The sequence below is a fragment of the Picosynechococcus sp. PCC 7003 genome (assembly GCF_001693255.1).
Taxonomy (GTDB): Bacteria; Cyanobacteriota; Cyanobacteriia; order Cyanobacteriales; family MRBY01; genus MRBY01.
The window spans coordinates 2,003,789-2,059,095 of the sequence record NZ_CP016474.1 but is presented as its reverse complement, the minus strand read 5'-3'; the positions used below and the strand labels follow the sequence as shown (position 1 = coordinate 2,059,095).

62 protein-coding genes and 2 tRNA genes (1 of these 64 cut by a window edge) are annotated in these 55,307 nt (G+C 49.2%); 37 read left to right on the top strand and 27 right to left on the bottom strand.

Going from position 1 to position 55,307, the window contains the following annotated elements:
• The 4 genes from ychF to AWQ21_RS09825 form a co-directional block, all read left to right on the top strand.
• A protein-coding gene (gene ychF / locus AWQ21_RS09840; protein ID WP_065714392.1) for a redox-regulated ATPase YchF crosses the window boundary here: on the top strand, positions 1-635 show its 3' portion. Its footprint begins 460 nt before the window's first position; 635 of the gene's 1,095 nt are visible here — the last part of the coding sequence; its start codon lies off the left edge, out of view; its stop codon occupies positions 633-635.
• Entirely contained in the window at positions 628-1,419 is a 792-nt protein-coding gene (locus tag AWQ21_RS09835) for a DUF6816 family protein (RefSeq protein ID WP_232314941.1), read from the top strand. Before ychF ends, AWQ21_RS09835 begins: the two co-directional genes overlap by 8 nt.
• 71 nt (positions 1,420-1,490) lie before the next feature.
• Positions 1,491-2,354, top strand: coding sequence for a shikimate dehydrogenase (locus tag AWQ21_RS09830; RefSeq protein WP_065714390.1), 864 nt, complete (start codon positions 1,491-1,493; stop codon positions 2,352-2,354).
• A gap of 133 nt (positions 2,355-2,487) precedes the next feature.
• Positions 2,488-3,129, top strand: a complete 642-nt coding sequence (locus AWQ21_RS09825; RefSeq protein WP_065714389.1) for a hypothetical protein — start codon at positions 2,488-2,490, stop codon at positions 3,127-3,129.
• Positions 3,130-3,405: 276 nt separating this feature from the next.
• On the opposite strand, the gene AWQ21_RS09820 is transcribed toward AWQ21_RS09825, so the two are convergent.
• From AWQ21_RS09820 to AWQ21_RS09810, 3 genes are read right to left on the bottom strand one after another with little or no spacing between them, the layout of a single operon-like run.
• Entirely contained in the window at positions 3,406-4,269 is an 864-nt protein-coding gene (locus tag AWQ21_RS09820) for a metal ABC transporter permease (protein WP_065714388.1), read from the bottom strand.
• Positions 4,266-5,063: a metal ABC transporter ATP-binding protein gene (locus AWQ21_RS09815; protein ID WP_065714387.1), complete on the bottom strand. Its 798-nt coding sequence runs from the start codon at positions 5,061-5,063 to the stop codon at positions 4,266-4,268. The genes AWQ21_RS09820 and AWQ21_RS09815 overlap by 4 nt, the downstream gene beginning before the upstream one ends.
• A 54-nt stretch (positions 5,064-5,117) precedes the next feature.
• The gene (locus AWQ21_RS09810) at positions 5,118-6,095 is read right to left on the bottom strand and encodes a metal ABC transporter substrate-binding protein (protein WP_065714386.1); all 978 of its coding nucleotides are present in this window, start codon (positions 6,093-6,095) and stop codon (positions 5,118-5,120) included.
• Positions 6,096-6,294: 199 nt separating this feature from the next.
• Here AWQ21_RS09810 and AWQ21_RS09805 point away from each other — a divergent pair, with 199 nt between their 5' ends.
• On the top strand, positions 6,295-6,753 hold the full coding sequence (locus tag AWQ21_RS09805) for a tetratricopeptide repeat protein (protein ID WP_232314939.1): 459 nt from the start codon (positions 6,295-6,297) through the stop codon (positions 6,751-6,753).
• Between the two features lie 10 nt (positions 6,754-6,763).
• Here AWQ21_RS09805 and recJ read toward each other — a convergent pair whose 3' ends face one another.
• Together recJ and AWQ21_RS09795 are read right to left on the bottom strand one after the other, a co-directional pair.
• On the bottom strand, positions 6,764-9,049 hold the full coding sequence (gene recJ, locus AWQ21_RS09800) for a single-stranded-DNA-specific exonuclease RecJ (RefSeq protein WP_065714384.1): 2,286 nt from the start codon (positions 9,047-9,049) through the stop codon (positions 6,764-6,766).
• A gap of 108 nt (positions 9,050-9,157) precedes the next feature.
• Complete coding sequence (locus AWQ21_RS09795) at positions 9,158-9,829, bottom strand: J domain-containing protein (protein ID WP_065714383.1); 672 nt, start codon at positions 9,827-9,829, stop codon at positions 9,158-9,160.
• 134 nt (positions 9,830-9,963) lie between these two features.
• Here AWQ21_RS09795 and AWQ21_RS09790 point away from each other — a divergent pair, with 134 nt between their 5' ends.
• The 13 genes from AWQ21_RS09790 to AWQ21_RS09730 all read left to right on the top strand — a co-directional run bounded on the left by AWQ21_RS09790 (position 9,964) and on the right by AWQ21_RS09730 (position 21,788).
• Positions 9,964-11,220, top strand: coding sequence for an MgtC/SapB family protein (locus AWQ21_RS09790; RefSeq protein ID WP_065714382.1), 1,257 nt, complete (start codon positions 9,964-9,966; stop codon positions 11,218-11,220).
• Positions 11,221-11,568: 348 nt separating this feature from the next.
• Complete coding sequence (rpsU, locus tag AWQ21_RS09785) at positions 11,569-11,745, top strand: 30S ribosomal protein S21 (protein ID WP_012307353.1); 177 nt, start codon at positions 11,569-11,571, stop codon at positions 11,743-11,745.
• 142 nt (positions 11,746-11,887) lie between these two features.
• Positions 11,888-12,994 carry a nicotinate mononucleotide-dependent phosphoribosyltransferase CobT gene (gene cobT / locus AWQ21_RS09780; protein WP_065714381.1) on the top strand — a complete coding sequence of 369 codons (1,107 nt, stop codon included), beginning with the start codon at positions 11,888-11,890 and terminating at the stop codon, positions 12,992-12,994.
• 122 nt (positions 12,995-13,116) lie between these two features.
• Positions 13,117-14,847, top strand: a complete 1,731-nt coding sequence (locus tag AWQ21_RS09775; protein WP_065715296.1) for a diflavin flavoprotein — start codon at positions 13,117-13,119, stop codon at positions 14,845-14,847.
• 65 nt (positions 14,848-14,912) lie between these two features.
• Positions 14,913-15,506 carry a recombination mediator RecR gene (gene recR, locus AWQ21_RS09770; protein WP_083998002.1) on the top strand — a complete coding sequence of 198 codons (594 nt, stop codon included), beginning with the start codon at positions 14,913-14,915 and terminating at the stop codon, positions 15,504-15,506.
• Positions 15,507-15,508: 2 nt separating this feature from the next.
• Positions 15,509-16,006: a TIGR00725 family protein gene (locus AWQ21_RS09765; protein ID WP_065714379.1), complete on the top strand. Its 498-nt coding sequence runs from the start codon at positions 15,509-15,511 to the stop codon at positions 16,004-16,006.
• Positions 16,007-16,107: 101 nt separating this feature from the next.
• Positions 16,108-16,473 (top strand): hydrogenase maturation nickel metallochaperone HypA, encoded by a 366-nt coding sequence (hypA, locus tag AWQ21_RS09760; protein ID WP_065714378.1) that lies wholly within the window; start codon positions 16,108-16,110, stop codon positions 16,471-16,473.
• A gap of 12 nt (positions 16,474-16,485) precedes the next feature.
• Complete coding sequence (hypB, locus tag AWQ21_RS09755) at positions 16,486-17,181, top strand: hydrogenase nickel incorporation protein HypB (RefSeq protein ID WP_065714377.1); 696 nt, start codon at positions 16,486-16,488, stop codon at positions 17,179-17,181.
• Between the two features lie 82 nt (positions 17,182-17,263).
• Positions 17,264-18,304, top strand: a complete 1,041-nt coding sequence (locus AWQ21_RS09750; protein WP_065714376.1) for an ABC transporter substrate-binding protein — start codon at positions 17,264-17,266, stop codon at positions 18,302-18,304.
• A 67-nt stretch (positions 18,305-18,371) separates the two neighbouring features.
• On the top strand, positions 18,372-19,202 hold the full coding sequence (locus tag AWQ21_RS09745; protein ID WP_065714375.1) for an ABC transporter permease: 831 nt from the start codon (positions 18,372-18,374) through the stop codon (positions 19,200-19,202).
• 7 nt (positions 19,203-19,209) lie between these two features.
• Positions 19,210-19,986 (top strand): ABC transporter ATP-binding protein, encoded by a 777-nt coding sequence (locus tag AWQ21_RS09740; protein ID WP_065714374.1) that lies wholly within the window; start codon positions 19,210-19,212, stop codon positions 19,984-19,986.
• Between the two features lie 97 nt (positions 19,987-20,083).
• A complete protein-coding gene (locus AWQ21_RS09735; protein WP_065714373.1) occupies positions 20,084-21,256 on the top strand; it encodes an agmatinase family protein in 1,173 nt (390 codons plus the stop codon).
• Positions 21,257-21,332: 76 nt separating this feature from the next.
• Positions 21,333-21,788 carry an LCCL domain-containing protein gene (locus tag AWQ21_RS09730; RefSeq protein WP_157094736.1) on the top strand — a complete coding sequence of 152 codons (456 nt, stop codon included), beginning with the start codon at positions 21,333-21,335 and terminating at the stop codon, positions 21,786-21,788.
• Positions 21,789-21,930: 142 nt separating this feature from the next.
• Here the strand turns inward: AWQ21_RS09730 and hemB are convergent, their stop codons facing one another.
• A complete protein-coding gene (hemB, locus tag AWQ21_RS09725) occupies positions 21,931-22,914 on the bottom strand; it encodes a porphobilinogen synthase (protein WP_065714371.1) in 984 nt (327 codons plus the stop codon).
• Positions 22,915-23,383: 469 nt separating this feature from the next.
• On the opposite strand from hemB, the gene AWQ21_RS09720 reads away from it, so the two are divergent.
• Positions 23,384-23,785, top strand: a complete 402-nt coding sequence (locus tag AWQ21_RS09720) for a VOC family protein (protein ID WP_065714370.1) — start codon at positions 23,384-23,386, stop codon at positions 23,783-23,785.
• A 114-nt stretch (positions 23,786-23,899) separates the two neighbouring features.
• Here the strand turns inward: AWQ21_RS09720 and AWQ21_RS09715 are convergent, their stop codons facing one another.
• Together AWQ21_RS09715 and AWQ21_RS16640 are read right to left on the bottom strand one after the other, a co-directional pair.
• Positions 23,900-24,520 carry a Uma2 family endonuclease gene (locus tag AWQ21_RS09715; protein ID WP_065714369.1) on the bottom strand — a complete coding sequence of 207 codons (621 nt, stop codon included), beginning with the start codon at positions 24,518-24,520 and terminating at the stop codon, positions 23,900-23,902.
• Between the two features lie 14 nt (positions 24,521-24,534).
• The gene (locus tag AWQ21_RS16640) at positions 24,535-24,666 is read right to left on the bottom strand and encodes a hypothetical protein (protein WP_257784276.1); all 132 of its coding nucleotides are present in this window, start codon (positions 24,664-24,666) and stop codon (positions 24,535-24,537) included.
• Positions 24,667-24,673: 7 nt separating this feature from the next.
• Between AWQ21_RS16640 and ileS the strand changes: the two genes are divergently transcribed.
• A complete protein-coding gene (gene ileS / locus AWQ21_RS09710; RefSeq protein WP_065714368.1) occupies positions 24,674-27,565 on the top strand; it encodes an isoleucine--tRNA ligase in 2,892 nt (963 codons plus the stop codon).
• A 43-nt stretch (positions 27,566-27,608) separates the two neighbouring features.
• The gene (locus AWQ21_RS09705) at positions 27,609-28,313 is read left to right on the top strand and encodes a diacylglycerol/polyprenol kinase family protein (RefSeq protein ID WP_065714367.1); all 705 of its coding nucleotides are present in this window, start codon (positions 27,609-27,611) and stop codon (positions 28,311-28,313) included.
• On the opposite strand, the gene AWQ21_RS09700 is transcribed toward AWQ21_RS09705, so the two are convergent.
• The 8 genes from AWQ21_RS09700 to AWQ21_RS09665 form a co-directional block, all read right to left on the bottom strand.
• A complete protein-coding gene (locus AWQ21_RS09700; RefSeq protein WP_065714366.1) occupies positions 28,310-28,618 on the bottom strand; it encodes a YkvA family protein in 309 nt (102 codons plus the stop codon). The genes AWQ21_RS09705 and AWQ21_RS09700 overlap by 4 nt on opposite strands.
• A gap of 205 nt (positions 28,619-28,823) precedes the next feature.
• A complete protein-coding gene (gene psbB / locus AWQ21_RS09695) occupies positions 28,824-30,347 on the bottom strand; it encodes a photosystem II chlorophyll-binding protein CP47 (protein WP_065714365.1) in 1,524 nt (507 codons plus the stop codon).
• A 369-nt stretch (positions 30,348-30,716) separates the two neighbouring features.
• Entirely contained in the window at positions 30,717-31,034 is a 318-nt protein-coding gene (locus AWQ21_RS09690; protein ID WP_065714364.1) for a hypothetical protein, read from the bottom strand.
• 168 nt (positions 31,035-31,202) lie between these two features.
• Positions 31,203-32,027, bottom strand: a complete 825-nt coding sequence (locus tag AWQ21_RS09685; RefSeq protein WP_065714363.1) for an MBL fold metallo-hydrolase — start codon at positions 32,025-32,027, stop codon at positions 31,203-31,205.
• 22 nt (positions 32,028-32,049) lie between these two features.
• A complete protein-coding gene (locus AWQ21_RS09680) occupies positions 32,050-32,664 on the bottom strand; it encodes an aminodeoxychorismate/anthranilate synthase component II (RefSeq protein ID WP_065715295.1) in 615 nt (204 codons plus the stop codon).
• A gap of 15 nt (positions 32,665-32,679) precedes the next feature.
• The gene (locus AWQ21_RS09675; RefSeq protein ID WP_065714362.1) at positions 32,680-33,201 is read right to left on the bottom strand and encodes a diacylglycerol kinase family protein; all 522 of its coding nucleotides are present in this window, start codon (positions 33,199-33,201) and stop codon (positions 32,680-32,682) included.
• A gap of 24 nt (positions 33,202-33,225) precedes the next feature.
• Positions 33,226-33,717 (bottom strand): rRNA maturation RNase YbeY, encoded by a 492-nt coding sequence (gene ybeY / locus AWQ21_RS09670; RefSeq protein WP_065715294.1) that lies wholly within the window; start codon positions 33,715-33,717, stop codon positions 33,226-33,228.
• Between the two features lie 6 nt (positions 33,718-33,723).
• The gene (locus AWQ21_RS09665) at positions 33,724-33,903 is read right to left on the bottom strand and encodes a DUF3285 domain-containing protein (protein WP_030007517.1); all 180 of its coding nucleotides are present in this window, start codon (positions 33,901-33,903) and stop codon (positions 33,724-33,726) included.
• A 210-nt stretch (positions 33,904-34,113) separates the two neighbouring features.
• Between AWQ21_RS09665 and AWQ21_RS09660 the strand changes: the two genes are divergently transcribed.
• Genes AWQ21_RS09660 through AWQ21_RS16595 form a run of 3 tightly spaced genes read left to right on the top strand, consistent with a single transcriptional unit; the run spans position 34,114 to position 37,081 of the window.
• Complete coding sequence (locus AWQ21_RS09660; protein ID WP_065715293.1) at positions 34,114-35,046, top strand: NAD-dependent epimerase/dehydratase family protein; 933 nt, start codon at positions 34,114-34,116, stop codon at positions 35,044-35,046.
• Between the two features lie 10 nt (positions 35,047-35,056).
• A complete protein-coding gene (locus tag AWQ21_RS09655; protein WP_065714361.1) occupies positions 35,057-35,494 on the top strand; it encodes a DUF1493 family protein in 438 nt (145 codons plus the stop codon).
• A gap of 45 nt (positions 35,495-35,539) precedes the next feature.
• On the top strand, positions 35,540-37,081 hold the full coding sequence (locus AWQ21_RS16595; protein ID WP_065714360.1) for an NAD(P)/FAD-dependent oxidoreductase: 1,542 nt from the start codon (positions 35,540-35,542) through the stop codon (positions 37,079-37,081).
• Between the two features lie 14 nt (positions 37,082-37,095).
• On the opposite strand, the gene AWQ21_RS09645 is transcribed toward AWQ21_RS16595, so the two are convergent.
• The 6 genes from AWQ21_RS09645 to AWQ21_RS09625 all read right to left on the bottom strand — a co-directional run bounded on the left by AWQ21_RS09645 (position 37,096) and on the right by AWQ21_RS09625 (position 42,932).
• On the bottom strand, positions 37,096-37,938 hold the full coding sequence (locus AWQ21_RS09645) for a hypothetical protein (protein ID WP_065715292.1): 843 nt from the start codon (positions 37,936-37,938) through the stop codon (positions 37,096-37,098).
• A gap of 157 nt (positions 37,939-38,095) precedes the next feature.
• Positions 38,096-38,188, bottom strand: a tRNA-OTHER gene (locus AWQ21_RS16215).
• 8 nt (positions 38,189-38,196) lie between these two features.
• Positions 38,197-39,702 (bottom strand): hypothetical protein, encoded by a 1,506-nt coding sequence (locus AWQ21_RS09640; protein WP_065714359.1) that lies wholly within the window; start codon positions 39,700-39,702, stop codon positions 38,197-38,199.
• Positions 39,702-41,546, bottom strand: a complete 1,845-nt coding sequence (locus AWQ21_RS09635; protein WP_065714358.1) for a hypothetical protein — start codon at positions 41,544-41,546, stop codon at positions 39,702-39,704. Before AWQ21_RS09635 ends, AWQ21_RS09640 begins: the two co-directional genes overlap by 1 nt.
• Positions 41,547-41,555: 9 nt before the next feature.
• Positions 41,556-41,927, bottom strand: coding sequence for a hypothetical protein (locus AWQ21_RS16210; RefSeq protein WP_157094734.1), 372 nt, complete (start codon positions 41,925-41,927; stop codon positions 41,556-41,558).
• Between the two features lie 6 nt (positions 41,928-41,933).
• Positions 41,934-42,932, bottom strand: coding sequence for a hypothetical protein (locus AWQ21_RS09625; protein ID WP_065714356.1), 999 nt, complete (start codon positions 42,930-42,932; stop codon positions 41,934-41,936).
• A gap of 358 nt (positions 42,933-43,290) precedes the next feature.
• Here AWQ21_RS09625 and AWQ21_RS09615 point away from each other — a divergent pair, with 358 nt between their 5' ends.
• The 8 genes from AWQ21_RS09615 to AWQ21_RS09580 are packed head-to-tail and all read left to right on the top strand — an operon-like array spanning position 43,291 to position 46,888.
• Positions 43,291-44,067 (top strand): hypothetical protein, encoded by a 777-nt coding sequence (locus AWQ21_RS09615; RefSeq protein WP_065714354.1) that lies wholly within the window; start codon positions 43,291-43,293, stop codon positions 44,065-44,067.
• Positions 44,068-44,110: 43 nt separating this feature from the next.
• Entirely contained in the window at positions 44,111-44,749 is a 639-nt protein-coding gene (locus tag AWQ21_RS09610) for a hypothetical protein (protein ID WP_065714353.1), read from the top strand.
• A gap of 2 nt (positions 44,750-44,751) precedes the next feature.
• The gene (locus AWQ21_RS09605; protein ID WP_065714352.1) at positions 44,752-44,964 is read left to right on the top strand and encodes a hypothetical protein; all 213 of its coding nucleotides are present in this window, start codon (positions 44,752-44,754) and stop codon (positions 44,962-44,964) included.
• A 9-nt stretch (positions 44,965-44,973) separates the two neighbouring features.
• Positions 44,974-45,435, top strand: coding sequence for a hypothetical protein (locus AWQ21_RS09600; RefSeq protein WP_065714351.1), 462 nt, complete (start codon positions 44,974-44,976; stop codon positions 45,433-45,435).
• Complete coding sequence (locus AWQ21_RS09595) at positions 45,435-45,650, top strand: hypothetical protein (protein ID WP_065714350.1); 216 nt, start codon at positions 45,435-45,437, stop codon at positions 45,648-45,650. Before AWQ21_RS09600 ends, AWQ21_RS09595 begins: the two co-directional genes overlap by 1 nt.
• A 26-nt stretch (positions 45,651-45,676) precedes the next feature.
• Entirely contained in the window at positions 45,677-45,940 is a 264-nt protein-coding gene (locus AWQ21_RS09590) for a hypothetical protein (protein WP_157094733.1), read from the top strand.
• The gene (locus tag AWQ21_RS09585; protein WP_083998001.1) at positions 45,933-46,637 is read left to right on the top strand and encodes a peptidoglycan-binding protein; all 705 of its coding nucleotides are present in this window, start codon (positions 45,933-45,935) and stop codon (positions 46,635-46,637) included. Before AWQ21_RS09590 ends, AWQ21_RS09585 begins: the two co-directional genes overlap by 8 nt.
• 41 nt (positions 46,638-46,678) lie before the next feature.
• The gene (locus AWQ21_RS09580; RefSeq protein ID WP_157094732.1) at positions 46,679-46,888 is read left to right on the top strand and encodes a hypothetical protein; all 210 of its coding nucleotides are present in this window, start codon (positions 46,679-46,681) and stop codon (positions 46,886-46,888) included.
• Positions 46,889-46,891: 3 nt separating this feature from the next.
• Here the strand turns inward: AWQ21_RS09580 and AWQ21_RS09575 are convergent, their stop codons facing one another.
• On the bottom strand, positions 46,892-49,462 hold the full coding sequence (locus AWQ21_RS09575) for a VapE domain-containing protein (RefSeq protein ID WP_065714346.1): 2,571 nt from the start codon (positions 49,460-49,462) through the stop codon (positions 46,892-46,894).
• A gap of 128 nt (positions 49,463-49,590) precedes the next feature.
• Between AWQ21_RS09575 and AWQ21_RS16635 the strand changes: the two genes are divergently transcribed.
• Positions 49,591-49,719, top strand: coding sequence for a hypothetical protein (locus AWQ21_RS16635; protein WP_257784275.1), 129 nt, complete (start codon positions 49,591-49,593; stop codon positions 49,717-49,719).
• A 12-nt stretch (positions 49,720-49,731) separates the two neighbouring features.
• Here AWQ21_RS16635 and AWQ21_RS09570 read toward each other — a convergent pair whose 3' ends face one another.
• Complete coding sequence (locus AWQ21_RS09570) at positions 49,732-50,097, bottom strand: hypothetical protein (RefSeq protein ID WP_065714345.1); 366 nt, start codon at positions 50,095-50,097, stop codon at positions 49,732-49,734.
• 247 nt (positions 50,098-50,344) lie between these two features.
• Between AWQ21_RS09570 and AWQ21_RS09565 the strand changes: the two genes are divergently transcribed.
• From AWQ21_RS09565 to AWQ21_RS09555, 3 genes are all read left to right on the top strand, one after another.
• The gene (locus AWQ21_RS09565) at positions 50,345-50,578 is read left to right on the top strand and encodes a DNA-binding transcriptional regulator (protein ID WP_065714344.1); all 234 of its coding nucleotides are present in this window, start codon (positions 50,345-50,347) and stop codon (positions 50,576-50,578) included.
• A 150-nt stretch (positions 50,579-50,728) separates the two neighbouring features.
• The gene (locus AWQ21_RS09560; RefSeq protein WP_198159632.1) at positions 50,729-52,132 is read left to right on the top strand and encodes a hypothetical protein; all 1,404 of its coding nucleotides are present in this window, start codon (positions 50,729-50,731) and stop codon (positions 52,130-52,132) included.
• 465 nt (positions 52,133-52,597) lie between these two features.
• Positions 52,598-52,858, top strand: a complete 261-nt coding sequence (locus tag AWQ21_RS09555) for a hypothetical protein (RefSeq protein ID WP_065714342.1) — start codon at positions 52,598-52,600, stop codon at positions 52,856-52,858.
• A 46-nt stretch (positions 52,859-52,904) separates the two neighbouring features.
• Here AWQ21_RS09555 and AWQ21_RS09550 read toward each other — a convergent pair whose 3' ends face one another.
• The 3 genes from AWQ21_RS09550 to AWQ21_RS09540 all read right to left on the bottom strand — a co-directional run bounded on the left by AWQ21_RS09550 (position 52,905) and on the right by AWQ21_RS09540 (position 54,677).
• Positions 52,905-53,396 (bottom strand): hypothetical protein, encoded by a 492-nt coding sequence (locus AWQ21_RS09550; RefSeq protein ID WP_065714341.1) that lies wholly within the window; start codon positions 53,394-53,396, stop codon positions 52,905-52,907.
• A complete protein-coding gene (locus AWQ21_RS09545; RefSeq protein WP_065714340.1) occupies positions 53,393-54,475 on the bottom strand; it encodes a hypothetical protein in 1,083 nt (360 codons plus the stop codon). Before AWQ21_RS09545 ends, AWQ21_RS09550 begins: the two co-directional genes overlap by 4 nt.
• 128 nt (positions 54,476-54,603) lie before the next feature.
• A tRNA-Met gene (locus AWQ21_RS09540) sits at positions 54,604-54,677 on the bottom strand.
• 129 nt (positions 54,678-54,806) lie between these two features.
• On the opposite strand from AWQ21_RS09540, the gene AWQ21_RS09535 reads away from it, so the two are divergent.
• A complete protein-coding gene (locus tag AWQ21_RS09535; RefSeq protein ID WP_065714339.1) occupies positions 54,807-55,274 on the top strand; it encodes a YidH family protein in 468 nt (155 codons plus the stop codon).
• Positions 55,275-55,307: the final 33 nt, after the last annotated feature.

Below are 55,307 nucleotides of genomic sequence, written 5' to 3'. Positions count from 1 at the left end.
GCGCCAAGGAAGCCCTCTTAGAAGTGGCAGTGTTAGAAAAGATTTTGCCCGTCCTCGAAGATGCTCGTCCCGCCCGGGAAGTGGAGTTGGATGAAGAGGAAGAACTGGCAATCAAGGCCCTCGGTTTGTTGACCCGTAAGCCTGTGATCTACGCAACCAACGTTTCCGAGGAAGATCTCGCTGATGGTAATGCTTGGGTAGAGCAAGTACGCGGAGTCGCCCAGCGGGAAAATGCCCAGGTGGTTGTGGTTTCGGCCCAGGTGGAAGCGGAACTGGTGGAATTAGATGCCGCCGAAAAGAAAGATTTCTTGGAATCCCTCGGCGTAGAAGAAGGGGGTTTGCAATCTTTGATCCGGGCCACCTACAAACTCTTGGGTCTGCGCACCTACCTGACCACTGGCCCTGAAGAAACCCGCGCCTGGACAATCCATGTGGGGATGAAAGCCCCCCAAGCCGCCGGGGTGATCCACACGGACTTTGAACGGGGTTTTATCCGGGCCGAAACGGTTGCTTACCAAGACTTAGTGGACTGTGGTTCGATGACTGCCGCCAAAGAAAAGGGCTTAGTGCGTTCAGAAGGAAAAGAATACCTAGTCCAGGAAGGGGATGTGATGTTGTTCCGCTTTAATGTCTAGGGTAATGGTCAAGATTGGGGGAAAAGTGCTTGTTCTGGGTTTGTTGATCTGGTTTCTGGGATTGAGTCCGGTCTGGGCCGAATCCCTAGGCGATCGCCTTGAGCGTTACCCCCAGTGGCAAGCTTTACCAACCCTAAATCCTGTACAGGCCGGAGAAGACCTGATTTATCCGGATTGGTTTGCGGGGACTTGGCAGGTGACGAGTACCCTGATTGATCAAGTGGCTCCCCTTGCGCCGGATTTGGTCACGCCTGGATTTGCTGCGAACGAACAATTGATCGGTCAGCCTTTTGTGTTTCGAGTGAAGTTCCAGCCCCGGACGAACTTTCCGGTAAAACCTTTATCTTTACCGAAGCAGGCCTCAGCGACGGCAATTGTGGCGGATCGCGCCTTTAATGGTGCTGAAATCGCCCAGGCTTATCTAGGTGAAAAAACTGTACAAAAAGTAGAAGTCGATCCCCAAAATCCTAATCGTCAGTTAACGATTTTAAAAGGCGATCGCCGTCTGATTTCCACCGTCACGGGTCGTGCCCAGGATCAACCCAAACCCGACCAGTTTTTCAGTAGTGAACTCACCCAACAGCAATTTCAAAGTAGCGAGAAAATTTATCTTAATCAGGTTGAAACGACGACGGGCTATCAACAGCTTGTTCCCGATCGCATTACGGCCAATCAAGTCACAGCGATTTATTTATCTCCCAGTGATCCAGACTTTTTTCAGGCCCCAAATAAGCCCGTTGCCCTTTACCATTACCATTTAGATTTAACAAAAATTTCTGGATAAATCAGGAATTTTAAATACTTTTCAGAACGATCTTTAATGCAAGTTTGATCTTTTTAAAATTAAGGTGAATTATGAAAATTCTTGGCACAACAAAACTCCTCGGTGTGATTGGTGATCCGGTTAAACATTCCTTTTCGCCGATCATGCATAACGCGGCGATCGCCGAACTGGGAGTGGACTATGTTTACCTGGTGTTTCCGGTAACGGGCGCGGGTCTGAAAACGGCCCTTGATGGCTTTTGGGCGATTGATCTCCAAGGATTTAGCATTACCATTCCCCACAAACAGGCGATTATGGCGCACCTAGAGGCGATTGCCCCGGAGGCTGAATTGGTGGGGGCAGTGAATACCGTTTGGCGCACGGCAACCGGTTGGCAGGGGACGAATACCGATGTGGCGGGCTTTGTGGCTCCTTTAAAAACATTAGAACGGGACTGGTCAAAGGTGACCCCGGTAATTCTCGGCAATGGCGGCGCAGCCCGGGCAGTGGTGGTCGGTTGTCATCAATTGGGTTGTCCGCAGATCCATGTGTTGGGTCGTGATCCTGAAAAATTAGCCCAATTTAGCGAAAGTTGGCAGAATACCCCCCTCGTGGGCAAAGTTCAAACCCATCTCTGGGGCGATCGCCAACGGCTGATTCCCCAGGCCCAACTGCTCATTAACGCTACCCCCATCGGCATGGCTCCTAAAGTGGATGCTTCTCCGGTGAATGAGGAACTGATGGCTACTCTTCCCCCAGGGGCGATCGCCTATGACCTGATTTATACCCCTTCTCCCACCCGCTTTCTCCAACAAGCCCAGGCCCAGGGAGCGGAAATTATCGACGGGAGTGAGATGCTCGTCCAACAGGGGGCGATCGCCTTAGAAAAATGGCTTGGTCAACCGGTACCTGTGGGTACCATGCGTCAAGCGTTACTTAATCATCTTGCCCGGTAAAATCAGGGCCGGACGATCTATCAGTTCCTGCATAAAAACTGCGTATGATAAAAGTATCTCCTTTGGCTAGCCCAGGACCCAGGGCCAACTCTCTCACTCTTCCTCGCCAGGCGTTAATAAAAGATGAATCCCCATGGGCCTATACAAAAGAGTCTATAGAATCCAGAGCATTAGTCCTTCTGACCTCGTGCTCAAACAAGGCATTGATAAAAACACAGCGATTATTCTCGCTTTCGTGCCAACCCTCGCGATTATTTTATGGCCCATTTCTGATTTTTTGGGCTATCGCTACGCCGTTTATCTCGTGGGTTTATTTATTTATACTTTCATCTTTTTTCCCTTGTATCTGATGCCCTACGCTCGCTATCTCAAAGTAGATGCCGATGCGAACCAAATTATTTATTTAGAAGCCTATTTAGTGCAACTTTTTAAACGGGGTCGTCCTTGGTTTCAATTTTTGCCCCAACCAAAAGTTTACGCTCTCAAAATCCCCCAACTCAAAGCACTCCACGTTACCCAATATGACACCCTTCGTTTCTTGGGCAAAGGGGAAAAAATTCTCTTTCCAGATTTTAAATTCGACAATATCTACGAGTTAACGCGCACAGTTGTGCGGATTTTTCCCCTAATTGAAGCGGAGGTTTGGGTGAATCCCTGGGAAGGGAATTATGGTAATCCCTATACTTATCTACGCCGCAAACTAAAAGGGGCCAATATTATGTTTTTAACGGGCAGTTCTGGCTCAGAGCTAATGAGTGATGATGAGCAACTGTGAACAATGAGCCTTTATTTACGCAGGTGAGAAGGCAATTCGATTTGCCCACGGTCTAGCTGTTCGATGATGGGGGCGATCGCCTGGGGAGATTTGGGCAAAAATGTTGCCATAGTAATTGCACCTAGATATTTTTTCTATCCTAAATGATGCAATTGCCGCATAATGCATTTTTTGCATTAATATATTTAATTTTTTGAATATCAAATCTAAATGGCAACTAGATCAAGCTGGCGATCGCCCATCTAATACCAGTCAATCGACGATAATTTCTTCCTGTTACGAAGAAGATTCCAGGGGGATCGAGGACTTGCCCTGACTCAAAATGCCGTATTTCGGCGCAAAAAACATCGCCAACACAAACACAGTAGTGAGTAAAACGACGATGGCACCCCCCGTAGAGACATCAAAGTGATAACTCAAATAGGTGCCGAAGACGCAGGAAAAAATGCTACTCGCCGCAGAGATCCACAGCATATGATCGAAGCGGTCTGTCAGTAGATAAGCAATGGAGCCAGGGGTGACGAGCATCGCAATCACTAAAATAATGCCTGCCGTTTGCAGAGCCGTCACAATGGTCAACGCCAGCACAGATAGAAGCGTGTAATACATCAGTTGAGTATTCAGACCGATGGCCTTGGCATGATTGGGATCAAAGCAAAAGAGTAAGAGATCTTTCCGTTGAATGAGGATAACCACTAAGGTCATTGTGCCAGCGATCAACGTTTGCACAATATCACTGTTAGAAATCCCCAGGACGTTGCCAAACAAAATGTGAAAAAGATCAATATTGCTGGGGATTTTCGTAATTAAGACAAGGCCAAAGGCAAAGAACCCTGTGAAAATCACCCCAATGACAGCATCTTCTTTAAGCCTCGTTTTTGATTTCACATAACCAATGGCCACGGTCGCACCAAAGCCGAAGATAAAGGCCCCAATGGCGAAGGGAATATTGAGGGCATAGGCCACCACGACCCCTGGAACCACAGCATGGGAAACGGCATCACCCATGAGCGACCAACCCTTAAGGGTGATATAGCAGGACAATACCGCACAGACAAGGCCGACAAAAGCGCTCACCCAAATGGCCTTGACGAGAAATCCATACTGTAGGGGTTCAATAATCCAATTCACTAAGCTCATTTATCTACTTCTAAACTGTTGGGCTGCTGTTGGTAATGGGAGGATAATTTCTCGAGACTGGCGACAGGTAGGCCCCCAAAAGTCATCACGAGGTTTTCTTCTGTGAAGGTATCGGCGGTATACCCTTCGGCGAGGACGGTGCGATTCAGTAAGATTGTGCGATCGCAAAACGTTGAGATCGAAGCAAGGTCATGGGTCGAGATTAAAATCGTGTGCCCCTCATCCCGCAATTGCACCAGGAGATCGATAATGCTTTTTTCTGTTTTGATATCAACTCCCGTAAAGGGTTCATCGAGCAAAATAATTTTGCCTTCCTGGGCCAAGGCCCGCGCGAGGAAAGCACGTTTCTTTTGACCACCGGAGAGTTCCCCAATTTGACGGTGACGAAATTCCACCAAATTTACCCGCTCTAGACTTTCCATCACTAAACGGCGATCTTTTTGACTAGGAATCCGCAGCAGATTCATGTAGCCATAGCGACCCATCATCACCACATCAAACACGCTCACGGGAAAGTTCCAATCCACTTCATCGGCTTGGGGTACATAGGCCATCAGTTGTTTTTTCTGGGCCTGCTGCACTGACTGGCCGGCAATCGTGACATGCCCCTGGGTCGGTTTCAAAAAACCCATGATCGATTTAAACAGGGTTGATTTGCCACAGCCATTGGGGCCAACCAAGGCAGTAATGGTGCCTGGCTTGACGTGACAACTGGTGTTGTACAGGGCGAGGCGAGTGTTGCTGTAGGTGACGCTGATATTCTCAACGGCGATTTCTGGGATTGGGTAAGTCATCGCATTTTACCGGGGTAGTGGGTTTGGGAAAGTTTGATTTTGGTGGGTTGGCTGTTACTGGGCCGTTCCCGCAAGAAGGCCATTGGTGATCGTCCGCACGTCATATTCGAGGAGATCTAAAAATGTCGGCACTGGGCCATCGGGGGTTGAGAGGGAATCGACATAGAGATTCCCGCCAAAACGGGCTCCCGTCGCTTTTGCCACTTCTTTTTGCCCTTCGTCGTTGACGGTACTTTCACAAAAGATGGTGGGGACGTCGTTGGCCTCAACTTGGGCAATAACGCTCTGGACTTGCTTAGGGGTAAATTGTTGTTCGGCGTTGATGGGCCAAATGTAGATTTCTTCGAGGCCATAATCCTGGGCCAGGTAAGAAAATGCGCCTTCACAACTGACCAAAGTTCGTTGTGCTTCGGGAACGAGATTCAGATCGGCTTCGAATTCGGCGGCGATCGCCTCTAGTTCGGCACTGTAGGCGGCAGCATTGGCATTGTAGGTTTCTGCATTTTCTGGATCGAGTGCCACAAATGCCTTACGGATATTTTCGACATAAATCAAGGCATTTTTTGGCGACATCCAAGCGTGGGGGTTGGGCTTGTCGGTGTAGGGGCCTTCAGCGATGGGAATCGGTTCAATGCCTTCGGTCACAATCACAGCGGGGACATCGTTGAGATTGCCTAAAAATTGCTCAAACCACCGTTCTAAATTCATGCCGTTATAGAGCAATAAATCCGCATCTTGGGCCCGCACGAGATCACTGGGGGTGGGTTCGTAGCCGTGGATCTCTGCCCCAATTTTAGTGATGGATTCAACAATTAATTTGTCGCCTGCCACATTTTGGGCGATGTCGGCGATTACGGTGAATGTGGTTAAGACTTTTTTGCGCCCGTCTGCATTATTAATTGTCACTTCACTATCTGTCGAAGCGTCATTATTGACTGGCGGAGCCGCTTGTTGGGTACAACCCACTAACCAAATGCCGCAGACAATCCCCACTAGACTAAGGGTTTGACGCGGGAAACTTATCCGAATCATGAAACAATTATGAAAAGACCATGGCAAAATTATCTCATTTTTCTTTCATATTTGCCAAGCCTGCCCTGCCAAAAACTGCTTTTGTAAAGTTTCTTTAGGATTCGTCCCGTGGGTGCTCCGTCGTTAAGCTAGAGGAGTGGCCATAGTTACCGATATCTAATGGGTCGTCGAAAAATTTATGTTGAATATTGTGTTTGCAATGGTTCCAGAGCCCCAATTACCCGTGGTTTCAGAGGTGGTTTCGCCCCTAGCTCAGGGTTTAGAATTTTCCCCAACTGCCGAGGGGAAAGCGGCTTATCAGTTGGGGGTCGAGTTCCACGGCATGGCTGATTTTAACCAAGCGATCGCCGCCTACCAAAGGGCGATCGCCACTGATCCGAATTTTGTTGATCCCTACATCAATTTGAGCTTGATCTACATCGGCATGGGCCAGTTGAATGACGCGGAAGCGTTGTTACAGACAGTGTTGACATTGCCGGATCACCCAGAGGAACCGGCAAGTATCCATGCCCTCGCCCATTACAACCTGGGCATTATCTATAGTCGCCAAGGGGACTCAACCCAGGCATTGTCCCAGGTGAATCAAGCCCTGGCGATCGCCCCAAATTTTGACCAGGCCCAAACTTTTTACCAACAGTTACAGACTACGCCGGAGTGAACTGTGCGATTTAGACCGCGATTTTTTCGAGGGTGGCCCGGATGACAGCGAGGGGCGCCTGGGCAAAATACTGCCTTTGAAACTGTTCTTCGAGGATCGCCTGTTTAAATTGGGCAAAGGCTTCTGGATCAGGGGTTACGGTCGCTTGCTGGAAACGCACTTGCCCTGCTTCGATCTCCGCCACAAAGCCGACATTACTGAGAGCCTTTAGACCAAAGTCCAAGGGGCGATCGCCACAATGGAGTTTCGCTTTCAGGTCAGCTAGGGAGACTTTTTGATCCTGGGTCAGTAAATATTTCGCAATGCCAATCAGGATTTTAAAATGCTGTTCCGGAGTGTCGGCAGTCGGTGAAACATAGTAGAGGGCAAGGGGTTTTCCTATGGCGATCGCCCGCTGATAATTCCGATAAAGCTCCTGCCAAGTGACCGGACAATCCTGTTGCAGTACATACTGATCCAAATCCCCCTGAGGGAGGGACTGACCCCGAAAATCGAACAATGTTTGTGAGCTTGGTTCGGCGGCGATATTTGCGGTCGGAGCCACAGCCATAAGGCGCACAAAATATTGCCCTTGAGTTTGGTTCTCTTTGCGGTCTAGCTCAACCACCACATCCAGTCCCGCGCCCTGGGTCAAATCGTCGGGATGGCCGCCCCACCAAGTTCCATTGATTTGATCTGTGTCATCCCAAAGCTCAAAATTTGTCTTGAAGTAATTCAATTTGTTGTTGAATTTATCACGCAATTTTTTAAACCCAGTGACCGTGAGGCCGCAGTTTTTCACCAATAATTTCGGTTTTGGATTCCCCATTCCAAAGGGTTCTAGGCATTCTAAGGATTGAAATAATGATTCACCGAGGTCGGCGATCGCCACCACAAGATCAACGGTGATTTCTCCCTGGTGGGTCTCAACGTGGCCGCCCCACTGTTGCCTGGCCTGCTGATTAATCGCCGTCTTAAACATCGCCAAATTTTCGGGCCGTATACTCAAACCCGCCGCGAAAGGATGCCCGCCGAAGCGATGCAGTAGATGGCCTTGGGCTTGCACCAAATCATACAAATCGATGCCATGGGCCGAACGGGCTGACCCTTTCCAGAGATCCTGCTGCGGGTCGTAGGTTAAAAGAATAGTCGGGCGACCAAAAGTTTGGGCAATTTGGCTGGCCACCAATCCCAGTACGCCCCCCTGCCACTGGGCATCACAGAGCACTAAAACGCTGGTAGTTGATAAATCTAGGGTTTCGATTTGGGCCTTGGCCTGCTGGACAACCTTTTGTTGAATCTCTTTACGGCGGGCATTGGCGAGTTCTGTCTGTTGAGCGAGGTAGCCACAGCGGCCCCGTTCACGACTGGTGAGCAGTTCCACACAAAAACTAGCATCACCATAAATGCGACTAACGGCATTAATCCGTGGCCCAATGCCAAAGGAAATATCGGTCGGGCGATCGCCGGTTTTACGACAGTTTTCGAGGAGCGCCTTAATGCCTGGATGGACGACAGTTTTAGGATTCGTTTGTTTTTGGAGGGCTTGGATCCCCACTTGGGCCAGATAGCGGCAATCTCCCTTGAGGGCCACCAAATCCGCAATTAGACCAATCGCCACGAGGTCTAAGAGATCAGTAACCGGCGGCCTTGCCGGATCCGGTAGAGTTTCAAATAACGCTTCAACTAATTTGTAGGCCACGGCAACCCCAGACAGATGAAATAGGGGATGATTTTCGGCAAAGTAACGGGGATTAATAATCGATAAAACGTCGGGTCTGGTTTCCGGTAAGGTGTGATGATCGGTAATGATCAGATCTAGGCCAAGGCTTTTGGCGTAGGTAATTTCTGTAAGGTTTGTGCTGCCTGTGTCGCAGGTAATAATTAAACTTGCACCCCAAGTTTGAAGGTGATCAATGCCTGGATTATTTAAACCATGGGATTCCGTTAAACGATTGGGAATGTAATAAATCAATTGGGTTTCTTGGGGGAAAAAATGCCCTAATCCTTCCCATAAAACACTCGTTGCTGTGACGCCATCAGCATCAAAGTCACCCCAAATTGCGACTTTTTCGCCCCGTTCCTTTGCCTGCACTAATCGGTGCACAGCCCGTTTCATTTCTTGGCCAAAGGCAAAGGCAGAAGTTGACGCGTAAGCCTCTGGGTTGAGGAAGCCAGCCAAAGTATTTTCATCATTAAAGCCCCGTTGCCACAAGAGTTGGGCTAAATGGCGATCGCCTTTGCCATCTGTCAGGATTTCGACCCGCCGCCTAAAGGAGTCCGGCACTTCTGGTGTTGCTAAAACCTGCCAATTCACGTTGATACTTTTCCTTTGACTTTAATATTTTTGCGAGTGAATTTCGCTTAATTAACCACTGAGAAATTTTAGAAACATAGATTTTAAACTCAACCGAGATCGAGATTTCTATAATTGGGCGATCGCCTCCTGGGCTTGCCAAGAAAACTGATCCGCGCGACGAAACATTTCCTGGCCGCTGTGGAGATATTCTTCATTGTAATTGAGGGTAAACCATTCCAATTGCTCTAAGCCGTCACCCAGATGATTTAAGCAATAATATAAATCCCGCGCTGCCCTGGCTACATTGGCTGGATTTGGCAACGATTGAAACAATTTTTGGGCCTGGTCTAAAATGGCTTGGCAATCTTCTAAATAAGTTTGAAAAGTCGCCATCAAATCGTCATCAAAGGGGTCGGCCGCCAACTCATCAATTTGGGTTTCCAGGGGATTGATAATCTGTAAAATTGCCTGGTTTAAGGGTCGATAAATACGTTGTAACCACAGATCTAAATCCGTCTCTGTGGTTTGGCGGGGTCGTACCGTTGTCCCGTGGGCCGAACGGATTCCGCGATAGTTTGCCGCATCTCGACTGAGATCATATTGCTTACGCTGGTGGGCATCCCCCAAGATTTCATAAGCATGGTTTAAGGCCACAATGCGATCGCCGTTGGCGGTTTGACTTTTATCGCAGGTGTCTGGGTGGAACTGCTTCGCGAGGCGACGATAGGCGTTTTTAATCTCCTGCTGGGTGGCCTTCGGAGAAATGTTGAGCACTTTGTAATAATCTGGCGTTGTCATACCCCGAAATTTGCTGGAAATTGCGGCAAGATTACGAGCTATGCTAACCGAAATTAGCGGCCGTTTCTGGCGTTTTTTAAATTTTTGTGACCCCTAAATGTGGTTAAGCTGAGGTTGAACATTGGAGGGATGCGATGGATTTAGATGTGATTGTCGAGTTGGCGATCGCCTTAGCCTTGGGGGTGATCATTGGCCTAGAACGGGGCTGGCGCAACCGGGCTGACGATGAAGGTTACGGCGATAGCGGCCTCCGCAATTTTTCAATTTGTGGCTTACTGGGGGGGATTTCCGCTCTCCTGGCGCAAAGTTGGGGGTTTGAAATTCTTGTCGGCATTTTCCTCGGTTTGGCGGGCTTGGTGGCTACCTCCTACGTTTTGACAGCGAAAAAATCTGGTGATTATGGCAGCACGACAGAATTGGCCTTAATGATTACCTTTTGCTTGGGAGCCTTGGCCCTGAGTGGCTTTACCCAAGAGGCGATCGCCGTGGCAGTGGTGGTGGCCTGGATTTTAGGAGCGAAACCGGAACTCACGAAAACCCTCAATTGGCTGCAGCGCCAGGAACTCATCGCCACTCTCCAACTACTGCTGATTGCGGTGGTCGTTTTGCCCCTCCTGCCCAACCAAGCCATGGGGCCTTGGGATGCCCTCAATCCACGGGCGATCGGTTGGCTGGTACTGCTGATTGCGGGCATTTCCTACATCGGTTATTTTGCAATTCGCATTTTAGGTAGTCAGGTCGGGCTGATGTTAACGGGCTTTTTTGGGGGGATCGCCTCCTCCACGGCCTTGACGGTTTCCTTTTCCCGCATGGCCAAACAACAACCCAGCGAAACCATTTCCCTCGCCGCCGGTATTGTCCTCGCCAACGGGATTATGGCCCCCCGTCTGCTGTTAGTGATTGCTGTGGTCAGCCAAACCTTGGCCTATAAGTTAGCGGCTCCTTTGTTAATTTTGGGCTTGATCCCGGTGATTGCGGCGGTGGCGATCGCCCGTTGGAAGTCTACTCCCCAGGACAGACCTCCCACCGAAGTGAGCGTCAATAATCCCGTCGAACTCGGTTCTGCGCTCCAATACACGGCCCTCCTCGTGGTTCTATCGCTGTTAGTGCGGTGGGCCCAGGAAAAATTTGGGGAAGAAGGCATTTATCTCCTCTCTGCCCTATCTGGCTTTGCCGATGTGGATGCTGTGAGTTTATCCCTTGCCAATGCCGTCCAGAGCGATCTCTCCGATCAGGTGGCGATGTATGGCATCTGGCTCGCAGTAACGGCCAATACCCTCGTTAAAGTCGGCTTTACGCGGACAATTGGGAATCCCAAGCTTGCCTATTGGTGCGGCAGCATTATGTTCAGTGGTTTAATTGCCGGTTTTTTGGTATTGTTAGCAGTCTGAGTGAAATATTTTTTCCCATCAAGATTCACAAGCCTTTTGAATACCCCCTTTGGAGGTGGTGTACGGGACTTTAAATGAAAAATCAGCTTGATTGGCTGATGAATCTCGAAAAAACGACGCTTACGGCAGCTTTTTGATCCGGTGTTACTTGTTCCGAGTCACTGTAAATGAGGCTTATTTTTTGGTATTCCTAACAGGGCTCGCCTTGCAACTCCCCCCAAAAAGATCCTAAGATCGTATATCTGGCAGTTTGCCAAACGTTTTTCGAGGGAATGATCTAAACAATCATTCACCCGTCTCCATCCATTTCAATTGATAACAAACATCACCAACAAAGGAGGATACCCTATGACCCAAGTGGTTGTCGGACAAAACGAAAATATCGAATCTGCATTACGTCGCTTTAAGCGCCAGGTTTCTAAAGCTGGTATTTTTGCTGATATCAAACGTCGTCGTCACTTTGAAACGCCCATCGAGAAGCGCAAGCGTAAGGCTGTGGCCCGTCGGAAGAAGCGTTTCCGCTAAAGAATTTCTGTCTTGGTTATTGAATCTTGATGTTCGGAAATATCACGAATAAGTAAGAAGATTAGGGGGATCATGCTGATTCTCCTAATTTTTTTTAGGGGAAAATATAGTTCTGGCTAGGCTGGGGGCAACGAAAGGCAAGATGATCCGCATTTATACACAACAGACACAGGGCCAAACTTGGCTCACAAACCATCAACAAAAATCGGTCGTTTTTGCCTGTGGATTGGGGTTTACAGATACGGCTTTAATGCCTAATATTTCTGCTGCCGGAGCCACCCCAGAGGCGCGTAAATATACGGCGATCGCCGATGCAGAATGTATTTGTCATGGTTTCCGGCAGCAAGCCCTTTATCCCTTGCCGCCATTAATTGTCGGGGCTTCGCCGGCGATTTTATCCCGTGCTATTTTGCAGCATTATCAAATTCCTTACTCCCTATTTGATACGGGATTATTGCTTAAACCTGACCAAAATGCGGTGAATTGTATTAATCTCGGTGGTCAAAAAGCAAGGTGTGTTTCTACGGGAAAAGCCCTCGAACTTTCAACGGTGAACAAACTTTTCGAGCAAGGTTTAACCTGGGGCGAAACCTTAGCAACGCAATATTCTGGGCATCTGTTTGTGCTAGGAGAATGTGTGGTGGCAGGCACTACAACGGCTTTGGGGGTGTTAATGGGCTTAGGCTACGACGCCCATCAAAAAGTGAATAGTAGTTATATCGAATGTAACCACGATTTAAAGGGGCAAATCGTGCAAACCGGTTTAGAAAAAGCAAATTTAAACCCAAATCCTGATCCTTTTACTGTGGTGGCCGCAGTGGGCGATCCGATGCAACCATTTATCGCGGGCATGGCGATCGCCTTGAGTCGAACCCAGGGGGTTTTACTCGCAGGGGGAACACAGATGTTAGCGGTATATGCCTTAATCCAAAGGATTTGTGACGACCATCAGCTTGATTTTCAACCTGAAAATATGGTGGTGGGCACAACCCGTTGGGTCGCGGAAGATCCAACGGGGGATACGGTGGGGTTGGCCAATTTAATTGGCGATGTGCCCCTATTGGCGACGCAATTAAGTTTTCAAGAGTCCCAATATTCGCAATTGCAAGCCTACGAACAGGGTTACGTCAAGGAAGGAGTCGGCGCGGGGGGATTGGCGATCGCCGCCCATTTAGCCTATGGTGCCACCCAAGCGGAATTGTTAACGATGATTGAACGCACCATTGCCCCCTATCTCGCGGCAGCTTGAGGGATCGGGGGATTGATTTTGCCAATTGGGACGATAAATTTTACGCATTGTCTCCGAATGGCGATCGCCCGCCGAAGTTTGCGATACTGGGATTTGAAGCACATTTTGATCCCCAAAATTTTATGGCCGTTGCAACACCCCCCAGAGATATCCAACCCTACTTGGTGAGTGATGACGTTTTGCTGCTGCGATCGCGCACCTGGGATCGCCTCAAATTCGAGATTGAGTACGGCCTACAAAAAGGGACAACGGCCAATAGTTATCTAATTACTGGGGAAAAAACGGCCCTCCTCGATCCCCCTGGGGAATCTTTTTCTGAGCTGTTTTTAGCAGAAATCCAAAACCGCACGGATCTGAGTCAACTAGACTACATTATCCTCGGCCACACCAACCCCAACCGCTGCTTTACCCTCAAGGAACTGCTCAAACTTGCGCCCCAAGCCACGTTGGTTTGTTCTAACCCAGCGGCGATCGCCCTCAAGGATTTACTCAAGGAGGAAACCCCCAAGGTGCAGGTCGTTAAAAGTGGCGACACCCTCGATTTGGGCAAGGGTCACAGTTTAGAATTTATCCCGACGCCGACTCCCCGTTTTCCCGGTCACCTCTGCACCTACGATCCCCAAGAAGAAATTCTGTTTACGGACAAATTTTTTGGCGCCCACGTTTGTGGTAACCAAGTTTTTGACGAAGGCTGGCAATTTTACGATGAAGACCGCCGCTACTATTTCGATTGTGTGATGGCTAGTTCCATCCGCCAAACCCTAGCTGGGCTAGGCAAAATCGAAGCAGTTCCCGCCAAAATTTATGCTCCTGGTCACGGCCCCTTAATCCGCTACAGTCGTCAGGAACTGTTTAATAACTATCGCGCTTGGGTCGAAAAACAAAAAAATGATCTGTCTGTTGCTCTAATCTATGCCTCCGCCTACGGCAATACTGCCACTGTCGCCCAGGCGATCGCCCACGGCATTTCCAAAGCGGGTGTGATGGTCGAAACCTTCAACGCTGAACATGCTGACCCGGAGGAAATTAAGGGGGCTATTTCCCGGTGCAGTGGTTTTATTATGGGTTCCCCGACCCTCGGCGGCCATGCTCCGACCCAGATCCAGACGGCTTTGGGAATCGTCCTCAACAATGCCGATAAGAATAAACTTGCTGGAGTCTTCGGTTCCTTCGGTTGGAGTGGTGAAGCAATCGATCTCCTCGAAGGCAAATTTAAAGATGCGGGCTACCAGATGGGCTTTGAACCGATCCGCGTCAAATTTAAACCCACCGAAATCACCCTGAAAACCTGCGAAGAAACCGGGACAGATTTTGCCCAGGCGATTAAAAAAGCAGCGAAACGACGCCAACCGAAACAAAACGTCGCTTCCACGTCCCAATCAGACAATTTGGAACAGGCCCTAGGCCGACTCGTGGGCTCCCTCTGTATTGTCACGACCCAACAGGACAACCTTTCTGGGGCGATGTTGGCTTCTTGGGTTTCCCAAGCGACCTTTGCGCCCCCTGGCTTTACCGTCGCTGTGGCCAAGGAGCGGGCGATCGAATCTCTCCTCCATAAGGGCACGAATTTTGTGATCAATGTCCTCCAGGAAGGGAACCATTTAGGGTTGATGAAACATTTCCTCAAACCCTTTACCCCTGGGGAAGATCGCTTTGCTGGGGTGGCAACGGAAACGGCGGACAATGGCTGTCAGATCCTCACCGATGCCCTGGCCTATCTCGAATGTACCGTCGCCAACCGGATGGAGTGCGGCGATCACTGGGTCATCTATGCCACCACCGATAAGGGGCAAGTGCTACAAAACAACGGCATGACCGCAATCCACCACCGAAAATCGGGCACCCACTATTAAGGCTGAGGCGATCGCCTTTTAGAATTAAGGTTCGGAGAATTTTACCGTCCCTGGAGGAACCCGCCATTTATACGCCCCCCCTCGCCCGCTTGATCGAACAGTTCCAGCGCTTACCCGGCATCGGCCCGAAAACCGCCCAACGCCTTGCCCTATACGTCATCAAACGCCCCGAAAAGGATGTAGAAGCCTTTGCCCAGGCGCTATTGAACGCGAAAAAACAGGTGGGCGTTTGCCAAAAATGCTTTCATCTCTCGGCCACGTCCATCTGTGATATTTGCCGGAACCCTCAACGGGCGCAAGACGTGATTTGCGTGGTGGCAGATTCAAGGGATGTGATCGCCCTGGAAAAAACCCGCGAATATCGAGGGAAATACCATGTGTTGGGGGGCGTAATTTCGCCGATGGATGGCATTGGCCCGGAACAATTAACCATCCAAGCCCTGGTACAACGGGTGAGCGCCGAAAAAACGAAGGAAGTGATTTTGGCGATCAACCCCAGCGTGGAAGGGGAAACGACGACTTTGTACCTGGCGCAATTGCTGCGACCCTTTACGAAAGTCACCCGCATTGCCTTTGGGTTGCCCATGGGGGGCGATTTGGAATATGCCGATGAAGTGACTTTGGCCAGAGCCTTAGAAGGAAGGCGGGAACTGGATTAGGGATGCGCAAACTGATCGTTGGGGTGATGGGGCCGGGAGCCGGAGCCACTCCAGAAAATTTAACGGCTGCTTACGACCTGGGAAAGGCGATCGCCGAAGCAGGGTGGGTGCTGCTCACCGGGGGCCGGGCGGCTGGAGTGATGGCCGCCGCTAGTCAGGGAGCAAAAGTAGCTGGGGGGTTAACGGTGGGCATTTTGCCGGGAAAGAATCACCAGGGTTTAGCCGACAGCATCGACATTGCTATCTGTACGGATTTAGGGAATGGCCGCAACAACGTCAATGTTCTCAGTGCGGATGTGGTGGTGGCGGTGGGCCTTGGTTTGGGCACCGTCTCAGAAATTGCCCTCGCCCTGAAAAACCGTAAACCCGTCATTCTCTGGCAGCCCACCCCAGCAACCCAAGCATTTTTTACGGAACTTGCCCCTGATCAATTTTCGGTCGTCGAAAATATCCCAGAGGCGATCGCCCACATCAAAGCGATCCTGCACAACCCCACATGAGCATTTCAACACGCTTCCAGTCAACAATAAACTAAACATTTCCGTCCCAATTCCTGTTGTATCGTGGACGAAAGTAGCCCCTCAATCCGGAACCTGTGGCGATGCATGAAGTGGACATGACCAAGGCCCTCATCTTGACTATTAAAGATTGGCAGGACAGCCATCCCGAACCCGTCAAGATCGAAAAAGTCCACCTCATCGTGGGACAGTTTACCTGCGTTGAACCCGTCAGCTTGGAATTCACCTTTGCCGCCCAAACCCAAGGTACGTTTCTCGATGGGGTTGCCCTGGTAATCCAAGAAACGCCCCTAATCGCCTACTGCCACACTTGCCAACAAGAATATGCCCCCAACATCGGTTTGCAATATTCTTGCCCAGACTGTCACCAGCCTATGGATGACATCCGCTCCGGTCGTGAGCTAAAAATCGACCGCATTGAATACGCCCCCTTAATCCTCCATTCCTAGGAATCAATCACCATGCACCAGACCTTTGACGCTGCCCTGGGAGTCAATCTCCTCCATGCCAACCAAGACCTCGCTGATCACAACCGTGAACATTTTGACGCCTGGGGTCTCACTTGTCTCAACGTGATGAGTAGTCCCGGTGCTGGCAAAACTGTTTTGCTGGAAAAAACCCTAGCTACCTTGAAAGATGACCTCAAAATGGCCGTCATCGAAGGGGATATGACCACAGAACTCGATGCAGAACGACTGCGTCAGTACGGCGTGCCTGTGATCCCCATCAATACCGGTCGCTCCTGTCATTTGGATGCCAAGATGGTTTCCGGGGGACTCCATCGCCTCGAGCAGGAATATGACCCCAATAATTTTGATTTGTTGCTTGTGGAAAATGTCGGCAATCTCGTTTGTCCTGCTGAATTTGAAGTGGGCGAACATGCCAAAATTGCCCTCCTTAGTGTGACGGAAGGAGAAGATAAACCCCTCAAATATCCCGTTATGTTCCAAGAAGCAGATTGTTTATTGGTTACAAAAATTGACCTGGTTCCTTATCTAAAAATTGATGTCCAACGGATTATTGATAATGTCCGACAAATGAATCCCCACGCGAGCATTATTCCCGTTTCTGCCCAGACTGGGGAAGGTTTAGAAACTTGGTACGATTGGGTCAAAAAAAGTTGTCATCGAGAAGATGTAATGAAAGTTACAGCATAATTTGTCTGAAAACAGGATAAACAACAGGCAAGGTGCGATCGCCTTTGAATTGATCCCTTGCGTTTATTCTTGTCATTTTCCTATGCTAAAACTGCCTAATCTTCTGATCCGACCGGCACTATTTTGTGCGGGTCTTGCCTTAACCGTCGGTTGCCAAAGTACGCCCCCCACAACAACGGGTGAAGCACCAGAAACCCCAACAGCGGAAACAGAAACAATTACCCTTGGTTTTAGTGCGTGGCCCGGCTGGTTTCCTTGGCAAATTGCCGCAGAAAAAGGCCTATTTGAAGCGAATGGTGTTGATGTAAACCTGACTTGGTTTGATGGCTATTTAGACTCAATTAATGCTTTTGCGGCGGGACAGCTAGACGCCAATACCCAAACCCTGAATGACACAATTAGTTCAGTGGCAGCGGGTTCTGAACAAGTTATTGTTTTGGTGAATGATAATTCAACGGGGAATGACCAAATTATCGTCAGTGAAGGCATTAATACCATCGAGGATTTGCAGGGAAAAACCATCGCCATTGAAGAAGGCACTGTCGATCACTTTTTGTTACTGCTGGCCCTCCAGGAAGCAGGTCTTGGCCCCGATGATGTGATTATTAAGCCCTTGGAGACGGGGGCTGCCGCCGCTGCATTTGTAGCGGGTCAGGTAGATGCAGTGGGAGCCTTTGCGCCTTTTACGACCCAAGCCTTGGAACGGGAAGGCAGTAAAACCCTCATTTCTTCGGCGGATTTTCCGGGGGCGATTCCTGATCATTTGGTGGTCAGTCGTGAGTTAATTCAAAACAATCCTGAAGCCGTCCAAGGGTTAGTAGATACCTGGTTTGCGGTGCTGGATTTCATCGAAGAAAACCCAGAAGAAGCCCTGGAAATTATGGCGGCACGGGCCAACGTTTCCGTCGAAGAATATCAAGAATACGATGCGGGAACGACGATCTTTAGTCTTGAAGATAATCTAACGGCTTTTGAGTCTACGGAAGAAAGTATGATCTCCCTGAATTATGCCGCCCAGGAAATTAATACTTTCCTGGTGGATGCGGGTTTGATTGCAGCGCCAGCGGATCTCAGTGGTTTATTTGATCCTTCTTTCGTCAAAGCCTACGCAGACAAACAGTAGCTTTTTGAAACCCTCGGTCTCCTAATACCGGGGGGATTTTTTAAAATCCATTATTTTGGCGATCGCCATGACTAAAGCGCCCGTTATCAAACCGTCTTTTCGGATGCTCAAGCCTTCTTTATTTTGGGATATTACCTCTGGGATTCCCCAAAAGTTACGTTGGCTGTTGATGTCTGCCTCGATTCTCTTGCCCCTGATTCTGTGGGGGGTTATCTCCAGTCAGGGATGGGTTAAACCGCTCTTTTTACCCACTCCCATGGCTGTCTGGGAAGCGATCGCCAATTTATGGGCCAGCGGCGATCTGCAAAAAGACATTATTTACAGTGTTTTGCGGGTGCTGACCGGGTTTAGTCTCGCGGTAATTATTTCCATCCCTTTGGGCATTTTGATGGGGGCCTTTGCCAGTATTCGTGCATTGTGTGAGCCGATCATCGGCATTGTCCGCTATATGCCTGCCCCAGCTTTTATTCCCTTATTGGTTTTGTATTTTGGCGTGGGGGAAATTCCCAAGGTTTTATTGATTTTTATCGGCACCCTCTTCTTCAATACCTTGATGATTATGGATGCCGTAAAATTTGTGCCCAAAGAATTGATTGAGGCCACCTACACTCTGGGGGGGAATCGGCCCCAAATCGTCATTAAAGTGATTTTTCCCTACATTTTGCCCAAAATCATCGACGCTGGTCGGGTGAATATTGCCGCCTCCTGGAACCTGGTCATCGTCTCAGAGCTGGTCGCTGCCACAGAAGGGTTAGGCAGGCGCATTAGTGTTGCCCAAAGATTTTTAAATACCGACCAAATTTTCGCTGGCTTAATTGTGATTGGCTTAATTGGCCTTCTCATTGATCTCTGTTTTATTTGGCTCCAAAGATTCCTCTGCCGCTGGTCGCTCGACTAGAAACATCATGCATTTAGAAGTTGATCAAGTCCATAAATTTTTCCAAACCCGCCACGGAAAAATTACCGCTCTCCAAAATATTAGTCTCCACGTAGAAGGGGGCGAATTTGTCTGTGTGGTTGGCGCATCGGGTTCTGGAAAATCCACCCTCTTGAGGATCATTGCGGGCCTCGAAACCCAGAGTACCGGCAAAGTCACCGTTGACCAGCGGGAGATCATTGGGCCTGGGGCCGACCGGGGGATGGTTTTTCAACGCTATACCCTCTATCCTTGGCTCTCTGTTTTGGATAATGTCACCTTTGGCTTGAAATTGCAGGGGGTGCCGAAAAAAGAGCGTTACGAACGAGCCTATTACTATCTCAATGTGGTCGGTTTAGGGCCTTTCCAAGAAGCATTACCAAAACAGCTTTCTGGGGGGATGAAACAACGGGTGGCGATCGCCCGCGCCCTTGCCTCCCAACCGAAAATCTTATTAATGGATGAACCCTTTGGTGCCCTGGATGTTTTAACCAAAGAAAATATGCAGCAATTTCTCCTAGAAATTTGGGAGCAAACCGAGACCAGCATTCTCTTGATTACCCACGATGTCGAAGAAGCTATTTTCCTCGGTCAGCGGATTTATGTCATGGCGGCCCACCCTGGGCGTGTCAAAGAAGAATTAAAAGTGGATTTTTCCCACCACCATGGCTATGAAATTAAGCGATCACCCGAATTTATTGATTACAAATACCATGTGATGCAACTAATGCGTGAAACTCCCCTAGAAGCAGTACAGACCCCATAAAATGCAAAGCTATCTTGCGTAATTGACCCAAAAACCAAGAATTTGTCTCGTTACTGCTATCGTTAACTAAATTCGTCCCAAGAAAGGCCCGATCACCATGAGTGAACAACCGAATTTTCGTCCCCCCAGTGAAGCCCAAGCGGCCCTTGAAAAAGAATCCCATCTTCCCCTCACCGGTTGGCAACAGGAAGTAGACCGGGGCCTGGAATACGGCCTCGAAGCCGCCGCCAGTATCAAAGACCGCAGCATTCCCACCTTTTCCCGGGGGGAACTGCCCCACTATGCCGGGATCAATACTTTCCTAAAGGCCCCTTATCTCGAAGATGTCCGTAAAGTCGGTGAATATGACGTGGCCATCCTTGGCGTCCCCCACGATTCTGGCACCACCTATCGCCCCGGCACCCGCTTTGGCCCCCAGGGGATTCGGCGAATCTCTGCTCTCTATACCCCCTACAACTTTGAGATGGGCATTGACCTGCGGGAGCAAATTACCCTCTGTGATGTGGGGGATGTCTTTACGATTCCGGCCAATAATGAAAAATCCTTTGATCAAATTTCCAAAGGGGTTGCCCACGTCTTTAGTTCCGGTGCCTTCCCGATTATTCTCGGCGGCGATCACTCCATCGGCTTTCCCACGGTGCGGGGGGTTTGTCGGCATTTAGGCGATAAAAAAGTAGGCATTATTCACTTTGACCGCCACGTGGATACCCAGGAAACAGACCTAGACGAGCGGATGCACACTTGTCCTTGGTTCCACGCCACCAACATGGCCAATGCTCCCGCCAAAAATTTGGTGCAGTTGGGGATTGGCGGTTGGCAGGTGCCACGGCAAGGGGTCAAGGTTTGTCGAGAACGGGCCACTAATATCCTTACAGTGACAGACATCACAGAAATGGGCATCGATGCGGCGGCGGAGTTTGCCCTGGAACGCGCCCTAGATGGCACGGACTGCGTGTACATCAGTTTTGACATTGACTGTATTGATGCGGGATTTGTCCCTGGTACCGGTTGGCCAGAACCAGGTGGTCTACTGCCCCGGGAAGCCCTGGCTCTCCTCGGTAAAATCGTCCGGAATGCGCCTGTCTGCGGTTTGGAGATCGTCGAGGTTTCGCCGCCCTATGACATTAGTGATATTACATCCCTGATGGCGACGCGCGTGATTTGTGACACCATGGCCCACCTCGTTCTGTCCGGCCAGTTGCCCCGCAAGGAAAAGCCCGCCTACATTCACCCTGAAGCAAATATGGCAGTGGATCAAGCTTGGACTTAGACTTTTAGGAAAAGTGTCCTGTTTTTTAGCGGCAAAGCCTGATCTTTGTCTGTGTTTTCTAGAGTAATTGTTTGCGATGAAGTATTTGACCTTTGGCAGTTGTGTGTTTTTGGGCTTGGCGATCGCCCCCGTTGCCACCCATGCCCACCATAACCCTGCACCAACCGTAGCCCACCACCAACCCAGTACCCAGATCAGCCATCACCAGCCGAGCACCCAAACGGCTAAAGTCCGGGCCATTGACTGGGAAACAACCCCAGGGATGCTGGGTCTGCGGAACCAGGTAGGGCAGACCTTAAGTGTGATTTGTCCGGCGGGACAACCCACGGAAAAAATTTGGGGGACGGATATCTACAGCGATGGCTCATCCATTTGTACGGCAGCCGCCCACGCAGGTCTCGTAGAACCAAGCACCGGCGGCAGTGTGACGATCAAAGTGCTGGGCTCCCAAACAGATTTTGTCGGCACAGAACGCAACGGCATTGCGACTTCGAGCTATGGGCCTTGGGGCGGTAGCTTCGAGGTGGAATAGTTGTTAATGTTCCCTAAAAAATTTGGCTCCGTACAATGTATGGGGCTTTTTTTTGATCAAAAAAATGAGGACAACTCGAAAGTGTCCCCATGATTCATTATTTATTCTTTCGGGGGAAATATACCCCAAGCCACAATGCTGTTTATTCTGCCAACCACCGCACAGCGTCTTTCGCGTGGTAGGTGAGGATCAGATCTGCGCCCGCCCGCTTAAAGCTAGTCAGGGTTTCTAAAACGACTTTTTTCTCATCAATCCAACCGTTTAAAGCCCCGGCTTTCACCATGGAATATTCTCCAGACACGTTATAAGCAGCGACGGGGAGATTGGTCATTTCCTTGACTCGCCAAATGATGTCCATATAAGCAAGGGCTGGTTTTACCATGACGAAATCCACCCCTTCAAGAATGTCCAATTCCACTTCCTTGAGGGCTTCGCGGCCATTGCCCGGATCCATCTGGTAGGTGCGGCGATCGCCAAATTGGGGGGCAGATTCGGCCACATCCCGGAAGGGGCCATAGTAAGCCGAGGCATATTTTGCGGAATAGCCCATGATCGGGATATCGGTGAATCCAGCTTCATCTAAACCTTCACGAATCGCGGCGACAAAGCCATCCATCATTCCCGAAGGCGCAATAATATCCGCCCCAGCTTTCGCCTGGGACACAGCGGTTTTTTTGAGCAGTTCCAGGGTCGGATCATTGAGTACTCGCCCGGTCAAGTCTCCCGTTTGCAGATAGCCGCAGTGGCCGTGGGGTGTATATTCACAGAGACAAGTGTCATTAATCACGGTCATTTCCGGGATCGCTTCTTTGATCGCTGTCGTTGCCTTCTGGACAATGCCGCAATCGTGCCAGGCCCCCGTTGCATCGTTATCTTTTTCGGGGGGAATGCCAAACAAAATCACCGCCGGAATACCCAGTTCCCAAACTTCCTTGGCCTCGGTGACAATTTTGTCGATGGATAGTTGGTACACGCCGGGCATCGACTTTACTTCATTGGCGATCGCCTCTCCGGGTACTGCAAAGAGAGGATAAATCAAATCATTGGCCGTAAAGGTATTTTCCCGCACCATGCGGCGAAGCGACTCACTTTGGCGAAGGCGACGAGGGCGGCTAGAAGGGAACATAGTTGGCAAAAATAAAATCCAGATGAAAAATTGCTTCTGAATAGTTTAGGCGATCGCCCCTGTTCCTTTACTGAAACGTAACAGTCCTCAATGATTAGCAAGTTTTGGCTTGGCCTAAAGGGTTTGCGTCCACTCTCGAATAGCACAGCGGATGGCCCAACCTCTCAATAATCTATGTTCAAGAATGACCCTAAAATTGAAAATCGTCTTTTTGCTCTGATCAAGCCCAGTGCCAGGGTCACTATGCTAAGGCTAATCACTCCACGAAAAACATTCAGGAACTTATGCAGAGCTTATTGTTTATGATGGAAACGAAGTCTGTACAATACCTGGATAACCACCTTATAAGGATGTCGTCTGCATAACATCCTCAATAGGGGTTTTATACGGAATTATTCTTAATGAAATTACTATGAGGCATTTTAGATGGACGTTTTCCGCATAATACATAGCACAAGGAGAAGCAAAGATGAAATTAGGATTTGTAATCATTTATGTAGATGATGTAAAAAAAACTCTTCAATTTTATAAAGAGGCATTCGGAATAAAAATACGAATGGAGCATGAAGACAACGGAATAGTGCTATATGGAGAAATGGAAACAGAAGGGGCAATTTTAGGGTTTGCTTCTCCAGAAATGGGACAACTTAATCTAGGCGGTAAGTATCAAAAAATCACACCAGAAAAAGATCCTGTTGGCCAAGAAATCGTTTTTGTCAATGACAACGTAAATGCAGTTTATAATCAAGCTGTGAAAGCAGGTGCAAACTCGATTTCAGCACCAGTTGAAAAACCATGGGGCCAAACCGTGGCTTACGTTCGCTCAATAGAAGGGACATTAATTGAAATATGTTCCCCAATGAATGCATAACGCCCTGCATCTGTGAGCGCGAACGTTGAAATTTTATCCGGTTTGTATGGAGATCATCTTTTTTCTGTTGTGAAAACATAACAGTCCTCAATGATCCGCAACCATTGCAAGATACTACAGGGTTTTTGCCCACTCCCGAATGGCGCGGCGAATTGCCCGGCGGCCTAGGGGACGATTTTCCTCAATCAATGCCATCATTTTTGTCACGGAAATTTGCGGCAGGGCCAAACTCATTTCAGACACACGATATTCTCCTCGGTCAAGTAAATAAATGGTGATTTCGCCGTCTTCATAGCTCCAAATTTCCGGCACCCCCAACCGCCCATAGATGGGAAATCGTTCGAGGGAGCGGCTGGTCAGTTCAATTTCTAAAGCCAAATCGGGGGGCGGATCTTTACTCAGGTCATAGTCCAACTGGCCCCGAATTAAAGGCTCATTTTGAAAGTAAAAACAGTTGTCCGGTTCTAAGCCTGCTTTTGCCGCTGGTTTACGCCAGGTCGTCGAGCCAAGACTTTCGTAATCAATTTCTAGTTCGTCAGCGCAATCTTTGATCGCATCACCAATCGCCTCTTTATAAAATTCATGTTCAGGGAGGGGCGTCATAATTTCTAAAGTTCCATCACAGTAGGCCACGCGACTGGCACGGGTTTCCCCCAAATCCCGCAAGATATTTTCAAACTGCTGCCAACTGATATTACTCAGCAGTACCCGATCCGCCCGTTGTTTCGTCAGCATCGCCTTGATCTCCGTTACCGATCGCCTTCCATTTTATTGGTAAACCCTAGGGCGGGGGCGATCGCCTTTCCGTCGCAAGATTCACGGGAAAAGCCATGGCAAGTTAAAATCAGCCATAGCAAACATTTGTAAACATCAGCCACCACAGCCACCGTGACAGACGCAAAGAGCTACAAAGATACCGTTAATTTGCCGAAAACCACCTTTAATATGCGGGCGAATGCTCCCCAAAAAGAACCAGAAATCCAAAAATTCTGGCAAGAAAACCGCATTTACGAAGACCTAGCGCAGAATAACCCCAAAGACTTCTTTACGCTGCATGATGGCCCCCCCTATGCCAACGGCGACCTCCACATGGGTCACGCCCTAAACAAAGTACTGAAGGACATCATCAATAAGTACAAGCTCTTACAAGGCTACAAAACCCACTATGTCCCCGGTTGGGATTGTCACGGTTTACCCATCGAATTAAAGGTACTGCAAAATCTCAGTGCCGATGCCCGGCAAAATCTCACGCCCCTTAAACTGCGCTACAAAGCCCGTGACTTTGCCCTCAAAACCCAAAAAGCCCAAGCAGCAGGATTTCAACGGTATGGCGTTTGGGGCGATTGGGAAAACCCTTATCTCACCCTCACCCCAGAATACGAAGCGGCTCAAATTGGCGTATTTGGCGACATGGCCCTCAAAGGCTATATCTATCGCGGTCTGAAGCCTGTCCATTGGAGTCCGAGTTCCCAAACGGCCCTGGCCGAAGCAGAACTCGAATACCCCGAAGGCCATACCTCCCAAAGTATCTATGTCTCTTTTCCGATCACAGATCTAAGCCCTGAAGCCAAAGCTGTTTTGGGCGAGTTTGCTGACAGTTTAGGCGTGGCAATCTGGACAACCACTCCCTGGACATTGCCCGGTAACTTAGCTGTGGCGATCAACCCGGCCCTGGAATACGCCGTCGTGGAAACCGACGGCAACCTGTGCGCTCAGAAATATCTCATCGTCGCCAAGGATCTCGCAGAAAGTTTAACGAAAACCTTTGACGCTGCCTTAACAGTTAAAACCAGCTTTAAAGGGGAAATCCTTGAACATTGCACCTATCAGCATCCCCTCTACGATCGCCAAAGTCCGGTGGTGGCTGGTGGCGATTACATCACAACGGAGTCTGGGACGGGCCTCGTTCACACTGCGCCAGGCCATGGTCAGGAAGACTACATCACGGGCCAAAAATATGGTTTGCCAATCCTTTCCCCGGTAGATGCGGAAGGTACCCTCACCGAAGAAGCAGGCGAATTTGCAGGATTAAATGTTCTCGATGGAGCAAACAACGCAATCATCGCGGCTTTAACGGAAAAACGCGCTCTTTTAAAACAAGAAGTCTACCAACACAAATATCCCTACGATTGGCGTACCAAAAAACCGACGATTTTCCGGGCCACAGAACAGTGGTTCGCCTCCGTGGAAGGGTTCCGGGATGAAGCCCTCAAAGCGATTAAGGGGGTGCGGTGGATTCCGGCCCAGGGAGAAAATCGAATTACGGCCATGGTTGGCGATCGCAGTGATTGGTGTATTTCCCGGCAACGCAATTGGGGTGTCCCCATTCCTGTTTTTTATGACGAAGCAACCGGGGAAGCTTTGTTAAATGAAACCACCATTAACCACGTCAAAGAAATCATCGCCAAAGAGGGTTCTGATGCTTGGTGGAAACGTTCGGTCGAGGAGCTTTTACCGAAAGAATATCGCGACAATGGCCGCACCTACCGCAAGGGGACAGATACCATGGATGTGTGGTTTGATTCGGGTTCTTCTTGGGCGGCCGTGGCCAAACAGCGAGACGGTTTAAATTACCCTGTGGATCTGTATTTAGAAGGCTCTGACCAGCACCGGGGTTGGTTCCAATCCAGTCTCTTAACCAGTGTGGCCGTGAATGGAGTTGCCCCCTATAAAACGGTATTGACCCACGGTTTTGTGCTCGATGAAAAGGGCTACAAAATGAGTAAATCCCTAGGAAATGTTGTTGATCCCAATATCATTATCAACGGTGGCAAGAATCAGAAAAACGAACCGCCCTATGGCGCGGATGTCCTGCGGTTGTGGGTTTCTTCGGTGGATTACTCCTCGGATGTGCCCATTGGGCAAACGATCCTGAAGCAGTTGGCGGATGTTTATCGCAAAATCCGTAATACAGCCCGTTTCTTATTAGGGAATATCCATGATTTTGATCCGGCGAAAGATGCCGTAGCGTACAGTGATTTACCGGAATTAGACCAGTATATTCTGCACCAAACCCACAATGTTTTTACAGAAGTTACAGAAGCTTTTGAGGAATTCCAATTCTTTAAATTCTTCCAAAAAGTACAGAATTTCTGTGTGGTGGATCTGTCGAATTTCTATCTCGATATTGCCAAGGATCGCCTCTACATTTCTGATGTCAATGCTCCCCGTCGCCGCAGTTGCCAAACGGTCATGGCGATTATCCTCGAAACCCTCGCCAAGGCGATCGCCCCGGTATTGTGTCACATGGCGGAGGATATTTGGCAGAATTTACCCTATGAAACGGAGCATCAATCGGTATTTAGTGCCGGCTGGTATCAACTCGATCCCCAGTGGGCCGCCGATGCCGCTTTGTTCCAACATTGGGAAGAACTGCGCAAAATCCGCAATGGCGTGAACCTTGTTCTCGAAAAAGCCCGCACCGAAAAGTTAATTGGTGCATCCCTTGAAGCAAAAATTCTCATGCGTGATGGGGATGGGGCTTTAACAGACTGGCTTGCCGCCTTGAATCCCGCCGATAGTTTGAGTGAGTCTCCACGGGTGGATGAACTGCGTTATCTGCTCCTTGTTTCCCAGGTGGAATTTGTGACGGCAGCCCTCGATGATCAGCAGTACCAAGACACCCTGGAGTTAGCCGCTGGTCAGCTCCAAATCGCCGTGGTCAAAGCGGACGGTCACAAATGCGATCGCTGTTGGAATTATTCGACGCAAGTAGGAACATTTACGGACGATCCCACCATTTGTGAACGCTGTAATGCAGCCTTAGCCGGTCAATTCTAAGTTGCGCTTTAGGGGTGAGAGCAAATCTCGCCCTTAGCTTTTTATGGATGTCAATCATCTCTTTGCAGAAATTATTTCCCCAGCCCTCCGGATGCCCCTCGGAACGGTCATCACTTATTTGGGGGCGCTGTTGGCGATCGCCGAAGGTCTGAGCCGCAAAAATCACCTCACCCCAGAACTGACCCGCAAGATCGTTCATATCGGCAGTGGTAATGTCATTCTCCTGGCTTGGTGGTTTGACATTCCGATGGAAATTGGCATTGCCGCCGCCTTTATCGCAGGCTTAATCGCTTTAGTTTCCTACTTCCTACCCATTTTGCCCAGCGTGAATAGCGTCGGTCGCCAAAGCCTCGGCACTTTTTTCTATGCCCTCAGTATGGGGGTATTGATCTGGTGGTTTTGGTCAATTCAGCAACCTGTGTTTGCGGTGCTCGGCATTTTGGTGATGGCCTGGGGCGATGGTCTGGCCGCCGTAGTCGGTAGTCAATTGGGTCAACATCCCTACGAAATTCTCGGCAACAAAAAAAGCATCGAAGGCACCGCCACAATGTTTGGGGTTGGTCTCTTGATTTGTGGTTTGTTGTTTCTCAGCTTTGATCTAATGCTCTGGCAAAAGTTGGCGATCGCCCTCATCGTTTCCCTTAGTGCCACCTTGCTCGAAAGCATTGCCCAGTTCGGCATTGATAACTTTTTAGTGCCCGTCGGCAGCGCGGCGATCGCCTTTTTACTCGTACAAGCTTTGATCTAGGATTCGTCTACCGAAACCGAAGGAATATCCACCGTTGCCGCCGTTTCTCCCTGGGCTGTCGTTTTTCCTTGGGAATTTTCTTGACGAGCTTGGAAAAAGGCCAAGGCCATTTGGGACAATTCCGCAATCAACAAGGTCGCCAGCATCACATCATCAATCTGACCAGCAATGGGAAAGAAATCCGGTGAGATATCAATGGGACTGATCAAATATGCCAAAGTGCCTAAAATAATCCACCATCGATATTTGGGATTGCGTAGGGTGTTGCGGTACCAATCATAGAGAGCCTTGGGAGAAAGCGACATAATGATATTTTCTTCAATTGATTCAAGGAATACCTCAATTTTGCAGAATCTTCCTCTTTGGCAACCAGTGTAGAAAACCGCCACCACATCCTTCAAATCCAACTGATTTTTGTAAGAAAAAAGAGGCTAGGCTTAATACCTAACCTCCTCAAAATAAACTATTGGAAAAAATTTTCCGATCGATGCAATGGGTACCGATGCTTAATTAGCTAGCACGGGTACTCTTGTCACCAACCTTCTGGAAGAAGCCCCATTCCACTTGCTCTTCAGCGAGTTCAGGGTCAACCCCAGCAAATACATCACGGTACAGAGTACGCGACCCATGCCAGATATGACCGAAGAAGAACAGCAACGCAAATACAGCGTGACCGAAGGTAAACCAACCACGGGGGCTAGTCCGGAATACACCGTCAGAACCAAGGGTTTCAGTATCAAACTCAAAGGGTTCACCCAACTGGGCGCGACGAGCATATTTTCTTACAGTGGCAGCATCAGTGAAGGTTTGACCACTGAGTTCACCACCCAAGAAAGAAACCGTAACCCCAGCCTGTTCAACGGAGAACTTGGACTCAGAACGACGGAACGGAATATCAGCCCGGAGGACGCCATCCGCATCAGTCATAACAACGGGGAAGGTTTCAAAGAAGTTGGGCATCCGGCGCACAAAAAGTTCACGGCCTTCTGCATCTTTGAAGACAGGGTGACCAGCCCAAGACTGAGCAATCCCATCACCTTGATCCATCGGCCCTGTGCGGAACAAACCACCTTTTGCAGGACTGTTACCGACATAGTCATAGAAAGCGAGTTTTTCAGGAATTGTATTCCAAGCTTCCGCAGGCGTTGCCCCTGACGCAATTTCAGCATCTACACGGCGCTGAATTTCGTTTTGGAAATAGCCTTGGTCCCATTGATAACGGGTCGGGCCAAAGAGTTCGATGGGGGTGGTAGCGTTGCCGTACCACATGGTGCCAGCGACAACGAATGCCGCAAAGAAGACCGCTGCAATACTACTGGATAAAACCGTCTCAATGTTACCCATCCGGAGTGCCTTATAAAGACGCTCAGGGGGACGCACACTGAGGTGGAAGAGGCCAGCAATAATCCCAACGATACCAGCAGCAATGTGGTGTGCCACAACACCGCCAGGGCTAAAGGGGTTAAACCCACTGGGGCCCCAATCGGGAGCAACGGCTTGGACGTGGCCCGTTATGCCATAGGGGTCAGAAACCCACATGCCAGGCCCCCAGACGCCGCTGAGGTGGAAAGCTCCAAAACCGAAGCAGAGAAGACCAGATAAGAACAGGTGAATCCCAAACATTTTCGGTAAGTCCAGGGCTGGCTTACCGGTACGGGAGTCAACAAAAAGATCAAGATCCCAATAAACCCAGTGCCATACGGCAGCCAGGAACAAAAGACCAGACAGAACAATATGTGCTGCGGCGACGCCTTCAAAGGACCAAAAACCGGGGTTAGTGCCCACGGCACCAGTGATATCCCAGCCATTCCAGGAGCCGGTGACGCCCAGCCGTGCCATGAACGGCAGTACGAACATGCCCTGCCGCCACATGGGATTGAGGACGGGATCACTGGGATCGAAAATTGCTAGCTCATAGAGGGCCATTGAGCCAGCCCAACCTGCGACAAGCGCAGTGTGCATGAGGTGTACAGAAATCAGACGACCTGGGTCGTTAAGGACGACTGTATGTACGCGGTACCAAGGTAGTCCCATTGACTACTCTCCTCCTAAACAATCGTGTCTACTATGACCAAATATTTTCTCATTATTAACGAGGATTGGTCTGAACCGAGAAAAACAACTTCAAATCTATAGAAAGATTTTGAGTTGAAACGGCTTTTTGACGGCAATGTCTTCGTAGACTTTAATAAAAGCTTCCTCGGAAAAATTTACAAAAGTTTACAAAGCATCCTCAAGAAAGTTGTTTTGTTATTGCTAGTTGTCCCAAGGACTTAAGCGTTTTTTTCTTCTCTCTAAACTACGATACAAAGGTTTTGTGCTGGGTTTAGGGGGAAGATTGTTTAAAGAAGTGTAACTATTGTTAGAGGGCTTGGCAAGCGTATTGCAGGAAATGTAATGGCGCTAATGGCCTGGAGTTGGGTCTTTGTAGAGGGTGTTGGCTTGGTTTAATTGGGCGATCGCCTCTTCAGGACTGATCAGGCGTTTGATCATCACTTGACCGATGTTCTCGGTTTTGACCCGAGTGGGATCGGGCGTCACTTCCAGCATCAGGATCGGGTCATCTACTTGGTAGAGCCAGAGTCGTTCCCCTTGGTTTTCCATGGCGATGTTGGTTCGTTGAATCTTGGGGGGACGACGCCAAGAGAGCATATCCCAGGGGCCACCGGGCTCCCAAACGCGGCCAATATGCCACCCTTCGGTGAGAAAAAAATATTGCATAAGCGAGAATTTAAGGCAAATCTAATGTCCAAAATAATAGGCTTGATTGCCCTTTATACCCAGGTGTGGGGTCAATAAACGGCAAATATTTTCTAGGTTTTACAATCGCGATCAAAAAACCCCCAAGGATTCTGGAGGTCGTTTACTCAAAGGATAAAGATGATCAGTCTAGGCTCTCAACAGGGGGCGATCGCTTAAAACTTTAATCTCCGCATTGGCTTGGGAAAGGGCAGCACGATTGACCTGGAAGCGGTTTGAAGCCACCGTGGTCACCTTAATTTCGTTACGGTCTACCAAGTTTAAAAAAGATTCAATGGACTGAAGCCCACAGGTGTCGTCTCCAGCCGTAGTTTTGTAGTGGGTTGGGATAATAATTTTGGGACGCAGTAACTCTAGGGCCTGGAGCGCTTGGGCCGGAGTATAACCCTTGGGGGGAATATTGCGTGGGTCGGCGTCGGTGCCCCCAACGGGGATCATCAGGATATCTGGGCTGCCCCCGGTCAAAATAAAATCATCGATATCAACTTCTTCCCCAGCACCGCCGAGGTGCAGGATGCTAATGCCTCCCTGACGCCAGCTCCAGGCAACGTTCGGCGGAAAACGCCAGCCCCGATAGCGGTCAATGTTGGCATGGGCGAGGCTAATGCCGTCAAAGGTGATGTTATTGACTGGATATTGCCCGGCTTGGAACAGAATCCTGGGGTCTCCGGGTAAACCATCGGTGTAGCCTTCGTCGAACAGTTGGCTACTCAACAGGACAATGTCCGCCTGGGGAAATGTGTCTCGATAACCGGCGGTACAACTGAGGGCCCGGAAGGGATTAATGAGAACTTTAGTCCCCGCACCACTGACGGAAAAACAGGTGTGACCCAGCCATTCAATATCAAGGTTGCCGGTTTGGGCTTGGACGGGATTTTTTTGCAGCAGAGAAAAGCCGGCGATCGCCCCAAAAGCACTAATTCCTGCGGTCTGAATAAACTGTCTACGTTTCATGGTTATGTCGGGGAACCCCTCACTAATTCGTTACAAGCATCGGTACAGGCGACAGAGTCACGAGGAAATTCCGCAAAAGCTGTTTACCTGCCGTGGTCAAGATACTCTCGGGATGGAATTGTACCCCTTGGATATGGGGATAGTCCCGATGTTGTACGCCCATAATCGTACCGTCATCCACCCAAGCGGTGACCTCTAAACAATCAGGATAGTTATTTTTATCGATCACCAAGCTATGGTAGCGGGTAGCGGGGAATGGATTGTCTAAGCCAGCAAATACCCCTTTGTTGGCATGGTGAATCGCGGAGATTTTGCCATGCATCAGGGTCGCGGCCCCGATGATTTTGCCCCCAAACACCTGGCCGATGCTTTGGTGTCCCAGACAAACCCCAAGGATGGGAAGTTCCTGGCCTAATTCTTTGATCACCGCCAAGGAAATGCCTGCATCTTCTGGACGGCCCGGCCCCGGAGAAATGACGATACCAGCGGGTTGCTTGGCGCGAATTTCGGCGAGGGTGATTTTGTCGTTCCGATACACCTCAATGTCCTGGGCCACGGGCAGCTCTTTGCCTAATTCGCCGAGGTACTGAACAAGGTTGTAGGTAAAACTGTCATAGTTGTCGATGACGATGATCAAAGGGGTCACACTCCTTTAGATAGTGATGGGGATTTGTGCAGGGTTGGGGTCGGGAAACAGGGAAATTTTTTGCGGTAAAAAATAGGATTTTACAGGGGTAAAGATAGCAGGCTCCAGGAGCGCTTGGAAGTGGGGCCAGGCAATTAGTCCGGCAATGGCGACAGAGGCGATCGCCCCGATGAGTACTGCCGCCGCCGCACAGTCTTTAGCGATTTTCGCCAGCTCGTGGTAACTCTGCTGTACCGTGAGATCCACCACCGATTCAAGGGCTGTATTAAGCAACTCTAGGACAAGTACCAGGGCGACCATGGCCGTCAGGATCGCTGTTTCTAGATAGTTGAGGGACAAAAGCCAACACATTATCCAAACGAAAACGGCGATCGCCAAGTGAATCCGAAAATTTCGTTGGGTGCGAGTCGCATACACAATGCCCTGCCAAGCGTAACGGAAACTAGCGAAGAGGTCAGGGGCCACTTTCCAGGCTAGCGATCGCCGTTCACGGTTGGAGGGTGAGAGGATTTTTTTTTGTTGTGTCATCTTCTCCCTCGTAGGATCACCCCATTATGAAATAAGTTGAACGTTTCGCAAGAGTACAGCTTGACGATCGAGCATTTCAATCAACCGTACTTCATCGGGATGATCCCACCCCAGCAAGTGCAATAAACCATGGCTCACCAGCCAACCCAGTTCAGTCTGGATGCTGTGCTGTCGTTCCTGGGCCTGGCGTTGGGCTGTTTCTACCGAAACAATGATGTCCCCCAGGTAGAGGGGTTCCCCAGGGGGTAAAGAACTGGCAAAGTCATCCTCTAGGGCCGCAAAGGAGAGGACGTCGGTGGGTTGGTCTTTGTGGCGATATTGGTGATTAAGGTGGTGAATTTCTGCGTCATTGGTAAAGCGGAGGGTTAACTCGTACCCATCTGCCTGGGGTAAATCCGTGGTGAATTCCGGGAGCCACTGCTGGAGGTAGCTTTCCCAAGGGGCGATCGCCAATTCTGGCAGTTCTAAACCAGACGTATTTTCGACAAAAATTTCACACTCAAGCACAGGCTGCATCCCCATCTAGCGGGTGAGATAGGCCATGGTGACGAAAAACCCCAACAGGCCAGCGGTCGTGAGGAAAAAATGCCAGAGGGATTTGCCCCCCTTGCGCACCATATTCCGCATGGCGAGCTTGACATAGCTGGGCTTGGGTTCGGTGGCTTCTGGGGCCTGGTCAAGGGAGGTTTGAGATTCAGACATGGTTCGTGCCGGAGAATTTACTGCAACGGGTCAGAATTCTTGAAAAAGTATTTACTTTAAAAACGTCCCTCTAATGTAACAGTTTGTTGCGAAAAATAGAGGCAGGAAGAGCCAGCCCCTGTGGACGAGTTTTTTAAATACGCCGCTCCAGTTCTGGAACCCCATCCGATACACTGAATGCTTAAGGCGATCGCTGTTTGGGAAAAAATTATGCGCATTTTAATCATTGGTGGCACCCGGTTTATTGGGGTTTATCTCACCCAAGTGCTTTTGGCGGCAGGCCATGAGGTGGTGCTGTTTAACCGAGGTAATCATCCAGCGCCGACAGGAGTGGGGCAAATTATTGGCGATCGCCAGGATCCCGCCCAACTGAAAGAAAAGCTTGCTGGAGAAACCTTTGACGCGGTTTTTGATAACAATGGCCGGGAATTGGCCCACACCCAGCCCCTCGCCGAAATTTTTGCCGGAAAGGTCAAGCATTTTGTCTATGTCAGTTCCGCTGGCGTCTATCTCCCCACCGACCAACCGCCCCACCGGGAAGCTGATCCCGTCGATCCCAACAGTCGCCACAAGGGTAAACACGAAACCGAAGCCTATCTGGCCCAGAGTGACCTGCCTTGGACGTCGATCCGTCCCACCTACATCTACGGCGCGAAAAATTACAACGACCTGGAAGCCTGGTTCTTTGACCGCATCGTCCGCGATCGCCCGATCCCGATCCCTGGGGATGGGCAGTTGATCACCCAGTTTGGCCATGTTTATGATCTGGCAACGGCCATGGCAGCGATGCTGGGCAATCCGAAAGCGATTGGGCAAATTTACAATGTTTCCGGCGATCGCTTTGTTACTTTCACCGGACTCGCCAAAGCCTGTGCGGTAGCAGCAGGTAAAGATCCCGACGCTGTGGATCTGGTTTACTATGACCCGAAAAAATTCGACCTCGGCAAACGGAAGGCGTTCCCGATTCGGGCGCAGCACTTCATGGCGGAGATTAACAAAGCCCTGAACGATCTGGATTGGCAACCGAAATATGATCTGGTGGGTGGCTTAAAAGATTCTTTCCAGAATGACTATCTTGCCAACGAACGAGATAAGGCCGCTATTGACTTCAGCCTTGATGACCAGATCCTAAGCCAACAGTAGAGGAAACCCCATGCCCACCCTCGATGATATTTACCAGTTCATCCAAGCAGAAATTCCCAAGGCAGAAGGCGATCGCCTGGGCGCAACAACGGATCTTTTCGGCACCTTTGATATCCAGGCCGATGACTGTGCCACTTTTATGGAAAAATTTGCCCAGAAATTTAAAGTCGATCTCGATGGTTATCTTTGGTATTTTCACCACGGCGAAGCGGGCCTTAACCTCGGTGGCTTTTTAATCAAGCCCCCCTACGAGCGGGTTGAACGCATTCCCATTACCCCAGAGATTTTGCTAAAAGCGGCCACCAAGCGCCGCTGGAAACTCACCTATCCCGACCACACCCTCCCGAAAAAACGTTGGGACATGGTGGTCAATAAAATTATTCTGTTCCTCGTCTTTTTCTACATCCTGAATCGGTTTGCGCCGCTTCTCATCGAAAAATTCACCTAAAGGCGTTTACCATACGTCGAAGCAGTATTAGGGGCAATGTTAAAGATGAGTGCAAATCCAGAGGTAATCGTCATTGGTAGCGGCATCGGCGGCCTTTGTTGTGCGGGTTTACTCGCTCGCTATGGTTATGATGTTTTGGTTTTAGAAAGCCATGCGATCGCCGGTGGCGCGGCCCACAGTTTTACCCGGCAGGGCTACCATTTCGACTCTGGGCCATCTCTGTATTCTGGCCTGTCCTACAGCCCTTCCCCTAATCCCCTGCGGCAAGTCCTCGATCTCCTCGAAGAAGATTGCCAATGGCTCACCTACGATGCCTGGGGCGTCCATTTGCCCGAAGGTTATTTCCGGGCTGCGGTGGGGGCCGATGGCTTTTGTGAAATGTTGACCCAGATCGGCAAGGCTGATGCCATTCTCCAATGGCGCAAACTCCAAGAAACCATGCGTCCCCTCGGTGAAGCTGCCACCAAACTGCCCCTAGCGGCTTTCCGGAACGATCTGGGCGTTGTCCGTACCGTCGGTAAATATGCCAAAACCCTCCTCCCCTATCTCCCCTACACCCCTCAACTGAACGCTCCCTTTAGTCGAGTAATGAACCGCATGATTACCGATCCCTTTATCCGTAATTGGTTGGATTTGCTCTGCTTTATGCTGTCTGGGTTGCCCGCCAACGGCACAATTTGCGCAGAAATGGCCTTTATGTTCGCCGACTGGTATCGTCCCCAAGTTTTGCTGGATTATCCCCAGGGAGGCAGCGGGGCGATTGTGGCGGCTCTGGTGCGGGGCCTCGAAAAATTTGGGGGCAAGCTGCGCCTGAATAGCCATGTGGAAAAAATCCTCACTGAAAATGGCAAGGCCACGGGGGTTCAACTCCGCAATGGTGAAATCATTCAAGCCCGGCGTGCTGTGGTGTCCAACGCTTCTATTTGGGATACCCTCAAGTTAATTGACCCGCAAAATATTCCCCAAAAATTGCAGAAACGGGCGAATAAAATGCAGCCTTGTCGCAGTTTTATGCACCTTCATTTAGGCATTGATGGCAGCAATTTACCCGAAGATTTGGAGTGTCATTATTTAATTGTTAATGACTGGGAAAAAGGGGTTGATGCGCCTCAAAATGTAGTCGCTGTATCGATTCCTTCGCTCCTTGATCCGAGCCTAGCCCCCCCCGGAAAACACAGTATTCACGTTTATTTGCCCGCTACCGAAGATTATGCCCCCTGGGCAAACCTAGACCGTCGTTCCCCGGAATATGCGGCTTTGAAAGAAGAACGCTCCCAGGTTCTATGGCAGGCCCTGGAAAAAGTGATTCCCGATATTCGTCAACGCACAGAATTAACCCTCGTTGGTACCCCTCTAACCCATAGCCGTTTTCTCAGACGCGATCGCGGCACCTATGGCCCCGAACTGAAAGCGGGCAAAGAACAGTTTCCGGGCTGTACAACGCCTATCGCTCAGTTGTTTTGCTGTGGGGATTCAACTTTTCCTGGGATTGGCATTCCGGCGGTGGCGGGTTCCGGGATGATCGCTGCCAATACCCTCAGTCCCCTGGGTCAACATTTGCAAATCTTGCAGATGATTGCTGATTGAAATCAGCCCAAACATTAAAGGGTTCGGGCAATGGCGATCGCCCTTTGTAGAGCTTTACCATGAACCCAGCCCGTAAAGCCAGAAAATCGGCAGTGGCCTGTCGCATCTGCAATAAAAATGTGTCTCACACCCACCGGATTAATCCATTCCCGTAGAGTAATGCCATCTGTAAAAATGTGTTGAATAGTTGCCTTTGGAAAATCTCGCTCATCAGCTGGGGTTATCCCCTCCACGTGCTGAAAATGTTCAATTAAGCGAGTCAGTCGGGAATTTTCTGCCATTGCCAAACTGGGATTTCGGAAGAAAGCTTTAATCCTTTCACTGACAATTGGATCAATGGCTAAATCTTGATGGCGAACATTATTTCGTTTGTAAAAATGAGTGTAATTGAGCTTCGTTGATTCGACGGGAATCACCCCATCCCCACCATTATTTACACTGCCAGCAATTACCAGAGTTGGTATTTCTTTAGTAATTTTTTCTGCTAGATATTGACGATTACGGCCTAACTCCTGGGCGATGCCGATGCCCCAACCAAATGGATCCACAGTTCTAGCAAGCGATGCTCCCCGAATGGGTGAACCCAGTAAAACAAAAGCTTCTAAGCGTTTTAGCCAAGTAGGATTGCGAGATAAAACTTCAACCCACAATACCCCACCGAGGGAAAATCCAATCACCCTAAAGGGTAAATTGGGAAATTTTTCTAGGGTTTCAGCGGCTGAGGTTTCGACTTTTTTGATCAGCGGATCGAGACTAAGAAAAGTGGTCAAAAAATTCAGATTGGGAGCAACAATGTGGGTATTCACAGAAGCCACTCTCTGGGCCAGGATTTGCATTTTTTGATTACCTTCACCCATACCATGTTGTGAAAATAAAATCACTGGCTTCGTCACAGCTTTATTTTTCTCTCAAACTATTCTGATTACCATTGTTCATCTTAACCGATAAAAAATGACCTTCCATCTTTATTTGAATGGAAAGGCAATTTATTGATAAATATTTTATTTTTTTATATGGCTCGAGGCAGATTTGAACTGCCGACCTTGGGCTTATGAGCAGCCCGCACCTATCACTCACATAAGGCGCGTAATCACTAGGTTACACGCCTTTTCGTTTTAGATGGTTTGGTAGTTGGTCACAAATTCCGGCGTGCCAAATGGCTCATCATCCCGCCACAAATCAAACCTAATTTGCTCCTGTAGATACCGTTGCCCCGATAAATCGACAATTTGCCCTAGGGTTGATTCTTTCTTGAGGGTGACGATCGCCTCCTCTGGGAATATCGTTTTACTCAGCTTGGCCACCCTCGGATCTACTTCTTCAATTGTGCTGGCAATGCGGATCGCTTCCTCGCTGATCAGTTCGCTGATGATTTCCCTCATTTTTTGCACTCCATAATCCTTGTTTGCGGCGTAAATGGCGAAAGTGACCCGACTTTCTAGGGTCGCCTCAATGCGCCACGGCCCCCACTCTAGGAAACGAAAAACGCGCTTAAAATCTCGCCACCGGAGATCCGGCTTGAGTGCTTTTAGGGTAATGGTGTGGCGGCTGCTGACTTCTCCCAAGGGCGTAACAAATGGCGGCTTATCTTTATCGCCCCGTAGGATGATTTTTGCGGTTCGCATGTAGGGTTCGCCCACTTTGCCGCCGTCGTCAGCGTCGCCCCCAAATTCCCCGATATTTCGCAATGCGATCTGGCGGTAATTGTTCATTTGATGCTGTAACCCGGAAATTGCCAAATTAGAGGGGAGCTGCACATATCGCAGGATCGGCAAATCTTCCTCGTCGCCCTCGTTTCTGAGCGCAATTGTTCCGGCCCGATCCTCCCCTAGTATTTCTAGGCGGTTTTCCTGGGTTTGGGCCATGAGATTATCCCAATGGCCAGCGATCACAAATCCCCCAGCGATAAAGCTTTCCTCGAACTCGTCAAAAAACGATTCTAAAAATTCCCTTAGTGCATCGAAAGGGATTGAGTCTATAGTCTCCTCGAACGCTTCCCCAATACTCCAGCGCGTCCCTTCTTCCTCCCCCCATCCCCGCAGGGCCGGGAAAAGATTTTTAAGGATGCGGCGGCCATAAATATACAAATTCACCGCTACCCCTTGGCCCAATATCCTGGTGGAAATGTTCAGGGCGTCGGCTATCTCATCAAAAACTTCATCGCCCCGTTCCTCCACCAATTTAACGACGGTGCTAAGGGCCAACCCTCGCCCGCCGATGGTCGGGATATACATCGCCCCCAATGCTCCCAACGCCCCGACGCTAATCGTCCCGAACAATTGCCCAGCGGCCCCGCCCCAGGCGTCAGCAAGGGCTAAATTTCTTGATCTTAATTGGGCTTTTAATTGGTCATCTGTGGCGGCCCAATTAAAATTTTTCAGGGAATAAAAGGCGCTAACAGCGGTTTGAAAAATCAATGTGGCGGAAATTCTGATCACCGGGGCGATCGCCCACCACAACGCCCCAGCCACATTCCCGATTAAGCGGCCAATCCCCGACAGAAAGCCACCGGAATCACTCTGGAAAAAATCTAAAACATCCTCAATCACCCGACCATCTGGGGCGACTTCTTCCCTAACTTGGCGACTGACTAGCTCCCCCAAATCCAGCGTAAAAGCCATTATTTCTCATCCTCCACGTTGCGATCCTCGATTCTGAATTTGACGCCTTCCCCTAAGTTGTATTCAGAGTCAGGGTTATTGACCAAATCGCGGAACCGATCCCAGGCCGTATCGCCATCCTTTAGCACTTCTTCCACTTGATCTTGTAGTTGGTCGATGTCATCCTGACCGCGCAATGTGGCGGCCTTAACCAGACTCACCCCATAGAGCAATTGGGGCAGATACTCGATCAGGATTTCTTGATCGTCAAAGTCCCACCCCTGATATTTCCCCTCATAATTTTCGAGGAAATCAACTAGGGTAAATTTCTCTTTATCGCTGGTTTTGGGAGTAAAGGAAAAATTAGTTTTTCGCTCTTTTCTCTTCATCCTAAAGCCTAGAAATTCATTGGCCGCCATAATCAAATCTTGGGCCACCAATACCGCAACTTTTAGGGACATTAATTCATTCCCTGTCCTAACAAGCGCGTTAGTTTGGGCGTGTTGCATAGTGGTCAAATAAAAGCCTTGGGTATAAAGCTCGCCCATGGTTTCCGCAATATTTCGGAGTTTTACTGTTTCTTTTACTTCAATATATCCTCCGGGGGTTTTAGGGTCTGGTTCGCTCGATTTCACTTCAATTTCTAATGGGAACTCTCCCACTAAGGCATCAAGCTGTTTTGTTAGCCACAGGATAAACTGGGGGATGCTTTTTACTTCCGTTTCTCCCTTGAGGTCGTCATCCCCCAGCAACGTTTTGGGCAGCTTTCCGGGGAAATCTGGAACGCCTGTCACTTTGGCGATCGCCTCCAACAGTTCCCTGGTATCTAATTTATTTAAATCGTCCTCACTGTCTGAAGAGTCGGATCCATTGTCTCCGTCCGATCCGTCCGATCCGCCATAAATGCGACATAGAAGCGCCCCGGCTGAAATAGAGCTACTGCACAAGGCATAACCCCAAACTTCCCCAGGAATTGCGTTTACTTCTCCCTGTAGAGCATTAATGGATCCATAAATCTCCCTGACTTCAGACTCAAGGGCATCTAATGCGCTGTTTACGCTGGCGATCGCCCCCAGCACGTCCCCAACCCGATTAAGCAATTCCCCTTGTCTGCTGTAAATGTCACTGGTGCGATTGTTGATTGCGGCCACCACATCCGCCAAATTTGCAAGGCGACCATCAATAACCCCTAATCCGTCCCGAATCTCCACAATCCGAGCATTTAGGGAATCTTGTCCAGCGCCCAGGTCATTAATCCCAGATTGGATCGTTGATAGGGCAGAATCTATCTGGTTCAGCTCCGTTAAGGCCCGCCGGACATCCCAGGACAAATCCCCCAGCATAGAAAGCACATTATCTAAATTCCCATCAATACCGCCCAGGGTGGCCTGTACTCCTCCAAAAAATTCCCTAATCAGGGTTGATAGTGCGTCAAACGCTCCCGTTATTGCCGCTTTTACGCCATCAAACAGACCAACGATAAAGGCTTCTAGCGAATCAAACAGGCCATCGATTAAGGCTCTCTGGGCTTCCAATGCAGAGACAATCGGATCACGAATTAAGCTCACCAAGGATTCAAAAATATCGGCCAATGCGCCCCAAAATCCTTGCACCGTGCCACTAACCCCATCTAGGGCCGCCTCGATTCTTGCCAGGGCCGCAGAGTGATCCGCCAAAATACTTTCAATTCCCCCCAGGCGATCATTAATTGAATCAAACTTGCTATTAATAGTCGAATTAAAACTTTCAATGGCCGATTCGATCCGGGATATATCGTCTTTAGTTGCCAGCCCCGAAAGAGCCTCTAAAATTCTCCCTTCAAGGGCAGATATATCTGATTTTGTCGCCAGATTTGGACAACTCATAACGCCCCCTTAAAGTAAATCAGGGTCAGTTAAGTCATTCGCCCCAACAAAATTAAATTGCAAAGAATAAAATTCCCTGGCAGATATGGCACTTGGTGACAACGTAGAAGTAGAAAAATTTGTCCTACTAACTTGTAATGTTCGGGATTGATTTGCAAGAGCTTCAGGCGAATAAGTCACCCCTTGGATTCTTTGAGAAAAATCGATTTGCGTCGAATAAAAAAGCCGCAGCAAAACCCATAAAAGCGGCTCGATTGCGTCCCTTGGTTCGTCCCATTTTGGCAATCCAGCAGCCTCTAACTTGGCATTTAGCTCGGCAATATTAAAAGTAATTGTAGACGGGGAAAATTGTCCCCCAAAGTCCTGTAAAGTAAGCGCCATTTTTAGTTAAGTCCTCCGAATAAAAGAATCAATCGCCGCCCCACTGTCCGGCCCATAACAGCACACTTGACCGCCCCCGCATTCCAGTTCACAGCACGTCTCCGGCGGGCATTTGCGCTCATCACATTGAAAGGCTATTTGCTCTCCGTTGTAGGGGCAAATATCGGTTAACACGCCCCCTTGGTCGGAGACTTCTAAGCATTGCAGCGGCTCCACCGTGGGACATTCTGGATAAGTTAATTCTTGGGTCGATCCGTCTGTGTAGGTGATAGTAAGAAGGCAGTCCCCAGTGACAACGGAATATTCCACAAAATCAGCAAACTCTACAAAAGTCTCATCTAGTTTTTGTACCCTTAATCGCGTGTGGTTTCCTTCAATGAATACAGCAAGAATAAGAGACCCAGAGTTATCCTCGTAAGCAACATCATCAAATCGGACAGAAACAGGAGAGCTAAAATAGTTTTGTCCCCTGCCATACACAGAAGGGGCTGGCTCAATGCCCCCCTGAAAGAATCTCCTAGCCCCGTTAACATTTAGCCCGATTTCACTCACGATAAACCGAGACTGCCAGTTATTTGTTGAAGCGTAAACCGCGTCACACTGCGAACCATCAGCGGAGAACACCCCTCGCCCTTCCGCCCACAAGGTATAAGGCATTCCTGCTCTAGGATAAAACGTTTGATAAGCCGGGGAATTAAGGGGAACAGTAAAACGGCAGACCTCCTCCGAATATCCCGTCCTATTAACAATTGAATAAGACAGGAAAGGAAGTTCTACCCATGCCCCAGTGTGTTTCTTGTATCTCAAAACATTTTGAGGTTGATTTGGATCCCAGGATTGAATTTCTTTTGGGGCAGTCCAGGGAGACCCATTGATTAGCAGCCCCTTGGTTTTTAAGTCGTGGCAGATGGGGGGATTTAGGCTTAAGATTTCCCGACGGTTGACGCTGTTCGGGTTAACGATGATATAGGCGCGACTTGCGCCGCTACAATCACAAGTCGCCATTATTTTTCTATCCCCTTAAGCTTCAAAAGCACAGCCCTTTCTCTTAATAATTGTTCATGAACCTGATCTATCGTCCAGCCTGTTTCCTTTGCCAATCGCTGTAAAAGCTGACCCCTTGGCTTGTAGGGTTTGGGCCGACCATATCGCTTTTTTGTCCGCAAAATTGAACGACGCGATCGCGTTGATAATTTCTGGTAAAGAACTATTTCCATCCCCGATCTTTTCTTCTAATTCTAACAAAAAAGCACCTGTGCTAGTTTTGGCTAAGCCACTAAAAGCACACCTATTTTTCTGGGGCTAAATTTGCGATTCTGCCGTGCTAGAAATTGGAATATCAGATTTTTATCTAGGTTTTTCTATGGCTCTTACGTTTTTTGAATCGAGCGTATCCGCTGGCGGTGGGAATGGCGTCCCTGCTGGCTTGTTTCTCCCCATTGCGGATCTGCCTGGGGTGGTTGCTGGTGAATTTGCCGATGCTCAGTCCCAGGCCACCAAGGAAAGTAAAGCGGCCCTGGCGATCGCCAACGCGATTCATGACTATCTTTCCGCCAATAGTGCCGACATTGTGGGCATGACTTCCACGCGGGCAAAGGCTTCTGTTTCCGACATTCTCGACAACTTGACTTTCTCCTTTGCTTGTCAGTACGTCGCAGACCTGGAAACCGAAACGGTGGGTCAAATTCCCTTACCTGCTTCTGGGGCTAATTCTGGCGTCGGCGGATTTGCTCTTGATGACCTTTTCGCCAATGCTGCCGAGGTAGCAGAAGAAGACGCGATCACGGGGGAAGGCGTTGTAATTCCCTATGCAGACTTGGTCGAATATGGGGGGTCTGACCCGGCGGCGATTACCGGAGTTGATAACCGTGATTTTGTTGCGGCGATGATTCGAGCTTTCCCGGCAATTGTTCCCGTGCGGTCTGCTAGTGTGGCCTCTGGTGTAACTTCCATTTCCCAGGCGGCTGGGACTACTTTCACGCTTCCGGCTGCGGCGACTGCTGAGACTGACCCGACCACAGGATTAACGGCGGCGGATCTGCCTAAGATTGCGGCGCTTCAATTCACTACGTCTTGGACTGTGCAGGTTGCCCTTGATCAAGCGGCTCAAACCTTTGATGTCAACGTCGTGACCGCCTAGGTTTTTCTGGGATTTTTGTAAATTATTTTTGAGGTTTTTTGTTATGCCTAGAAAATTTGGGCCTGGGACTTGGCGCTATGTAAGCGTAAAAGTTGGAACTACAACGTTAAAGTACGTTTTTCGGAGCAAGCTGAAGGACTCCTTAAAAACTGAATTTGGCCAAACCGATATAACCGATCAATTTAATATCGCGAATGCGGTTCTATCTCCCAATCGACCTAAGCCCGCAAGAGCGTCTAAGCGTTTCTCGACGGGGTATGAGGGATCGTTTTGCTCCAGTGACAAAATTGGAGACTTAAAGTTAAATGGCTACACCGTCACCAAGCCAAAACTAGCTTTAATTGGCCCTGGCGGGTTTTCACGGGTGCTTTACGTCACCATCAACGGCGTTAACTACGCTTGGCGCAGACCTAAAAACGCAGGCGGTGAGGTCGCATTGACTGAATTAGGGGTTAACGATGCCGACGGGTCAGAGTTGGATCTAGTATTTGGGGCCGACTTCCCGAAACCAGCCCAGGCGATCCGGACGATTACCAGTCAGGGGACTTATCGATCCTTTGTGGATGATTCCAAGGTGAGTAATGGGCAATTAGACCAAGCGGCGGCGGATGCTGGCTGGGCGGTGACTGAGCTAGCCCAAACGAGCAAAGCGGCCCTGTTAGCGTTGACAATTTCTGGTTAAAAATGAGCTTAATCCTAACCCCTGGCGATCCTGAGTTTGATTTTGTAATGGACAATATGCCCCCGCCCCCCAATTGGCGCACCCATGATCCTCATGGAGACACGGGGCTGATCCAAGACCTGGAAACGGGCGTCTGGAATCCGGTCAATCAGCAGGAATTTCTTGAAGTGCTTTATGAACAGGGCGACTTGTACTTAAGCGATGAAGAAAGCTAGGGCATTAGAATGGCGATTTTTGACCAGTTCGGGCAGTGGGAGAGCATGGGGACAATTGTCCCGTCATTTGATTGGCAGTTTCTCCCGCTGTTCGCAAAGACTCCCCACAGCACTTTCAGAATTAAATTTTTTGGGATGGGCGATCGCACTTGGTATCCGCCGATCCATGTGCGAAATTCATTTTTTACCGGGGCTGAATATCTTTTTGATCGTCGCTGGGTGAAGCTGTGGCCCAAGGATGAGCCAGAAACCTTTCAGCTCCCCTATCCCCCAGACATGATCGCCCAGCCACTCCCCCAAAGACAGATACAGATAAAACTGGCATCCCGCTGGCGCTACTACGATCTAAACCCCCAAGGGTACATGGTCGAGATTTGGGAAAAAACAGACTCCGAGGTGGTTTATCCTGTCCCGGAAACCCAAGAACAGCAACCAGTAACCCAACTTTTTAGAATTTTGAGGCGGCGTTAATGACTTGCCCCCAGATTGCCACGAAAGAAGACATCGCAGCCCTTGAGGGTCGGTTGATTGAGTCGCTCCACGCCAAAATTGAGGCGGAAATTAGCGCACTAGAGGCGCGATTAGTGGGGACGGGGCAACAGGTGACGTTAGCGGAAATCAAAACCGTGATCGAAGACTCGATCAATCTGCCCTACGAATTGGAAATTACAACGCTTCAACCGTGAACGAAATTACTCAGATTTTGGTTAGTTTGACGATTTTAATTGCTTCTTTTTGGGCCGCCCTTAAAACCTTGCTCACCTTTTGGGAGAAGTGGCAGACCGTAGCAAAATCGCCGCAACAGATAACGGCTGAATTAGAGAAAGTAGAATCTCAGCTTGAAACAATGTGGCGCAAATTTGATGATTTGGCGGCATTGACTGATACCCGGCTGGATAGCTTAGAGCGCAAATTGAGTTATTTGGCAGGGACGATCCGCATTCAGATTGAAAATTTAGAGGGTCATCGTGATTGAGAAAATTTTAAGCGCGGCCCGGGCGGAAATCGGCTATAAAGAATCGCCCCCAGGGTCAAACCGAACGAAATATGGGCGCTGGTACGGGATGGATGGGCAGCCTTGGTGCGCCATGTTCACCTCATGGGTATTTGATAAGGCTGGATTTCCTTTGCCCAAAATTCAGACGGGCGCGCCCTCAGGCGCGGCCTATTGCCCCTACATCGAAGGGTATGCGCGGCGAGTCGGACAATGGCACAAAACCCCACGGGCCGGAGATTTGGCGCTGTTCCATTTTGGGAATCGGTTGGCGGTACATATTGGGATCGTTGAAACAGTGAATGGGTCGGGGTTCAGCTCGATTGAGGGCAACACCTCAGCGGCTAGCAATGCCAATGGGGGCATGGTTCAGCGTCGGTCGAGGCGGGTTCCTCAATGTCGGGGATTCTATCGGCCCATGGATATTCAAGCCCGCACGGGGAAGGATGCCTATCATCGGTTGATCCGGCTGAGGCGCCCCTACATGGAAGGGGGCGACGTTCGAGCTTGGCAACAGCAGGTAAATCATTGGGGTTACAAAATCGAGATTGATGGGGTTTACGGGGCGGAAAGCGAAAAAACCTGTATCGAATTACAGGAAAAATGGGGTCTTGAGGTGGACGGGGTGATCGGCCCAATTACCTGGGAGCGGACTTTTAAGCCCAGCAGTGAGGTTTAGCCGTGCCTGAGCCGGACAAAGACAAACTTTTCAAAATTGCCATGGCGAAAGATGGCCTACAGGCGGCGGATTGGGCTTATTACGCCCTGTTGTTTTTGCCCTTGGTGACCGGGATAGTGGGGTTTTACTTTTGGGGAAAAGCGATCCTTTTTTATCCAGCTATCCCCGAACAACGGCTAAAGCCCTTGCTTTATGTGAGCTGCGTTTTGATGGGCGTTCCCGTTGCTGGGGAGTTCTGGCGGCGCAAATAGGGGTCATTCCAATGGGGCTAGGTGGCGTTGTTCGATCTTGGTTTCTCCGGCGGAATCGCTCAAGCAGAGATAAACCTTGGCGGCAAATTCCGAGCCAATGGGCGGGAATTTCAAGATTTTGACCACTTCCCCATTAACTTTGTGCCGAACATACTCCCCAGGCCGATAGATAAATCCTGCTTTTTTATACTTCTCTGGAATCGTTTCAAATTTCTCGTTTTTTTGCGGTATTACGGTACAAATCGGCTGGGATGCTTGCGGGGTGGGGGTTTCGGCTGTACCGTAATTGCGATCTAATTGCGGTACATTTGTCGATTCTGGATCAACTTGCGGCACATTTTCGGTTAACTGTGCCATAACTTCAGAATTGCGGTACGAATTACGGTACATCTCTAACCCTTGCTCTGTCTGGGTTGTGCCATAAGTACCGTAATTACCGTTATTTTTAGAGGATATATTTTCCCAGGGGGCTGTTTCCTTTTCGGGGTTAACTTTGATGCGTAGATGACGCCCTTCCTTGCGGATCCGCCGTTCTTCGGTGTAGCCGAGCTGGTTGAGGATTTTATTCAATCGGCGCAGCTCCCGTTGTCCCTGTTCTTTGGGTTCGAGCTTGAAAACTTCCTCCAGGATTTCTTTGGTATTGGCGTAGCTGTGCCAGCTTAACCACGCTTCCACGTCCTCTAGCCAGGGGTCTTGTTCGGTGAAGTCGAGGGCGATCGCCTTAAGGATTGCTTTTTCTGTTTCGTCAGGATGCCACCGCGCCCCAGCTAAATAAGCATCCATGGCGGCGGCCCATATCCCATCCCTTTCTTGAGCTAGGCGGGCGTTGTCAATATCCCCGGTGATCGGCACTGTCCAGAAGCGGCGGTTTTCGTCATCCATTAAGAATCTCGATGGGTTCACCGTTCCGCAAAACACGGATCGGCGGTTGTGCTTCTGGGTTTTCCGTTCGTAGGGGGCGCGAAATTCATCCTGTCTGACGGTTAGGTAGTGCTTGAGGCTGGCCGCGTCTTTCTTCGAGGTAATGCCGTCGATTTCTGCCAATTCAATGATCCAGTTACCATGGAGCGCCATTAATGAGTTGGTCGATTGGATCTCACTGATCGAGTCATTGAAGTAAATTTTGCTGAGGGTTTTAAACCAAGTGGATTTTCCTCGCCCCTGGCCCCCTTGCAGGACTAGGGTGTAATCGGCTTGGCAGCCCAGATACGTGCTGTCTGCTTCCTTCCCCTCGGTTTCCAGTTGCCGCGCTACGGCGGAAATTAGCCACATTTCTACGCAGCGGTTATACATCCAGGCTTTGCGCTTGTCGGCTTCCTCGGTGAACTTGTCGGGGTCTTGACCGAAATAGCGGGCCGCTAAATTGTGGATCGGGACGCGCTCGGCTTCCCGGTGGCAACGGCGCAAGTCTTCAACGATTGGATCGAAGCTGTTCTTTTTGGCGAAATAGACCATCGCTTTATAGATGTCGTTTTCGCTGGCGGTTTCGCCATACTCATCAAAAAACCACGCTCGCAGCTCATCAGCGACACGAAATAACTGCCCATCGAGGAGCATTTCTTTTCGCATGGTGTCGAAGCTTAACCGGTGAGCCATTTCGTCTTGGATAAATTCAAAAAGCTCGGCATAGTTGAGGTTTTTGGTTCCCCCATAAATGCGACGGGTTTCGGGGCGTGATGTTTTTAGTGGGGTCGTGGTCATTGCTTCGATGGGTCTTTGGTCGGGGTCGCTGGGTTCAGGTTTTGGGGCAGGTTTTGGATCGGGCCTTTCCTGGCGCTTCCAAGCTGTGACCGATTGCCTTTGGTCGAATAGATGCTTTACTGCTTCCGGCCCATGGACAAAATGCACATCATCAACCCCCTTTAGATCGGGAAAGTCCCAAGTCCAACACATCACCTTGACCTTGCAGCCCTCGGCCCTGAATAGCTTTGCTGTCCGGCCAACGGCGATCCGAACGTTGCGGATCGTCTTGGGCTTTAGGTCGTTGTCGAAACAGAAAACAATTTCCCGGTTCTTTTGGGCGATCGCCTTTAGTTGGGGAATTAAATAAGAGTCCCCAATTTTCTGGCCCTGGGCATTCTTCGGGGTGCGGTAGCCAGAAAAAATCCCCGGTAAACCGATAGCGCAATACCCAGCAGACAATAGGGACGCCGCTTTTTTGGCTCCCTCGGTGATGATGATGGGCGTTTTTTTGTCGGCAATCACGCCGCGCCAGTAGTCCTCATCCCCTAAGAAAAAAGCTTCGGTGGGCGTCTTTGGGGGATGTTCATATTTGATTGGTTTGCCATCGATTTTTCTGGGGGAATTTGGCTTAAGACAACCCCATAAAGAGGGTTTAAAGGTAAGAATATCAATCCCGGAACACCACCAGCCCCCATCCTCTAAATGGGCATAATTCCTTAACCATTTATCTCTCAATCGGCCATCATTGCGGCGCTCATCATCACCTAAACCATAAAGTAAAAACTCCCAACAAGCTGAGGGAGAAAGCTGCTGAAAATATCTCTGAAACTGTTCAGAAATTGCGCTTTTTTCTAGTTCTTCGGTTAAAATATTGTTGTCAGTATCAATCATTTTTATTTCTCCTCTATTCTTGCAGCAAAAAAAGCTATCCTCACCGGAAACTAGGGGGATAGCTTTTCTCTTTCTTTAGAACGGAATATCGTCGCGGCCAATAATCCCGAATCTTGGATCTTTGTATAGTGAGCAATGCCGCCAAGGGCTATTACCTGGGCCATTTGGGGCTAATCTCAGCCAGAAAGCTTTACGGCAAATTCCAAGCGGCCCATGTGGATCGGCGGCCATTAAATCAGCCCAATCAGACAGAATAAAAAAGAAATTTCTCATAGTTCAATCCCCGAATTGTTGTCCTTACAGCCCTTGCTTTTTAGGTAGGCATTAAGGGCGATCGCCACTCCGACCGCTTCAGAGATAGAGGAATATTCAGCCACTAAAAAACTCGATCCATCACTGGTAAGGAAATAGACCGAGTAACCGCTAGGAGTAAACTCCCCGTATTTTTGGATAGGCTGACTCTTTGGGAAAACCACCCCATCAGTCTGATGGGGGGCAATACGCTTGTGAAACGTCTTGGCGGCATGGATCGCTAATTCAATCTTTTGATCGAGGTTCCCGACAGATTGAGTCTTTGAGTCACGTTGCAGAAGTGCTAATAACACCTGCAACGCCTCAGAGCGTAAATTATTCATTTTTATTCTTGAGCGTTTGTATTACGCCATAGGTAGAGTCTCGGTAGCTGTTGGTTTTGGCTTGGCTCTAAATATGGAGTAAGTGAACTTTCTAGTGTGGATACAACCCGCTCACTGCTTGACCTTGGGACTCCTAGAATGGAGTGAAATACGTATATTTCAAGGAGGTAGGAAATGGATGGCCGTCCATTCCTACCCTTTTCATTGGTGATTAGGTTGCTACGGTTTCCGTAACATTTTTAGTATAATGATGGAAGTTCAGGAATGCAATAAATTAACTTTGAAGAAACTTAGGGAGCTATTGGGTCTTAGCCAAAGAGCCTTTGCTAAGGCTTTAAATGTTCGCTATGCAACAGTCTCCGATTGGGAGCGTGGGAAGAGCGAGCCTCACTTGTCTATTCCGCAAATCAAGGCCCTCGATATGATGCTGGAAAAAGTAGATTTAAAATTGAGAGACCTACCGGACGATCTTTCCCAGTAGGTCTAATCACGAGCGTTTGTTTGGTGAGGGCGATCAGGGGCGATCGCTTTTTTTATTGGGTTTATTGCGTAACGCTATTTTTCTATCCCTGTACACTAATCGCGCTAATCAGTGTACACTTATATATATAGCGTTTTATGGGATAGGCCTATGTCAGTACAAATTCACTTATTTAACCCGTTGCAATTGGATCTAGGGATTAAGGTTAGGCGATCGCCTAAGCGCGGGAATCCTAACTTTTCAAGTAAATGGCACGGGTTGGAAACGCGGCCCCTACGCTTACCAGTACAACTACATGGAAAGGCGATCGCCTATTGTCAGTCTTTACTAAATGGCCCTGATCCGGCCCCTAAAGCTGATCCGTCCCCACAAAATAGCGTTACGCAAAAAAAGCAGCTCACCTTGCGACAAATTAAGGATCTAGAAGAAGTAAGAGAAATTTATGGCGCTCAGGTAGCGGATCGCCTTATGGCCGATATGTTGGGCGATCCTGATCCGGCCCCTAAAGCTGATCCGGCCCCACAAAATAGCGTTACGCAAAATTTAGGTTTAGCAGAACTTGATCCACGCTCTATCCTTGCGGATCCTAAGCGTTTCCAATTTAAGCTAATCCACAATGCTAAAACCGGATCTAGCGGATCGCTTAAGGGCGTTAGCCAATGGAATCACGATTTATCCGGTTTATTGCTTGTGTGGCGGGATCCGCAAAATAATCAAGTGTATGTGGTCAATGGTCATAACAGATTAGATTTAGCGATCCGTTTAGGCGTGGATCGGATCGCCGTTAGGTTTATCAATGCAAGTGACCATGTTCAGGCAAGAATGATTGGGGCGATCGCCAATATCTCCGAGGGGAAAGGATCGCCCTTGGATGTTGCTACCCTGATCCGTGATTTATCCCTATCTAAAGATGACTTAGCAGACTTAGGGGTTAAGATCACCGACGCCCTAGCAGATAAAGGAATAGCGATCGCTAATTTAGAGTCTGCTTTTTTCAATATGGTTTTAGAGGGCCGTTTATCCGATAATGAGGCGATCGCTATGGGCCGTTTAGATAAATCGATGCAGTCTGCATTTTATGAGCTGATCCGCAAGGATAAGCGTAAACTTACCAATGAAGTGCTAGATCAGCTTGCCGATATCGTCAAATCGAGCGTATCGGCCCAATCGTTTGAGCTTAATCTTTTTGGGGAAAATAGCGTTACGCAAAATTTAGCTATCTATAAAGCTGAGATAGACGCCTACATTCTAAAACGCCTAAAACGCGACAAACGCCTATTCTCTTTTGTCAGTAAAACCGCCAACGCCAACGATTTACAACGCGGTAACAATGCGATTGATACCCTAACAAGTTCAAACATTGCCGATAAAGCTAGGGCCGCCATAGATATTTTTAATCAATTGAAAAATCAGTCTGGTAGTTTGTGCAAAAAATTAAATGATGCGGCGATCGCGTTACACAATGGCGATAATGGGACGCAAGTTAAACAAGATATCTATGATTGGGTATTGTCCGAACTTAATGCAGATAACTTATTAAGTCTTGCCATTTAGCGCGGTTTATCGGCCCTATTGTTGGGCCGATATCGCCATAGCCTAGGGAATATTCATGGCCCATTGTGGGGGCCGATATCGCCATAGGGGAAGTGATTATTCATGGGCCTATTCATGGGCCGATATCGCCATAGCCTAGGGAATATTCATGGCCCATTGTGGGGGCCGATATCGCCATAGGGGAAGTGATTATTCATGGGCCTATTCATGGGCCGATATCGCCATAGGGGAAGTGATTATTCATGGGCCTATTCATGGGCCGATATCGCCATAGGGGAAGTGATTATTCATGGGCCTATTCATGGGCCGATATCGCCATAGGGGAAGTGATTATTCATGGGCCTATTCATGGGCCGATATCGCCATAGGGGAAGTGATTATTCATGGGGGAAGGCAATCCCCGATTATCCTTGTACACTAATAAAGCCTAAAAGTGTACACTAATAATAGAGTTAAGGATTAACCATGAAAAAAGAAGAGTATTTGCAAGTCCTAAAAAATAAGCCAGTGGAGCAAATCCCCGAACGGTTTCGCCCCCGATGGAAACATACCCCCACAAAGGCGATCCGCGTCCCAGACGAGTTCGCGGATCAGCTTCTTGATATTGCCCGACGGCTTGACTCCCAAACCCTAAGCCCTGAAATGTTAGAGGAGGCGATCGCCGCAAAAATGGCCGAAACAAAAAAAGCAGTCATGGCCGAGGTTAAGCGATTAAACGCCCTCTAGCCATGACCATGTATCTCACACAAGGCGACCCAATCAGGGCCGCTTTTTATTTGCCATAGCGCCGTTGGTTATCTAGGCGCGTTTTCATGGTCTCGATCTGCTTCTGAATTTGGATTTTCTGATCCGTAAACCCATCTATCTGGGCCTGTTGCTCCTTAACTTTTAGCTCAAGCCGCTTGAAATAGTCGAGCTGGTCAAGAGAAAAGTACGCAATGGGGAGCCATATCCCCAGGAATACGATCCAGGCCATGTCATAGGATCCGGCCCCCATTAAGAACAACCAAGGGATCCCGGCAAAGAATGCGGCAAAATGACTGATCATGTAGTTCAAAAAAACGATCCGCCATTTTTTATAAAACTTCTTGTAAATCCAGACCTCTAAACCAAACGCAAGCAGCATTAAAAATAAGACTGCTAGCCATTCATCGCTATATCTAAGGCTGGCGCTGGTGACTCCATTAGCAATAAAAGCAAAGCCAACAGAACCAAGACAAAATACCCCGAATAGTTTCAGGGTTTTAAGCAAAGTATCAATCATGAGCTTTCTCCAGGGGCGCGGGGACGGTCGGGATTATCAGCGATTTGTTGCGTAAGTGTTAAAACTTCCTCCTTCTCGTACCAATGATGATAAGTCTTGAAGTGGACATCGAGGCTATGCCCCATTAATTTGGCGGCATCAATTGGTTTAATCCCAAACTGCTTAGACCGTCGAGCGTAACAATGGCGCAAAACGTAGGGCGTAAAGGCGACAGAATAACGGGAAAATTGCCGCGTTACCCTTGCTCCCAACGCTGAATAGTCCTTACTCCCCGACCATGGCGGCGCGGTTCCCTCCAACAAACCCCACAGCTCTACCCATTCGGGATACAGGGGCGAAACATGGCGCGGCCCGGTTTTCCCTTCCCGCAGGTACAGCAATGGTGGATCGCTCAAATCCGCAAAAAATACCTCATGGGGTCGCAAACCATAGGCCGCCATCAAGCCATAGGCCCAACGCCAGGACGGGTTAGGGATTTTTCTAAATCCATTGGCGATCGCCTTGTCACTGGGCAATGTGCGCGGCGTAAGAAATTTATGGCAATATCGTCCCCGATATCCGTCCAGGTCTACCGCAATCCCCGCAAATTCCGCCAACTTCCCCAAGGCAAGACAGGCCCGCAATCTTTGCCGGCTGTCTGGTTTTAGCCCCTTCACCACATCAAGGATCGCCGTTCTGGTGAGCTTGCGCCTCTGGGGGAGTTTATTAAAAATTTGCTGATAGCTGCTGCGGTAGGTCGTTCGAGCTTGGGGCGTATCGGCCCGCTTTGCGAAATAATCTTGCTCAAACGCGGCGATCCATTCCGAACAAATCTGTATGTCATTTTTGCCATACGCGGCCCAGTCAAATTCCCCACAAGCAATCAGGCCACCTAGTTTAATCGCCTCGGCCTTAGCCCGCTGCAAACCTTCCTCATTGGCATAAACCCCAAGGGCAATCCGTTGCCGATGGGGAGCTGTCCGACCCATCCCAGGTTTAGGGGGAAGTGTGGCCCGCAGATAGACCCGTTTCCCTCGAATTTCTACAGACACACCAATTCTTAGGGCGTCTAAATCCCGGTTTATCGCTTCAATATTCATGGCTTTTCTGGCCCATATTTGACCCAAGCCTTACGAGGGGATAGGCATCCCAGGCCACCATGAAAAAGTAAGCAAAAATCTCCTACGCTACCGATAGCGCAATGAAAATTTGGCCTACACTGTAAATATGGCTCGAGGCAGATTTGAACTGCCGACCTTGGGCTTATGAGTCCCCTGCTCTAACCAACTGAGCTACCGAGCCAAAACCGTAAACAATAATAACTAGCATAATTGCGATTGTCAAGATTTTTTCTGAAAATAACTACAGAAAGTCGAATTACGATGGAATCTGACCAATCCCCCTACAATACGGGAAACTGCTGAAATCGCTATGCCCCAACCCCCAAAAATTGATCGACAACGGGAACACCAGGCCAACGAACGCACTTTTCTGGCTTGGTTGCGTACCTCGATCGCCTTGATTGGCTTTGGCTTTGCGATCGCCCGTTTTGGTTTTTTTGTGCGTCAAATTGAAGAAACCCTCGTTCCCCAAGGTAATTTGCCCTTTCCAAACCTTGCCTCCTCCGAAACATTGGGTCGGGCCTTTGCGATCGCCGGTATTGTGATCATTGCCTTAGCTTTGTGGAACTATCACCAACATTTTCGACAAATTGAGCAGGGAAATTATCAACCCAATCGCTGGATGATCACGACGACAGCGCTGGTGGCGATGGTTTTGGGGGGTCTGAGTTTAATTTTGATGATTGGCAGTAAACCCGATCCTGCGAGGGAAGATTTTTCTCGCTCCCAGACCCTTCCTAGAGCCTCGAATCTGTCTAAGCGTCACACTAGGTACTAATTCCCAAGGGGAAGACTTCTGTGTTATATTTCT

What these genes read in the sequence shown, in the direction of transcription:
- AWQ21_RS09610 (WP_065714353.1), top strand. Translation starts at nt 44,111, where the DNA reads ATGCCTAGAAAATTTGGGCCTGGGACTTGGCGCTATGTAAGCGTAAAA.
- AWQ21_RS09830 (WP_065714390.1), top strand. Translation starts at nt 1,491, where the DNA reads ATGAAAATTCTTGGCACAACAAAACTCCTCGGTGTGATTGGTGATCCG.
- AWQ21_RS09825 (WP_065714389.1), top strand. Translation starts at nt 2,488, where the DNA reads ATGGGCCTATACAAAAGAGTCTATAGAATCCAGAGCATTAGTCCTTCT.
- AWQ21_RS09595 (WP_065714350.1), top strand. Translation starts at nt 45,435, where the DNA reads ATGACTTGCCCCCAGATTGCCACGAAAGAAGACATCGCAGCCCTTGAG.
- AWQ21_RS09635 (WP_065714358.1), bottom strand. Translation starts at nt 41,546, where the DNA reads ATGAGTTGTCCAAATCTGGCGACAAAATCAGATATATCTGCCCTTGAA.
- psbB (WP_065714365.1), bottom strand. Translation starts at nt 30,347, where the DNA reads ATGGGACTACCTTGGTACCGCGTACATACAGTCGTCCTTAACGACCCA.
- AWQ21_RS16210 (WP_157094734.1), bottom strand. Translation starts at nt 41,927, where the DNA reads ATGGCGCTTACTTTACAGGACTTTGGGGGACAATTTTCCCCGTCTACA.
- AWQ21_RS09640 (WP_065714359.1), bottom strand. Translation starts at nt 39,702, where the DNA reads ATGGCTTTTACGCTGGATTTGGGGGAGCTAGTCAGTCGCCAAGTTAGG.
- AWQ21_RS09705 (WP_065714367.1), top strand. Translation starts at nt 27,609, where the DNA reads ATGGATGTCAATCATCTCTTTGCAGAAATTATTTCCCCAGCCCTCCGG.
- ybeY (WP_065715294.1), bottom strand. Translation starts at nt 33,717, where the DNA reads ATGCAGCCTGTGCTTGAGTGTGAAATTTTTGTCGAAAATACGTCTGGT.
- AWQ21_RS09560 (WP_198159632.1), top strand. Translation starts at nt 50,729, where the DNA reads ATGTCAGTACAAATTCACTTATTTAACCCGTTGCAATTGGATCTAGGG.
- AWQ21_RS09720 (WP_065714370.1), top strand. Translation starts at nt 23,384, where the DNA reads ATGAAATTAGGATTTGTAATCATTTATGTAGATGATGTAAAAAAAACT.
- AWQ21_RS09655 (WP_065714361.1), top strand. Translation starts at nt 35,057, where the DNA reads ATGCCCACCCTCGATGATATTTACCAGTTCATCCAAGCAGAAATTCCC.
- AWQ21_RS09545 (WP_065714340.1), bottom strand. Translation starts at nt 54,475, where the DNA reads ATGAATATTGAAGCGATAAACCGGGATTTAGACGCCCTAAGAATTGGT.
- AWQ21_RS09810 (WP_065714386.1), bottom strand. Translation starts at nt 6,095, where the DNA reads ATGATTCGGATAAGTTTCCCGCGTCAAACCCTTAGTCTAGTGGGGATT.
- AWQ21_RS09740 (WP_065714374.1), top strand. Translation starts at nt 19,210, where the DNA reads ATGCATTTAGAAGTTGATCAAGTCCATAAATTTTTCCAAACCCGCCAC.
- AWQ21_RS09645 (WP_065715292.1), bottom strand. Translation starts at nt 37,938, where the DNA reads ATGGGTGAAGGTAATCAAAAAATGCAAATCCTGGCCCAGAGAGTGGCT.
- AWQ21_RS09805 (WP_232314939.1), top strand. Translation starts at nt 6,295, where the DNA reads ATGGTTCCAGAGCCCCAATTACCCGTGGTTTCAGAGGTGGTTTCGCCC.
- AWQ21_RS09835 (WP_232314941.1), top strand. Translation starts at nt 628, where the DNA reads ATGTCTAGGGTAATGGTCAAGATTGGGGGAAAAGTGCTTGTTCTGGGT.
- hemB (WP_065714371.1), bottom strand. Translation starts at nt 22,914, where the DNA reads ATGTTCCCTTCTAGCCGCCCTCGTCGCCTTCGCCAAAGTGAGTCGCTT.
- AWQ21_RS09555 (WP_065714342.1), top strand. Translation starts at nt 52,598, where the DNA reads ATGAAAAAAGAAGAGTATTTGCAAGTCCTAAAAAATAAGCCAGTGGAG.
- AWQ21_RS09765 (WP_065714379.1), top strand. Translation starts at nt 15,509, where the DNA reads ATGCGCAAACTGATCGTTGGGGTGATGGGGCCGGGAGCCGGAGCCACT.
- AWQ21_RS09735 (WP_065714373.1), top strand. Translation starts at nt 20,084, where the DNA reads ATGAGTGAACAACCGAATTTTCGTCCCCCCAGTGAAGCCCAAGCGGCC.
- AWQ21_RS09795 (WP_065714383.1), bottom strand. Translation starts at nt 9,829, where the DNA reads ATGACAACGCCAGATTATTACAAAGTGCTCAACATTTCTCCGAAGGCC.
- AWQ21_RS09550 (WP_065714341.1), bottom strand. Translation starts at nt 53,396, where the DNA reads ATGATTGATACTTTGCTTAAAACCCTGAAACTATTCGGGGTATTTTGT.
- AWQ21_RS09625 (WP_065714356.1), bottom strand. Translation starts at nt 42,932, where the DNA reads ATGGCGACTTGTGATTGTAGCGGCGCAAGTCGCGCCTATATCATCGTT.
- AWQ21_RS09790 (WP_065714382.1), top strand. Translation starts at nt 9,964, where the DNA reads ATGGATTTAGATGTGATTGTCGAGTTGGCGATCGCCTTAGCCTTGGGG.
- AWQ21_RS09675 (WP_065714362.1), bottom strand. Translation starts at nt 33,201, where the DNA reads ATGACACAACAAAAAAAAATCCTCTCACCCTCCAACCGTGAACGGCGA.
- cobT (WP_065714381.1), top strand. Translation starts at nt 11,888, where the DNA reads ATGATCCGCATTTATACACAACAGACACAGGGCCAAACTTGGCTCACA.
- hypA (WP_065714378.1), top strand. Translation starts at nt 16,108, where the DNA reads ATGCATGAAGTGGACATGACCAAGGCCCTCATCTTGACTATTAAAGAT.
- AWQ21_RS09815 (WP_065714387.1), bottom strand. Translation starts at nt 5,063, where the DNA reads ATGACTTACCCAATCCCAGAAATCGCCGTTGAGAATATCAGCGTCACC.
- AWQ21_RS09685 (WP_065714363.1), bottom strand. Translation starts at nt 32,027, where the DNA reads ATGAAACGTAGACAGTTTATTCAGACCGCAGGAATTAGTGCTTTTGGG.
- AWQ21_RS09615 (WP_065714354.1), top strand. Translation starts at nt 43,291, where the DNA reads ATGGCTCTTACGTTTTTTGAATCGAGCGTATCCGCTGGCGGTGGGAAT.
- AWQ21_RS09570 (WP_065714345.1), bottom strand. Translation starts at nt 50,097, where the DNA reads ATGAATAATTTACGCTCTGAGGCGTTGCAGGTGTTATTAGCACTTCTG.
- AWQ21_RS09700 (WP_065714366.1), bottom strand. Translation starts at nt 28,618, where the DNA reads ATGTCGCTTTCTCCCAAGGCTCTCTATGATTGGTACCGCAACACCCTA.
- AWQ21_RS16595 (WP_065714360.1), top strand. Translation starts at nt 35,540, where the DNA reads ATGAGTGCAAATCCAGAGGTAATCGTCATTGGTAGCGGCATCGGCGGC.
- AWQ21_RS09715 (WP_065714369.1), bottom strand. Translation starts at nt 24,520, where the DNA reads ATGCTGACGAAACAACGGGCGGATCGGGTACTGCTGAGTAATATCAGT.
- hypB (WP_065714377.1), top strand. Translation starts at nt 16,486, where the DNA reads ATGCACCAGACCTTTGACGCTGCCCTGGGAGTCAATCTCCTCCATGCC.
- AWQ21_RS09820 (WP_065714388.1), bottom strand. Translation starts at nt 4,269, where the DNA reads ATGAGCTTAGTGAATTGGATTATTGAACCCCTACAGTATGGATTTCTC.
- AWQ21_RS09535 (WP_065714339.1), top strand. Translation starts at nt 54,807, where the DNA reads ATGCCCCAACCCCCAAAAATTGATCGACAACGGGAACACCAGGCCAAC.
- AWQ21_RS09690 (WP_065714364.1), bottom strand. Translation starts at nt 31,034, where the DNA reads ATGCAATATTTTTTTCTCACCGAAGGGTGGCATATTGGCCGCGTTTGG.
- AWQ21_RS09745 (WP_065714375.1), top strand. Translation starts at nt 18,372, where the DNA reads ATGACTAAAGCGCCCGTTATCAAACCGTCTTTTCGGATGCTCAAGCCT.
- AWQ21_RS09600 (WP_065714351.1), top strand. Translation starts at nt 44,974, where the DNA reads ATGGCGATTTTTGACCAGTTCGGGCAGTGGGAGAGCATGGGGACAATT.
- rpsU (WP_012307353.1), top strand. Translation starts at nt 11,569, where the DNA reads ATGACCCAAGTGGTTGTCGGACAAAACGAAAATATCGAATCTGCATTA.
- AWQ21_RS09575 (WP_065714346.1), bottom strand. Translation starts at nt 49,462, where the DNA reads ATGATTGATACTGACAACAATATTTTAACCGAAGAACTAGAAAAAAGC.
- AWQ21_RS09605 (WP_065714352.1), top strand. Translation starts at nt 44,752, where the DNA reads ATGAGCTTAATCCTAACCCCTGGCGATCCTGAGTTTGATTTTGTAATG.
- AWQ21_RS09660 (WP_065715293.1), top strand. Translation starts at nt 34,114, where the DNA reads ATGCGCATTTTAATCATTGGTGGCACCCGGTTTATTGGGGTTTATCTC.
- AWQ21_RS09565 (WP_065714344.1), top strand. Translation starts at nt 50,345, where the DNA reads ATGATGGAAGTTCAGGAATGCAATAAATTAACTTTGAAGAAACTTAGG.
- AWQ21_RS09580 (WP_157094732.1), top strand. Translation starts at nt 46,679, where the DNA reads ATGGCGAAAGATGGCCTACAGGCGGCGGATTGGGCTTATTACGCCCTG.
- AWQ21_RS09775 (WP_065715296.1), top strand. Translation starts at nt 13,117, where the DNA reads ATGGCCGTTGCAACACCCCCCAGAGATATCCAACCCTACTTGGTGAGT.
- AWQ21_RS09730 (WP_157094736.1), top strand. Translation starts at nt 21,333, where the DNA reads ATGAAGTATTTGACCTTTGGCAGTTGTGTGTTTTTGGGCTTGGCGATC.
- AWQ21_RS09750 (WP_065714376.1), top strand. Translation starts at nt 17,264, where the DNA reads ATGCTAAAACTGCCTAATCTTCTGATCCGACCGGCACTATTTTGTGCG.
- AWQ21_RS09665 (WP_030007517.1), bottom strand. Translation starts at nt 33,903, where the DNA reads ATGTCTGAATCTCAAACCTCCCTTGACCAGGCCCCAGAAGCCACCGAA.